Origin of the sequence: Plectonema cf. radiosum LEGE 06105 (assembly GCF_015207665.1) — a bacterium.
Taxonomy (GTDB): Bacteria; Cyanobacteriota; Cyanobacteriia; order Cyanobacteriales; family Nostocaceae; genus Rivularia; species Rivularia radiosa_A.
Genome location: NZ_JADEWL010000009.1, coordinates 1 through 57,671, shown reverse-complemented (window position 1 = coordinate 57,671; position 57,671 = coordinate 1). Strand labels below are relative to the sequence as shown.

61 protein-coding genes and 4 pseudogenes (1 of these 65 running past the window's edge) are annotated in these 57,671 nt (G+C 37.3%); 21 read left to right on the top strand and 44 right to left on the bottom strand.

Going from position 1 to position 57,671, the window contains the following annotated elements; translation table 11 throughout:
- On the top strand, nt 1–650 hold the 3' end of the coding sequence (locus IQ247_RS33325; RefSeq protein WP_193917486.1) for an O-antigen ligase family protein. 658 nt of this gene lie to the left of the window's left edge; the window shows 650 of its 1,308 coding nt (coding positions 659–1,308); its start codon lies beyond the left edge, outside the window; it ends in the stop codon at nt 648–650.
- 135 nt (nt 651–785) lie between these two features.
- Nucleotides 786–2,039 (top strand): glycosyltransferase, encoded by a 1,254-nt coding sequence (locus IQ247_RS04575; protein WP_193917484.1) that lies wholly within the window; start codon nt 786–788, stop codon nt 2,037–2,039.
- Here the strand turns inward: IQ247_RS04575 and IQ247_RS04570 are convergent.
- The 6 genes and pseudogenes from IQ247_RS04570 to IQ247_RS32340 form a co-directional block, all read right to left on the bottom strand.
- On the bottom strand, nt 2,036–2,278 hold the full coding sequence (locus IQ247_RS04570; RefSeq protein WP_193917482.1) for a hypothetical protein: 243 nt from the start codon (nt 2,276–2,278) through the stop codon (nt 2,036–2,038). The genes IQ247_RS04575 and IQ247_RS04570 overlap by 4 nt on opposite strands.
- A gap of 671 nt (nt 2,279–2,949) precedes the next feature.
- Nucleotides 2,950–3,216: a hypothetical protein gene (locus IQ247_RS04565; protein WP_193917480.1), complete on the bottom strand. Its 267-nt coding sequence runs from the start codon at nt 3,214–3,216 to the stop codon at nt 2,950–2,952.
- Between the two features lie 409 nt (nt 3,217–3,625).
- Nucleotides 3,626–3,827 (bottom strand): annotated as a pseudogene (locus tag IQ247_RS04560) (hypothetical protein); the annotation flags it as partial.
- A gap of 128 nt (nt 3,828–3,955) precedes the next feature.
- Nucleotides 3,956–4,441, bottom strand: a pseudogene (locus IQ247_RS04555) (ISKra4 family transposase); the annotation flags it as partial.
- Complete coding sequence (locus IQ247_RS32345) at nt 4,429–4,836, bottom strand: hypothetical protein (RefSeq protein WP_228059471.1); 408 nt, start codon at nt 4,834–4,836, stop codon at nt 4,429–4,431. The gene IQ247_RS32345 and the pseudogene IQ247_RS04555, both read right to left, overlap by 13 nt.
- Nucleotides 4,836–5,420, bottom strand: a complete 585-nt coding sequence (locus IQ247_RS32340; RefSeq protein WP_228059470.1) for a ParM/StbA family protein — start codon at nt 5,418–5,420, stop codon at nt 4,836–4,838. The genes IQ247_RS32345 and IQ247_RS32340 overlap by 1 nt, the downstream gene beginning before the upstream one ends.
- Before the next feature lie 735 nt (nt 5,421–6,155).
- Between IQ247_RS32340 and IQ247_RS04545 the strand changes: the two genes are divergently transcribed.
- Nucleotides 6,156–7,391, top strand: coding sequence for a plasmid recombination protein (locus IQ247_RS04545; protein WP_322745421.1), 1,236 nt, complete (start codon nt 6,156–6,158; stop codon nt 7,389–7,391).
- A gap of 177 nt (nt 7,392–7,568) precedes the next feature.
- On the opposite strand, the gene IQ247_RS04540 is transcribed toward IQ247_RS04545, so the two are convergent.
- The 3 genes from IQ247_RS04540 to IQ247_RS04530 form a co-directional block, all read right to left on the bottom strand.
- Nucleotides 7,569–7,868 carry a hypothetical protein gene (locus IQ247_RS04540; RefSeq protein ID WP_193917478.1) on the bottom strand — a complete coding sequence of 100 codons (300 nt, stop codon included), beginning with the start codon at nt 7,866–7,868 and terminating at the stop codon, nt 7,569–7,571.
- Between the two features lie 71 nt (nt 7,869–7,939).
- Nucleotides 7,940–8,398, bottom strand: coding sequence for an HNH endonuclease (locus IQ247_RS04535; protein WP_193917476.1), 459 nt, complete (start codon nt 8,396–8,398; stop codon nt 7,940–7,942).
- Nucleotides 8,395–8,622 (bottom strand): hypothetical protein, encoded by a 228-nt coding sequence (locus IQ247_RS04530; protein ID WP_228059469.1) that lies wholly within the window; start codon nt 8,620–8,622, stop codon nt 8,395–8,397. Before IQ247_RS04530 ends, IQ247_RS04535 begins: the two co-directional genes overlap by 4 nt.
- Before the next feature lie 242 nt (nt 8,623–8,864).
- Here IQ247_RS04530 and IQ247_RS32335 point away from each other — a divergent pair, with 242 nt between their 5' ends.
- Nucleotides 8,865–9,017, top strand: coding sequence for a hypothetical protein (locus IQ247_RS32335; RefSeq protein ID WP_228059468.1), 153 nt, complete (start codon nt 8,865–8,867; stop codon nt 9,015–9,017).
- 205 nt (nt 9,018–9,222) lie between these two features.
- On the opposite strand, the pseudogene IQ247_RS04520 reads toward IQ247_RS32335, so the two are convergent.
- From IQ247_RS04520 to IQ247_RS33060, 4 genes and pseudogenes are all read right to left on the bottom strand, one after another.
- Nucleotides 9,223–9,765 (bottom strand): annotated as a pseudogene (locus tag IQ247_RS04520) (AAA family ATPase); the annotation flags it as partial.
- Nucleotides 9,766–9,798: 33 nt separating this feature from the next.
- Nucleotides 9,799–10,635: a hypothetical protein gene (locus tag IQ247_RS04515; RefSeq protein WP_193917472.1), complete on the bottom strand. Its 837-nt coding sequence runs from the start codon at nt 10,633–10,635 to the stop codon at nt 9,799–9,801.
- A gap of 240 nt (nt 10,636–10,875) precedes the next feature.
- The gene (locus IQ247_RS04510; RefSeq protein ID WP_322745416.1) at nt 10,876–11,475 is read right to left on the bottom strand and encodes a transposase; all 600 of its coding nucleotides are present in this window, start codon (nt 11,473–11,475) and stop codon (nt 10,876–10,878) included.
- Complete coding sequence (locus IQ247_RS33060; protein ID WP_265579661.1) at nt 11,456–11,584, bottom strand: hypothetical protein; 129 nt, start codon at nt 11,582–11,584, stop codon at nt 11,456–11,458. The genes IQ247_RS04510 and IQ247_RS33060 overlap by 20 nt, the downstream gene beginning before the upstream one ends.
- 192 nt (nt 11,585–11,776) lie before the next feature.
- Here IQ247_RS33060 and IQ247_RS04505 point away from each other — a divergent pair, with 192 nt between their 5' ends.
- The gene (locus IQ247_RS04505; protein ID WP_193917470.1) at nt 11,777–12,208 is read left to right on the top strand and encodes a hypothetical protein; all 432 of its coding nucleotides are present in this window, start codon (nt 11,777–11,779) and stop codon (nt 12,206–12,208) included.
- A 486-nt stretch (nt 12,209–12,694) separates the two neighbouring features.
- Here the strand turns inward: IQ247_RS04505 and IQ247_RS04500 are convergent, their stop codons facing one another.
- From IQ247_RS04500 to IQ247_RS04480, 4 genes are all read right to left on the bottom strand, one after another.
- The gene (locus IQ247_RS04500; RefSeq protein WP_193917469.1) at nt 12,695–13,528 is read right to left on the bottom strand and encodes a hypothetical protein; all 834 of its coding nucleotides are present in this window, start codon (nt 13,526–13,528) and stop codon (nt 12,695–12,697) included.
- Nucleotides 13,529–13,846: 318 nt separating this feature from the next.
- Nucleotides 13,847–14,293 (bottom strand): GUN4 domain-containing protein, encoded by a 447-nt coding sequence (locus IQ247_RS04490; RefSeq protein ID WP_193917467.1) that lies wholly within the window; start codon nt 14,291–14,293, stop codon nt 13,847–13,849.
- Nucleotides 14,294–14,487: 194 nt separating this feature from the next.
- Nucleotides 14,488–15,000, bottom strand: a complete 513-nt coding sequence (locus IQ247_RS04485) for a hypothetical protein (protein WP_193917465.1) — start codon at nt 14,998–15,000, stop codon at nt 14,488–14,490.
- A gap of 229 nt (nt 15,001–15,229) precedes the next feature.
- Nucleotides 15,230–16,378 (bottom strand): site-2 protease family protein, encoded by a 1,149-nt coding sequence (locus IQ247_RS04480; RefSeq protein ID WP_193917462.1) that lies wholly within the window; start codon nt 16,376–16,378, stop codon nt 15,230–15,232.
- Nucleotides 16,379–16,461: 83 nt separating this feature from the next.
- Here IQ247_RS04480 and IQ247_RS04475 point away from each other — a divergent pair, with 83 nt between their 5' ends.
- Entirely contained in the window at nt 16,462–16,740 is a 279-nt protein-coding gene (locus IQ247_RS04475; protein WP_228059466.1) for a hypothetical protein, read from the top strand.
- A 46-nt stretch (nt 16,741–16,786) separates the two neighbouring features.
- On the opposite strand, the gene IQ247_RS33525 is transcribed toward IQ247_RS04475, so the two are convergent.
- From IQ247_RS33525 to IQ247_RS32330, 3 genes are all read right to left on the bottom strand, one after another.
- Nucleotides 16,787–17,023, bottom strand: coding sequence for a WD40 repeat domain-containing protein (locus IQ247_RS33525; RefSeq protein ID WP_193917583.1), 237 nt, complete (start codon nt 17,021–17,023; stop codon nt 16,787–16,789).
- 18 nt (nt 17,024–17,041) lie between these two features.
- Nucleotides 17,042–18,379: a WD40 repeat domain-containing protein gene (locus IQ247_RS04465; protein ID WP_193917459.1), complete on the bottom strand. Its 1,338-nt coding sequence runs from the start codon at nt 18,377–18,379 to the stop codon at nt 17,042–17,044.
- A gap of 224 nt (nt 18,380–18,603) precedes the next feature.
- A complete protein-coding gene (locus tag IQ247_RS32330) occupies nt 18,604–19,176 on the bottom strand; it encodes a hypothetical protein (protein ID WP_228059465.1) in 573 nt (190 codons plus the stop codon).
- Between the two features lie 153 nt (nt 19,177–19,329).
- Here IQ247_RS32330 and IQ247_RS04455 point away from each other — a divergent pair, with 153 nt between their 5' ends.
- The 5 genes from IQ247_RS04455 to IQ247_RS04435 all read left to right on the top strand — a co-directional run bounded on the left by IQ247_RS04455 (nt 19,330) and on the right by IQ247_RS04435 (nt 22,203).
- Complete coding sequence (locus tag IQ247_RS04455; RefSeq protein WP_193917457.1) at nt 19,330–19,656, top strand: DUF433 domain-containing protein; 327 nt, start codon at nt 19,330–19,332, stop codon at nt 19,654–19,656.
- On the top strand, nt 19,656–19,997 hold the full coding sequence (locus tag IQ247_RS04450) for a DUF5615 family PIN-like protein (protein ID WP_193917455.1): 342 nt from the start codon (nt 19,656–19,658) through the stop codon (nt 19,995–19,997). Before IQ247_RS04455 ends, IQ247_RS04450 begins: the two co-directional genes overlap by 1 nt.
- A 203-nt stretch (nt 19,998–20,200) precedes the next feature.
- Nucleotides 20,201–20,650, top strand: coding sequence for a hypothetical protein (locus tag IQ247_RS04445; RefSeq protein ID WP_193917454.1), 450 nt, complete (start codon nt 20,201–20,203; stop codon nt 20,648–20,650).
- A gap of 805 nt (nt 20,651–21,455) precedes the next feature.
- Nucleotides 21,456–21,710, top strand: a complete 255-nt coding sequence (locus tag IQ247_RS04440; protein WP_193917452.1) for a UPF0175 family protein — start codon at nt 21,456–21,458, stop codon at nt 21,708–21,710.
- The gene (locus tag IQ247_RS04435) at nt 21,703–22,203 is read left to right on the top strand and encodes a PIN domain-containing protein (protein WP_193917450.1); all 501 of its coding nucleotides are present in this window, start codon (nt 21,703–21,705) and stop codon (nt 22,201–22,203) included. The genes IQ247_RS04440 and IQ247_RS04435 overlap by 8 nt, the downstream gene beginning before the upstream one ends.
- A 143-nt stretch (nt 22,204–22,346) precedes the next feature.
- Here the strand turns inward: IQ247_RS04435 and IQ247_RS04430 are convergent, their stop codons facing one another.
- A complete protein-coding gene (locus IQ247_RS04430; RefSeq protein ID WP_193917448.1) occupies nt 22,347–22,607 on the bottom strand; it encodes a hypothetical protein in 261 nt (86 codons plus the stop codon).
- 136 nt (nt 22,608–22,743) lie between these two features.
- Nucleotides 22,744–23,073, bottom strand: a complete 330-nt coding sequence (locus IQ247_RS04425) for an AAA-like domain-containing protein (protein ID WP_375341213.1) — start codon at nt 23,071–23,073, stop codon at nt 22,744–22,746.
- A 558-nt stretch (nt 23,074–23,631) separates the two neighbouring features.
- Between IQ247_RS04425 and IQ247_RS04420 the strand changes: the two genes are divergently transcribed.
- The gene (locus IQ247_RS04420) at nt 23,632–24,027 is read left to right on the top strand and encodes an FHA domain-containing protein (RefSeq protein WP_193917581.1); all 396 of its coding nucleotides are present in this window, start codon (nt 23,632–23,634) and stop codon (nt 24,025–24,027) included.
- A gap of 24 nt (nt 24,028–24,051) precedes the next feature.
- Complete coding sequence (locus tag IQ247_RS04415; protein ID WP_193917444.1) at nt 24,052–24,312, top strand: FHA domain-containing protein; 261 nt, start codon at nt 24,052–24,054, stop codon at nt 24,310–24,312.
- A gap of 146 nt (nt 24,313–24,458) precedes the next feature.
- Here IQ247_RS04415 and IQ247_RS04410 read toward each other — a convergent pair whose 3' ends face one another.
- Nucleotides 24,459–24,641 (bottom strand): hypothetical protein, encoded by a 183-nt coding sequence (locus IQ247_RS04410; protein ID WP_228059464.1) that lies wholly within the window; start codon nt 24,639–24,641, stop codon nt 24,459–24,461.
- An 82-nt stretch (nt 24,642–24,723) separates the two neighbouring features.
- On the opposite strand from IQ247_RS04410, the gene IQ247_RS04405 reads away from it, so the two are divergent.
- Nucleotides 24,724–25,620 (top strand): class I SAM-dependent methyltransferase, encoded by an 897-nt coding sequence (locus IQ247_RS04405; protein WP_193917441.1) that lies wholly within the window; start codon nt 24,724–24,726, stop codon nt 25,618–25,620.
- Nucleotides 25,617–26,339 (top strand): HAD family hydrolase, encoded by a 723-nt coding sequence (locus IQ247_RS04400; protein WP_193917439.1) that lies wholly within the window; start codon nt 25,617–25,619, stop codon nt 26,337–26,339. The genes IQ247_RS04405 and IQ247_RS04400 overlap by 4 nt, the downstream gene beginning before the upstream one ends.
- Nucleotides 26,340–26,637: 298 nt before the next feature.
- Here IQ247_RS04400 and IQ247_RS04395 read toward each other — a convergent pair whose 3' ends face one another.
- The 5 genes from IQ247_RS04395 to IQ247_RS04375 all read right to left on the bottom strand — a co-directional run bounded on the left by IQ247_RS04395 (nt 26,638) and on the right by IQ247_RS04375 (nt 32,538).
- Nucleotides 26,638–27,285 carry a methyltransferase domain-containing protein gene (locus IQ247_RS04395; RefSeq protein WP_193917437.1) on the bottom strand — a complete coding sequence of 216 codons (648 nt, stop codon included), beginning with the start codon at nt 27,283–27,285 and terminating at the stop codon, nt 26,638–26,640.
- A gap of 33 nt (nt 27,286–27,318) precedes the next feature.
- Entirely contained in the window at nt 27,319–28,653 is a 1,335-nt protein-coding gene (locus IQ247_RS04390) for an APC family permease (protein WP_228059463.1), read from the bottom strand.
- A gap of 708 nt (nt 28,654–29,361) precedes the next feature.
- Complete coding sequence (locus IQ247_RS04385; RefSeq protein ID WP_193917435.1) at nt 29,362–30,252, bottom strand: YihY/virulence factor BrkB family protein; 891 nt, start codon at nt 30,250–30,252, stop codon at nt 29,362–29,364.
- A 542-nt stretch (nt 30,253–30,794) separates the two neighbouring features.
- On the bottom strand, nt 30,795–32,276 hold the full coding sequence (locus IQ247_RS04380) for an ATP-binding protein (RefSeq protein ID WP_228059462.1): 1,482 nt from the start codon (nt 32,274–32,276) through the stop codon (nt 30,795–30,797).
- A 49-nt stretch (nt 32,277–32,325) separates the two neighbouring features.
- Nucleotides 32,326–32,538, bottom strand: coding sequence for an MmgE/PrpD family protein (locus IQ247_RS04375; RefSeq protein ID WP_193917433.1), 213 nt, complete (start codon nt 32,536–32,538; stop codon nt 32,326–32,328).
- 156 nt (nt 32,539–32,694) lie between these two features.
- Here IQ247_RS04375 and IQ247_RS04370 point away from each other — a divergent pair.
- Together IQ247_RS04370 and IQ247_RS04365 are read left to right on the top strand one after the other, a co-directional pair.
- Nucleotides 32,695–32,832 (top strand): annotated as a pseudogene (locus tag IQ247_RS04370) (transposase family protein); the annotation flags it as partial.
- Between the two features lie 39 nt (nt 32,833–32,871).
- A complete protein-coding gene (locus IQ247_RS04365) occupies nt 32,872–33,477 on the top strand; it encodes a hypothetical protein (RefSeq protein ID WP_193917432.1) in 606 nt (201 codons plus the stop codon).
- Nucleotides 33,478–33,514: 37 nt separating this feature from the next.
- Here IQ247_RS04365 and IQ247_RS04360 read toward each other — a convergent pair whose 3' ends face one another.
- From IQ247_RS04360 to IQ247_RS32325, 5 genes are all read right to left on the bottom strand, one after another.
- Nucleotides 33,515–34,198: a response regulator transcription factor gene (locus tag IQ247_RS04360; RefSeq protein WP_193917430.1), complete on the bottom strand. Its 684-nt coding sequence runs from the start codon at nt 34,196–34,198 to the stop codon at nt 33,515–33,517.
- Between the two features lie 374 nt (nt 34,199–34,572).
- Nucleotides 34,573–35,799, bottom strand: coding sequence for an MGH1-like glycoside hydrolase domain-containing protein (locus tag IQ247_RS33320; RefSeq protein ID WP_322745413.1), 1,227 nt, complete (start codon nt 35,797–35,799; stop codon nt 34,573–34,575).
- Entirely contained in the window at nt 35,766–36,020 is a 255-nt protein-coding gene (locus IQ247_RS04350; RefSeq protein ID WP_193917428.1) for a hypothetical protein, read from the bottom strand. Before IQ247_RS04350 ends, IQ247_RS33320 begins: the two co-directional genes overlap by 34 nt.
- Before the next feature lie 44 nt (nt 36,021–36,064).
- Nucleotides 36,065–36,679, bottom strand: coding sequence for a fasciclin domain-containing protein (locus tag IQ247_RS04345; protein WP_193917427.1), 615 nt, complete (start codon nt 36,677–36,679; stop codon nt 36,065–36,067).
- Between the two features lie 55 nt (nt 36,680–36,734).
- Nucleotides 36,735–37,535 carry a hypothetical protein gene (locus IQ247_RS32325; RefSeq protein ID WP_228059461.1) on the bottom strand — a complete coding sequence of 267 codons (801 nt, stop codon included), beginning with the start codon at nt 37,533–37,535 and terminating at the stop codon, nt 36,735–36,737.
- A gap of 631 nt (nt 37,536–38,166) precedes the next feature.
- On the opposite strand from IQ247_RS32325, the gene IQ247_RS04335 reads away from it, so the two are divergent.
- A complete protein-coding gene (locus IQ247_RS04335; RefSeq protein WP_193917425.1) occupies nt 38,167–38,370 on the top strand; it encodes a SadB/YajI family lipoprotein in 204 nt (67 codons plus the stop codon).
- 46 nt (nt 38,371–38,416) lie between these two features.
- On the opposite strand, the gene IQ247_RS04330 is transcribed toward IQ247_RS04335, so the two are convergent.
- The 8 genes from IQ247_RS04330 to IQ247_RS04295 form a co-directional block, all read right to left on the bottom strand.
- The gene (locus IQ247_RS04330) at nt 38,417–39,832 is read right to left on the bottom strand and encodes a hypothetical protein (RefSeq protein WP_193917423.1); all 1,416 of its coding nucleotides are present in this window, start codon (nt 39,830–39,832) and stop codon (nt 38,417–38,419) included.
- Nucleotides 39,833–40,378: 546 nt separating this feature from the next.
- Nucleotides 40,379–40,504: a hypothetical protein gene (locus IQ247_RS33055; RefSeq protein WP_265579660.1), complete on the bottom strand. Its 126-nt coding sequence runs from the start codon at nt 40,502–40,504 to the stop codon at nt 40,379–40,381.
- Between the two features lie 148 nt (nt 40,505–40,652).
- Nucleotides 40,653–41,243: a DUF2459 domain-containing protein gene (locus IQ247_RS04320; protein ID WP_193917419.1), complete on the bottom strand. Its 591-nt coding sequence runs from the start codon at nt 41,241–41,243 to the stop codon at nt 40,653–40,655.
- A gap of 186 nt (nt 41,244–41,429) precedes the next feature.
- Nucleotides 41,430–42,758, bottom strand: coding sequence for a ferredoxin reductase family protein (locus tag IQ247_RS04315; RefSeq protein ID WP_228059460.1), 1,329 nt, complete (start codon nt 42,756–42,758; stop codon nt 41,430–41,432).
- Nucleotides 42,759–42,786: 28 nt separating this feature from the next.
- A complete protein-coding gene (locus tag IQ247_RS04310) occupies nt 42,787–43,596 on the bottom strand; it encodes a superoxide dismutase (protein WP_193917416.1) in 810 nt (269 codons plus the stop codon).
- A gap of 151 nt (nt 43,597–43,747) precedes the next feature.
- On the bottom strand, nt 43,748–44,098 hold the full coding sequence (locus IQ247_RS04305; protein ID WP_193917414.1) for a phage holin family protein: 351 nt from the start codon (nt 44,096–44,098) through the stop codon (nt 43,748–43,750).
- Between the two features lie 1,448 nt (nt 44,099–45,546).
- The gene (locus IQ247_RS04300) at nt 45,547–46,761 is read right to left on the bottom strand and encodes an FAD-dependent oxidoreductase (protein WP_193917412.1); all 1,215 of its coding nucleotides are present in this window, start codon (nt 46,759–46,761) and stop codon (nt 45,547–45,549) included.
- 36 nt (nt 46,762–46,797) lie between these two features.
- On the bottom strand, nt 46,798–48,342 hold the full coding sequence (locus IQ247_RS04295) for a phytoene desaturase family protein (RefSeq protein ID WP_228059459.1): 1,545 nt from the start codon (nt 48,340–48,342) through the stop codon (nt 46,798–46,800).
- Nucleotides 48,343–49,298: 956 nt separating this feature from the next.
- Here IQ247_RS04295 and pgmB point away from each other — a divergent pair.
- Nucleotides 49,299–52,187: a beta-phosphoglucomutase gene (gene pgmB / locus IQ247_RS04290; RefSeq protein ID WP_193917410.1), complete on the top strand. Its 2,889-nt coding sequence runs from the start codon at nt 49,299–49,301 to the stop codon at nt 52,185–52,187.
- Nucleotides 52,188–52,454: 267 nt separating this feature from the next.
- Here the strand turns inward: pgmB and IQ247_RS04285 are convergent, their stop codons facing one another.
- On the bottom strand, nt 52,455–53,081 hold the full coding sequence (locus IQ247_RS04285) for a class I SAM-dependent methyltransferase (protein ID WP_193917408.1): 627 nt from the start codon (nt 53,079–53,081) through the stop codon (nt 52,455–52,457).
- A gap of 92 nt (nt 53,082–53,173) precedes the next feature.
- Between IQ247_RS04285 and hemH the strand changes: the two genes are divergently transcribed.
- On the top strand, nt 53,174–54,337 hold the full coding sequence (gene hemH, locus IQ247_RS04280) for a ferrochelatase (RefSeq protein ID WP_193917573.1): 1,164 nt from the start codon (nt 53,174–53,176) through the stop codon (nt 54,335–54,337).
- Nucleotides 54,338–54,453: 116 nt separating this feature from the next.
- On the opposite strand, the gene purB is transcribed toward hemH, so the two are convergent.
- Both purB and IQ247_RS04270 read right to left on the bottom strand, forming a co-directional pair.
- The gene (gene purB, locus IQ247_RS04275) at nt 54,454–55,749 is read right to left on the bottom strand and encodes an adenylosuccinate lyase (protein WP_193917571.1); all 1,296 of its coding nucleotides are present in this window, start codon (nt 55,747–55,749) and stop codon (nt 54,454–54,456) included.
- A gap of 155 nt (nt 55,750–55,904) precedes the next feature.
- Nucleotides 55,905–56,036 carry a ribbon-helix-helix domain-containing protein gene (locus IQ247_RS04270; RefSeq protein WP_193917405.1) on the bottom strand — a complete coding sequence of 44 codons (132 nt, stop codon included), beginning with the start codon at nt 56,034–56,036 and terminating at the stop codon, nt 55,905–55,907.
- 658 nt (nt 56,037–56,694) lie between these two features.
- Here IQ247_RS04270 and IQ247_RS04265 point away from each other — a divergent pair.
- The coding region (locus tag IQ247_RS04265) for a reverse transcriptase domain-containing protein (RefSeq protein WP_193917403.1) at nt 56,695–57,671 on the top strand (977 nt) is incomplete at its 3' end.

The window sequence follows — 57,671 nt, the reverse complement described above, 5'->3', positions numbered from 1 at the left end:
GCGCAAGAACTCCCTTACTTGCCTTAAGTATATTATTTCTTTACTACCTTATATGTTGGTCGAGATATAAAGGCACAGAAATGTTAAGTATTTATGGTATTGGTACAATAGTTATTAGTGCTTTACTGATATTAAGTATAGATTTTTGGGAATCATCTTTATTTAATAAATTATACGAAAGTCTAACTACTTCTACAGGTGCAGGTATTACCAGTTATCGGACTAATTTACTTTGGCCTTTGTTTATTGAAAATATTTTCTCTTCGCCAATTTCGATATTAATTGGTAATGGCTGGGGAAGCGAAGAAGCTTTATTGTTGCATAAATCTTCACAAAACATTTTCTTTGAACGTTTGTGGGTAGGAACCGCTCATAATGCTTACATTGGTTTAACATACCAAATTGGTTTAATTGGTAGTTTATTAACATTTGTTCCTCTATGGTCAATTGTTATTAATCAAATTAAAGAAAGTTCAAATTATATAAACAAAGAGCATTTTGAATTTAAGTTAGCACTTGCAGCCGCTCTTTTAGCTGAATTATGTCTTTGCTTTTTTGAATCAGGATTTTATAACATCGGTTCCGCTCATTCATTACCCGGTTGGTTAGTAGCTTATATAGCAGTAAGAACCGCCACATTTACGAACTAATTGCAAGTATTAATACATATAAATTTTTACTTGTATTATCAATCCCATTTTATAGAAAATTTTACCAATTACCAATTACCAATTACCAATTACCAATTACCAATTACCAATTACCAATTCCCTATTCTCCATTTTATGAAAGTACTTCACGTTATTCCCTCACTCAGTCCATTTCTAGGTGGTCCCACTACTGTAGTAATTAATTTAGTCAAAGCTTTACTCAACAACGGAATTGAAGCCCAAATAGTTACAACCAATCATAATGGCTCAAAACCGCTTGATGTTCCTTTATACCAAAAAATCGAGTACAAACAGGTTCCTGTTTGGTTTTTACCTTACTTTTCGCCACCCATGAAAGAGTTTATCTTTTCTCCTGCTTTGACTAAATGGCTGTGGCAAAATATCAAGAACTATGACATTCTCGATAACCACTATCTTTTCTCTTATGCTCCCAGTTGTGCTGGGGCGATCGCTAGGTGGCATAATATTCCTTATACGATTCGGACTCAAGGACAACTAACATCTTGGGCATTAACTCAAAGTAAGCGAAAAAAGCAAATATATTCAATGCTGGTTGAACGTCATAATCTCAACCATGCAGCAGCTATACATTGCACAACTGAAGCTGAAGCCCAGGATGTGCGTAAATATGGGATTAAATCAAGCATCGTTAAATTACCTTTGGGTGTAGAACAAGTGGATATTAATCCCCAAGCAAGATTGCAACTTCATTCTGTATACTCCATTTCCCCTCATACTCCGATCGTACTGTTCCTCTCTCGGCTTTGTCATAACAAGTGTCCAGATATGTTAATCAAAGCACTCAGTCTTATAAATGCTGATTCGATTGACTTTCATCTGTTGATGGCAGGTACCGGAGAGCCGGATTATGTCAACTATTTGAAACAACTTGTAATATCTTTGAACTTAAGCGATCGCGTTACATTTACTGGTTTTGTGCAGAACGAGCAAAAGAATTTATTATTGCAAAGTGCGGATTTGTTTGTTTTGCCATCTGTTTCGGAAAATTTCAGTATAGCTACAGCAGAAGCAATGGCAGCAGGAATACCTGTAGTTGTGACTCCTGGAGTGCAGCTTGCTTCTGAAATTATCACAGCTAATGCTGGATATATTGTAGAGCAAAATGTTAATGCCCTACACATTGCTATATCTTACTTACTTACCTCTCCAAAACTAAGACAACAATTAGGAGAAAACGGCTCTATTTGGGCAAATAGTCGTTACCGTCCAAATCAAATTGCGAATAATCTTGCCCGCGCATACAGTGCCATTATTAATAAAATTGATTTTTGTGAATCTCAAATACCAATTGTTAAAGAATACGAAAGTATTAATAATTATTATAAAACTGCAATGCCAAGATATTAATTTCGCGCCGCTTCGTGGAAAAAGTTAATTAGATGCAATGAGTTATACCCTGAGTGCGTCATTGCTTGAAGTTGAGTTAGTTGTTGCTCTCTTTGTGAAAGTAGATTATTCAAGCGCTCAACTTCCGACATTAATGGCTCAATAGTTTTCTCCAACTCCTTGTTAACCACCTTCGCAGCCTGTTTGTTAAGCGTATTTCCCCAGCTATCTTTATTGGAATCTTCAAGAGCTTTTTCCAAGTCTTTTACTCGTTGCTGGAGTTGTTGATTTCTATCGATTAACCGACTTTTGAACTATGAGGCAAATCGCTCGAAGCCCTGTCATTGAGTTCACGGAGTGTTCCCTTTTAGGGAAGGAGGAACGACGATTTAAGGGGGTTAAAATCCCTGAAACCTATGTGGAGAGTAGTTGTGTGTACACCGTAGCCATCTCCCTACGGAGCAACGCATTTTACTAATAATACGCTAGTATAAATGTAATTAACAGGCTATATATATACGGGAGCAACGCGATTTTGTGAACTATACCTGAAATATTGCGATACACCTTCGGTGTCGGCTTCGCCTATCGCCACAACAAAATTCTGATAGTACTGAAGTAAATATTACATATAACCCACATTCCGCACCTCAACTGTCACAAAAGGGTTTTTACTGAGATTTTCTTCAATGTAAAGAATAAAAACAGACTTAAGGCATTCGAGTAGTCGTATTATTGACCGAGCTTACATAGAATTTCTATTCTCAATAAGAACCAATAATCTTTGATATTGAATTCATAGATAAAAACTTATTATTCTTAGCTGAATATCCCCATAATACTTATGTTTCATAAATAAAAAGTTATTATAACTTGTGACTATTGATTAAATGAATAGTCTTGATTACAAATAAATTATTGTGGATTTACTTCAGCATTTATAATAGTAACGACATCTCTCTGGTAAAAATTCCAAAATATATTCTCTTTCTGGAGTCCAATTTGAGATTGATATTTCATCATTAAATTTAACTAGATGTATAGATTGAAAACGTTGAAATATCAACCGCATAGTCGGATTATTTATAGCTTTACCAAGCTGATTTTTAATCGTAGATTTAGATGTTGATAAAGCTTTTCTTATTTCTCTTTGAGCCAACGTATATACTAATAGACACAAACCCATTATCATAGCCATAGCTTGAATTCTCTCCGGAGATTTCAGAAAAATACTATCAGCAAAAAATAAAGGGTCTTTAATAAATCCAAATCCTCTCTCACGTGAAACTTTGCCACGGGGATACTCCCCGGTGGCAAGATTTCACAACTTTGCTGCGCTTTATATTCGGAAAGCATTTCATCATTACTAAGAGATTCTTCCTCTAAAATATTTGTTGCTAATATAAAACGTCCGGCACTGTTATATGCAGTTTTAATAGCATTTATATTCTCAGATATTGAAGCATTTACTTGATAAAAAGTATCGATGGTGTGCCGCGCAGCGGCACACCATCCCTATTGATATGAATAAAGTCAGCACAAAATACCCTTAGATAAGGGTGCTTATTGTTATAATTTTTTGATTAAAAAAGAAAGTTTGGTATAATTTATGCAACCTGCACAGGTTTAATGAGTGCAGTTAAAATAGAATCGCAGAAACTATTCCAACAAGCGGCAATCCATTGGCAACGAGCGTGTAAAATTATTTCAGCATTGTTTTTTAACCAAAATTTGCTGTTTCCAATCAGGGCGTAAATTAACAGCTTGTCGAATTAAACTTTCCACGGCACCCTTCGGGTTCGGCAGTTGCTACAACGGGGGGAACCCCCGCAACGCACTGCCTCACCGCTACCAATAGGTAATCTAAGAGATGAAATTTTATGGTAATTGAAACGGGGAGCATCTCAACTTTGTTAGAACAAAAGAACTAACAGCACCTAAAGCTTGTCATTAAGATAAGCACAGCGATGCATGAGGACTTGAGAGACATTAGATTCATTCCATTGTGCGCCAGAAATTTTTAATCGCCGATCTATCTGTTTAATAGTAGACTCGATAGCACCAGAACCAATAGAACAAATATTTTCGGTTTGATAATAGTCATAGTTGACAATTCGATGTCGGTGGGTTGACAAATACTGGCAAAAGTTTTGAGCCGTTTTAGCTTTAAGTGGAGAGAATAGAGCGAGTGTTTCATCAACTTTTCCTTGCCAAAGAAAAGTTTCAGCAGCTTTGATTCGTTTGAGAGAACCACCTACTTTATGTAGATTTTCAACGAGATGAAACCAATCTAAAATCTCGCGTCTCTCCCCAGGACAATTAAATTGTCGAATTATTTTCCAAATCCCTGGATGTCCATCACCCAAGCAAGTTAATGGGTCTGCCAAATTCTGTTGATTTACGTAATCAATTAAAGCTTCATTGAATAATGTGAATTTAACTCTCTCCTCAGATAATCAGCAGTTCCACCGCAAAACAAAATTTCTGAAACTACCGAACGGGGAACTACTTGGTCTAACCAACTTGTAAGTACTGCTGCATATTCATTCCTAGCAAGCTTTATAGCTTTCTGTAGTTGCATCAATTCATGGCGTTTATTAGTATAAAGAGTGCTTTTCAATAACTTTGTTAGAGGGGTAGTAGAAATATCGCTACCGGCAGCCACCACAGCAGGAACCAGTTGCGAAGCATTCTGTCCAGAAGTTCTAGCAACTACTTTTTCAAGTAATCTAATCATCCCTAAATCTGAAGTCTTTCCATCTGCTGCAACTATCCCCTTATCACTGATTAACACAGAAGCATTTCTATAACCCACCATCACCAATGCAATCGTTTTGGTTTTAATAGCCTCTCCCAGTTTTTTTTGGTAGGCTTATATCTTGCACCTTCAGGTAAACATTTGAATTGAGTCAGCTTAACCTGTATTTTTGCGGTAGGTGTCATAAAGCCAGCAAATGCTGCTTCAAGATGTTTACGAAAACTCTCTCTATTCTCAAATTCTCCTGGTGGTAGCAAACAAATAAGCGCAAGTCTAAATTTTGTACCTAACTGAAGTTTCTGCGATATTGCCCAGACGAAAGCTAATGTCTTGGCAACCGCACGTTCGTACTTTAACTCTTTTAATCCCTGATTTGCATAATAGTTACTTTTCGCTAAATATCCTACAGCAAAGGTTTCACCCATGTAATTTACCCATGCAGCATTCTCTGGTTCGGTTGCACCTAAAATTTCCGAAGCTACAGAATCCAAAGAAATTCTTACCACTTCCGGTTCCATTACCAAAGATGCTGTTTGATTTTGCTTCAATGTGCAATAAACACCTTTGGTTGCACTTCCTCCAAAATCCAAAGCCAGAATTAACAAGGGAGATGAATTATTTTTCTGCTGAGTGTTTTTACTCATGGGTTTTTATTAATTTAATACATTTTTTTGCAAGGAATTCAAAGGAAAATCTTGGAAAATAAAGGTTGATTATTACTCAAACTTATGGACATTGGAGGCTATTTTTGATTCAAAATTCCTTGTAATTCCTTCTGATTATTTTGATTAATGAAAACTGTCTAACTGTTACAGATAAAGAAATTGAGGAATAAAACACAGTATTAAATGACTAAATTCAGCAGTGATTTTAGAAAATATTAAATGCAGCGTTAAAAATACTGCATAAAATATTCCAGCTTTTTCTCAGTTAGAAAGGTGAAACACACTACACCTTTATTTTGAACAATGACTGGAAAATGATTCAGCCCGATCGCGTTATAAATTAAATTGGTCATAGTTCTTGATTTCCGAATAATGGTTTTCCGCCAAGGTACATCTGATTCATAAAGCTAATAGATCAATTATCTAATTTACCGAAAAAGGCAGTCGGCAGTAGGGAAGGGGGAGCGGTTTCAGGCTGCCTCGCCAAAGGTGAGGCAGCCCCTAAATTTATTTATGCAAACAGAACAATATTTTTTTGGAGATACGTAGTACGAGAAAAAGTGCGTCATTGTTTGAAACCCCTAAATTCATTTATGGGGTACGACTGCCGCTCATCTCGAAGAGATGGTTCTGTGCCTACTTTCCACTGCCTCCTCATTCTCCTTTGGTTAGATAATTCTTGGGGCGATACCTTCGGTGAGCTTCGCTTAACGCATAGTAAAAGCGTCATTACATCTCGATGAAATAACACCGCATATTCACGCTTACCTCGTACCCTTAGATGAGCGGGGAAAGCTTAACTGCAAAGCATTATTTGGTACAAGAGTGAAAATGTATCAGTTACAAGATAGTTTTGCGAATGCACTCGGACATTTAGGAATAGTACGTGGTGTTAAAGGTAGTGTTGCGACTCATACCAAAGTCAAAAAATATTATGCAGCAGTAAATCAAGATTCTCAATTACTCGATTTAGAGCGCTGTATTCCCCAACCACAAGCACAAGAAACTAGTGAAGCTTATAGACAAAGGGTTATTAAGTTATTAAGTCCGCAGTTAGAGGTAATTAATCAACAATTGAGAGAGCGCGATCGCCAGAACCGAAAACTAATAGAGTTAAAGCAAACTGCATCTGTGAGTGAACAATTACGATACTCTTTAGAAACGGAACTATATTCACTTAAAGCAAATCACGAACGACAGAATTTATCACTATCTGAAGTTGCTTACGAGCTAGGGCTAAATCATTCTAAGCATGAACATAATCCACTATCTTTAGTGATGAGGGTTAACAAGTGCAATTTTGATGATGCAGTAGTTTGGTTGCGGGACAGATTTGGTGAAACTGTTATGACACACGCAGTCTCCAACCACGCTTTAAATATTGTGCGTCAAACACCTTCCTCTATCTTTACACCACCCATACCTTCACCCAAGCATCTTTTAGTTGTCGAAGATTACCTAAACCAAAAGCATTCTATTCCACAGAAGCTTTTGAAAACTCTACAAGAACGAGGTTTATTATATGCTTCGACGGATGGCAATGCAGTATTTATAGCTCGGAATCTTGATGGGAGAACAACGGGAGCTTATTTATATTCTTTAAATACTAGCGAAAATAATTTCAGCTTATATTCGGGTAGTAGACGCTCAAGCGGTTGGTTTCATTTAAGCGTCGGTGGTTCAAATCGTGGATTGGTAGAAACAGCGGTTCTAAATTCTTCTCCAATAGATGCGCTTAAGATTATGGTAAGGAATGCACCTCATAACCATAGAACGCTTTATCTCACTCTCGATAATGAAAATGCACCATTACCGTCAGAATTTCTCAAAACTTTAACAAATGTAGTTGTTGCAATGCCAGAAAAAAGAATCATGTCGATAAGAAAAATTTTACCCAACGCAAACGCAATTGATGTTTCCAAATATAACCAGCAACAACAATTCTATTAACATCATAATTGCTGTATTTTACTTAAAACTTATCTATTTTTTCAAAGTTCAGTGTAACGAGTTATAAAAAAAACTCAGCATTTCTGACTGCAATCAAAGAAAGAATACTGATATCTATGTACCAGTAATAGAACTCGAAAAAAAAATGAGCGAACCGGGAGAACTAAGTACAACCTTTTAAAAACTAGTATCTAATTGGGAAACTAAATCGATTATTTCTTGTGGGGATTTTTCTTCGATAACCGCTAACAAGTTTATGGCTTTTATTAGCAAACGATTACTATCTTCAAAGGTGTTCTGGCTTGGCAATACAAGTTTTATAGGATTTTCTTCATCGTCATTGGCACTTTGAAATACGAGTAAGCGCGGATTGGGATGTATTATTATTTGCCAACCATTTAGGTGAAGGTAGAATATTATGTCGCCAATTTTTAAACTATGGATTTGTAATTCGTCTAAAATAATTTGTTGTGTCATAACCACAAGAATGATTTTAATTTCTTTAAAAATGGTGTTATGTCGCTTTCAGTTTTGAATCATGCTCTATTTTAATGACTTGCTAATCGTGGATCTTCTTGTGGCGGATGCCAACCGCCTTTTATCCAAAGTTTACGGGCTTTAACAATAGAACCTTCATTATGGCGTTCATCGTTCAAATCTAAACGATTACAAGTAGCTCGTCCTACTTCCGTCATGGCAATAATTGTCAAACCATCTACCGACCAAATGAAATGGTCAGACCACTTCTGTTCGCGAGGATTAAAAAGTGAAATGTTTTTCTGGGTTTCGGGGTCAATTCCTGTTGTAAAATTGTAGCGATAGCCATTACAACGTTGACAAGCAAGTGCTAAATTATCGGGTTCATTCGATGAATTAGAAAAGGATTGCGGAATTATATGGTCAATAGCAAATAGAGCCGCACTTCCTTCTTCCGAAGAATGACAGTATTCACAAAGATATTTTGCTCGCTCTCTAACTAACTTTCTTGTTGCATTATTAACCGTCATGATTGGGCAATTATTTTAGCGTTAATTAAAGTAAAAATTCGGTCTAGTTCTAATATTCCTGTTAATTCAGCTTCTTCAATTGAACTAAGCATATCTGCTTTTTTCTTCTCGGTCAGTTGATCTAAACGAGATTGTAGTTCTGGAGTAAATTTAAACAAATATAAATTTCTAACTGCGCTGAGTTGGATTCCAGATTCTACCCAGGATGAGGGCTGAACCATCATTTGAGAAATCATAATAATTATGAGTATAGTACGATGTATGGTCGTATTCTAGCAATGAATCTTTTTGATGGTGTTTTTCCGCATTTTATAGTTATCTTGGTCATCAAGAAGACTTCGGTATAAGTTTTGATATAATGATGCAACCAAACTTGAATATTATTAAGGACTTAACTGATTCTAGCTTCTGCTTTACAATCAATTTAGATAAGTCTAAGAATTTTTAAGCATAGGTTATTGACTGTATGTCCCTTTTTAAATTTGGTGATGAAGAAATTACCCAACGTGGGAAAGAACTCTACGATTCGAGCATTCGTCTAAAAGTCGAGACACCAGAAAATATTGGCAAAATTGTCTCGATTAATATTGAAACGGGTGAATATGATCCGAGGCGATGATATACTCATTACTAGTCGGCGATTACGGGAAAAACAATCTGATGCTGTAATTTGGGCTGAGAGAATTGGATATAATGCTGTTTTTGCTGTAGGTGGTACGTTAGTCAGGACAGAACGGTGATAAACGGAACTGTCGTTAGGTATAACTACAACAAAATAAACATAAAGATTTATTTCTATCTAAGAAGAAACTTCTCCCCAAAAGTTAGCAATTGCGGGAGCGAAAACCGATGTATCCGGACTTGATGCAGGTTGAGTAATATATTTTGCGCGGTTGGCGATACACCCGGAGGGTGTCGGCTTCGCCTATCGCTAACACCCTATCAGTATCCCGAACATACAAAGGCACCATCATTTCTCGTTGCTCCAACAGTTCGTACAACCCAATTTTCATCTCACAACCTTGATGAAATTTAGCACGAGCAGCCTTCTGAACCATTTGCGCTAATTCCGCACCACTACAGTTGACAGTTTTGTTAAGAACAATGCGCCATTCTTTCTCTGTAAGTACATCGTCGTTTTTATAACGCTTATCAAAGGACGCAAGATGCATCATCAAAATTTCTTGACGTTCAATAGCTTGGGGAAACCCTACATAAAATATCTCATCAAATCTTCCCACCCTGGTTAATTCCGGTGGTAATGCATCGAGTCGGTTAAGGGTTGCAACGACGAATACTGCACTTGTTTTATCCTGCAACCAAGTCAATAATGTTCCCAAGATTTGACGAGAGCTTGTATCCTCTCCCGATTCACTAGATGCAGCAAAAAGTTTGTTACCCTAAGTACAAACATCACTATTTGCACTCGGCTTCAGAACCGGACTTGACACTTTAGCGTCATCCGGCTCCTCAATGAATTGGTGTATTGTCATTACATACTTCACCGATTCACTTCTGCCATCTGCCTCCTGCCTTCTGCCTTGATTTCGTGGTTGTAATTTAGGTAAAATTTGCTCAAAATAAATTAAATCGCGCTCGTTCATATTACTTGTTAACTGTCCTCCAGTTTTTTCAAGTAAACTACCACGTCCATCTTTCGCTTCGATTTGTACGTTACCATTAGGGCTAGCTTTCCATTTATAAGAAAATCGCCCATCAATTTCCACATCGGTTTGTTGTGCAACAGCATATTGTGTAAGCGCATTCGTAACTCTCTCTACACGAGCAAAATATTCGGCTTCTTGCTTTCCGACTGGAGCAAAAGATGCAGGAACTGGTTCTTTTTTTCGTAAAGAATTCTGTAAGGAGTTAATATCTTGAATATTTAAAGAAGCTAAATCACCCTTTTCTACTTTTACTCCTAAAGGGGTTTCGCGGAACTGTATTAAAAATTTATCTGTCGCTGAATCTTTTACTTCATACAATAAACCGCTGCGAGAGATTTGGTAATCACCTGCTTGATAGTGATTTTCTCCTGGTTGGGTTTGTAGTTGAAATAAATTTTTTATTAATGCTGCGAATTGATGCTGTTTTGAATTATTTTTAAATTCTTGTACTCCTATTTTGACAGCAGAAGTAACACTGCTTACGACAGTTGATGCATTATTAACTACTTGCTGCCACCTTTGACCGCAAAATGCACCGATAAAATCGCGCTTAAGAAAGCGCTGAAACATCCTTTGTGCAGTACCAATAATTGATGCAGCCGTCTTTTCTGAATCTTTAACGCTGATTAACTGCGATAATGGTCGGGAAGTCCAGACTTTTAATTTCAGTAGATCACAAACTTTTTCCCAAAGGGCGATCGCGTATAAATTTTGTAGTCAGTGATACTTTTTATCAGTTGCTGTTTAAGCAAGTAGGTGGAGTATCGATAAGAATTGCTTATAAACAACTAGCAACTGAGTTTCTGTCAATTAGCCCGATGGAAGATAAATACCTTCAACAACTTGATATATTTTTTCAACAGCTTGACGCAGGAAAGCTAACATCTGTTTGAGACTAAATAATTCACGATAAATTAATCTTCCACCTCTTCTCTTTCGGCTGATTTTTAGCCATAGAAGGTTAACCCATATATTGACTAGAATAAAAGAGACACCAACGAATAATAATCTTAAAACAGGTTTTTTATTTGTTGTTCTAATTCGACAGATATTTTTGAGTCTATAACTACTTTCTATTCCAAATCTTTTCCTATAATCTTGATGTATATAAGATAAATTGGCTTTTATCTTATGAACTACATAAGCAAAGTATTCTATTCCCTTTTGATGTCGTTTGCCCTTTTTATATTTACAAACAATCCATAGTTCAAAAGTAACTGAATCATTTCGATTTCCACTTCTGGTCATAGTATATTTAGTTTTATAGCTTTTTTTACCTTTTAAGAACTGTTTAATTCCTCCTTGTTTTCCTGTTTTGATTGCTGGCATGAGCAGAGGGATATCTAGAGCTTGTAACCAACGAATGACGGGAACATTAAAAAATCCTCTGTCAAGATAAAGTTGTTTCACCCTCAGATGAAGTGCCTTTCTGTTCTGCTAATAGATAAGTAATAATAGCAACACTTGTATCCAGCCATCTAACACCTCTAATCGCAAGGGTTACGCGTTTTCCTTTCATTACAACATATAAAGTTGCATAGGCGTAGAAAGAACAAGTACCAGACTTAGCTTGACTCCGATATATATAGGCCAATTCCTTATTACTAGGCTTGCCATAATAAGGAATTAAGTTTAAATCAATAGCTAACTTTAGGTGTCCGTTTTTAATTCGTCTCGGGACTCGACCGATTTTTATCACGCAACTGAACATTTGCAAGTATTCGCAGATAATATTTTTTATCAAGAAGCAGAACGAAAAAAATGGTTTAAACAAACTCGTTCTGCATTAAAAAAGGGTAAGATAAATTCCATTATTCAAGAAATGAATAAACTCAGCTTAGAGTTTACTGGTGAGCGTCGAAAAAATGTAGATAGAGAGATAAATTATTTTATCAAAGGTAATAGAGAAGGACGTTTTAACTATCATAAAATTTCATTTCTTAAGCTGCCTATTGGTAGTGGTGCTGTAGAAAGTTTAATTAGACAAGCTGTTAATTTACGTTTGAAAGGAAACAGCAAATTTTGGTTAAAAGAGAATGCTGAAATTATGTTGCACGCTCGTTGCCAATGGATTGCTGGTTCCTGGAACAAGTTCTGTGATTCTATTTTAACTGCACTCGTTAAGCCGATACAGCTTGCATAAATTATACCAAACATTGTTTTCTAATTTCTCTGTTGTAATAATAAACACCCTTTCTGAGGGGGTTTTGTGCTGACTTTATATTTATAATTCACAGATTAGTGCCGCAAAGCGGCACTAATCTGTGAATTTAATATGTATTTTTACGGATATTATATGTATTTTTTATTATAAATTACTGGAGTTTTTTTGTTGGCGATAGGCGAAGCCGACACCGAAGGTGTATCGCAGTATTTGGATTAAAGTTCACAAAATCGCGTTGCTCCCCCTAGTACTAGTACACCTCAGCATAAGCAAACCTACCTTTCCCCCCTACCCGCTTAACGTCAAAAATAGTTACCTTATTTCCGCCCGTATGTATTAGTTTATAATTTGTAGTATTAATTTATCTACATTTTATAAGTAGACTTTTTCTCAAATTTATCTTTTATTTTAATACCTAAATTAATTAAGAGTGCAAATAAAGCTTATGCATAAACTAGTTCCAGATTAGGGGACTTTAACATTGGATTTTGTATTTTTAAATGCCAACAAAGTTACATTTCTATCAATATCAAAAAATCTTTTTACAGAACCCTTATTTACAGAAGTGCTAATTGCTCTATTCCTACCCAAATCGCTAATTTCTTCGACATCAAAATGACTTAAATCACTGCTAATATCAATATTTTTACTTTTAGTGTTATTAAAAAAATCAATTTTACCTAAAGCATCAATATTTGCTGAAAGAGTAAAATATTCTAATATATTATTTTGGCTAATCTGCAAGGGTTCTAATTGTGTTGAGTTGAGAAAATCAACCCGATTTTCTGTTTTATTACCAGTTGTATCTAAAAGATAAAAAGCAATGTTGACCGCAGCATTCACAGTCTCAACTCCTGGTTTATCTACCGAAGCTTCCAAATCAAGAATAGTTGTAAAGTCAAATGATAAAGTATCGTTGCGGCTCACATCAAAATTTGCAAAAAATCTTGGCATAGTTTCCGCACAAGCACTATAAGCTGAACCCTCACCAAATATCAAACTCTCTGCAACATTAGATATTTCTAATGGAGTTGGTTCAGCATTAGTTTCAGAAAAGTTCCGAAAATTTACTATGCTATCATCCGCATTAGTTTCAGCGGAAGCATTAGCATCATTAATTGCTTCAAATACTGCATTTTCTCGATTGAAATTTGTGAAAGTTAACTCCCCAAAGGAACTAGCAAAAGTTGCAGCTAAAGTAGGTGAACTTGCTAACATTGAGGTAGCAACAAATGGAGAGACTTGTAAAATTACTTTTTTCCCAAATGTTGAATACAACTTCTTCCGCATTTTTGTCATGATTTTATTTTTAATCTATATAATGACCGAAAAATTAACTAAAATAAGCCAGTCATTTTAGAATACAAGAAAAATAGTTAAATTACGGATAAAATAAATCTTAATTCGGAAAATTAAAATCAAGCAAGCAAGCACACCTGAATTATTAAAATCAGTAAAGTACGAATTCATTTACTTAGAAGATGGGCAACAAAGGACATTACCTACAAATTATGATGTCTACAGGCAAGTGGTAAAAGCTTACCCAGAGCGCACACCCTTAGAACTGACTTTGGGAGTAGGGGATAATTCGGTCGAAAAAGCCGAACCAATTAGTAATTAAAAACTTTCGTTCAAACAATCGGCTAACTTTGACGGTAAAGAAGCTGCCCAACCGATCGCAATTTCGTCGCTCGATTTGTAGAATGGTGCAGCGGGCAAATGTCCGGGTGGGGCTTCTAAATTAAATTTTAGTTGTGAATATAACTGCCACTTATAGTTTAGTCGCCAGCCTATAGCATCGCTGAATTTGGTGTAATTTTCCCCTACAGACTTCCAAATTTGACTTTGTGCTGCGAAACCAAAATGTCCTTGACTGTGGTTTGTCCACAACTCGTCAATGGTTTCGAGGTCGAAACAAGAAAGCGCCGTAAAATCTTCTTCTCTCAACCAGCCTGCATCAACGCGATCGGTCATTTTAAGTATTATTAAATTCGTTTCTTCATCGGCGTTTCGCCATTTACTTGATGCGAGTAGGTTTTCAAGAGGTGCGTAATCTATATTCACAATTACACTCTGTATAGATTTAGTGTGAATTTTACTTTATCAAATAAAACTTGCGTGGCTGTAGAAGCTTGAGTACGATTTAGTGCGATAGCGAAGCGCTGCTGCAAGCAGATCGCTAGGTGTAACCGTGTGTGAGCCGAACGTCCGGTGTAGGCAGATGTTAGACAACACAAGCACTTTTGGATTGGTTTACGTTAATTTGGGCTACGAATAACAACGACTGGTCCCATCTTTGCCCCATCAAAGTTATTTTCCATCAGTAGAAGAAACTCCGAGGCTTTTTCAGTGTAGAAAGAAGCTACCGAAATGACTTTATTGTCATTATTATCTTTTTTCACCCAAGCATCGGCACAAAACTTTGATTTGACTTCACGCAGATTATCATCAGTATAAGGAATAAACACGGGATAGAAATACACTGGATATAGTGATTCATCTAAAGGTAATGGATCACCGCATGAGCCACGAGGAAATGATGTTACTGGAAAAGCCTTTTCCAGTGATTCTTTGGTAGCATCAGACTCGCTCGGTACATCAATGCCTAATTTTGTTTCGAGCCGTTGCCAGCGCTCCTCGTCTTCTTGGCGCTGTTTTTGATCGCGAGCATCGCGTACTGCTTCAATGCCCTGCTCTGCATAAAAGTCAGGAGTACAAGAAACGATTAGTGGAATGCTTAGTAAAAAAAATAGCCTTAACTGTTTAGTCATCGTTGTTTTACCCACAAGTCTTGTCTAGATGCGTGTTTATCATGAAACACATATTGATAATTAATTATGAGCTACCTGACAAATCTACTTAACTATTTATTATACAGAAAGTTTTTTACTCATGATATTATACATAAAACTAAGTATAAACACGACTACCGATGACAAATGAAGCGATACATCAAGTTCGCTTCATTAACATCACTATTAATTATTTAACATCGAGAAATTAAGCAGGATTGTCCTGCATTCTTTTCTGAAGTAACCTGAGAATTGCCGCTTTTTCTAAAATTCCCACCAACACGCCGTTGTCACGAATCACGGTCAGTGCAGATAGCTTTTGTTGTTCGATTAACTGCACTACTTCGAGTAAAGGCTGGTTGGCTTTTACTGTGGTAGATTCTGCAATTGGTCGCATGACATCTTTAACTTGAGTTTCCGACCATAATGACGGTGAAATGGCACGAAAATTATCAAGAGATATTGCTCCTAAGAGTTGTCCATCACTGTTGGTAACTAAAAACCGCTGCCACTTTTGTCCGCTTACTATCTGCTCATCGGCAAACTCTCTGAGGGTAAGACTATCGTTAACAATTGGGCGATCTGCTTGCAGCAGCGCTTCGCTATCGCTACTTACCGCATCACCAGCAGTTAAACCCGTAAACTGTTCTTGCACCCTTGCAACTTGGGCTGCATTACCAGCATTCCGCAATAAGAAGAAACCAATTAACAAGTTCCAGAAGTTAGCAAAACTGCCAGTTAACAATAGTGGAAGTAGACCAGAAGCTATCGCAATCCAACCAAAAATTTGTCCAACTCGGCTTGCGAAAATCACTCCTTTATTAGGATTACCCGTAATTTTCCAAACTATCGCTTTGAGTATATTTCCACCGTCTAAGGGCAAGCCAGGGATTAAGTTAAATAAGCATAGTGCCAAATTAACAGAAGCGAGCAGTCCCAAAATTGCTGAGAATACCCCAGAAGCTCCAGTACCAAAACCAATCGCTGCAAATATCCCAAATAACAACAGACTGACTAAGGGACCTGCGATCGCTACCCAAAAAGCTTCAGATGGGGTTTTTGATTCTTTTTCTAAACTTGCTAAACCACCAAATATAAACAGGGTTATAGATTTAACATCGATTCCTTGACGAATGGCAACAAAACTATGTCCTAGTTCGTGGGCAACAACAGAGCCAAAAAGCATCAAAGCTGTCATTAAACCTAAAAATAAAGCAGACCCATTCCCTAAATAAGGAAATGCACTCGCTAATCCGGTGTCATAAGTCCAAGTCACCAAGCCCAATATTAAAAACCAGGATGGGTGAATATAAAAGGGAATTCCGAAGAGGTTGCCAACACGTATTGTGTTATTCATGGCGTTTACCTGTGTTTTTTACATTGAGAGACTTTTCTTTGCCCCTCGATATCTTTATAGTAACGAATTGTTAAGCAATTTTAATGTTTGTAACTGTAGTGGTGTCCGTCCGTAGGAGTGCGGTTATGCGACTTGAGGGGCGCGATTCTTCTTTTTCTCAAGAAGGTAGAGCAATGTCTACGACGGGCTACGCCTACGCAAATACTTTATCTATTTATTTAGCGATGACATCTACTTATGAACCCTTTCATAAGAGAATACGAATTTCTTTCAATGTAATTACGCAGTTGGGAAAAATTTTTTGGGGTTGGGTAGTCGCGTTAGCGCAACGTACCGTTTCAAAATTATTAGTCGTGGCGTAGGCGTAGCCCGTCGTAGACATCGCCTCATCTAACAAAATCTACCCGTTTAGAAAATCCCATTTCTCCCACAAACCCTATCGCTAGCAGAAGCTAAAGTCTTACTATCTGGGCTGAAATTGATACTTGAAATTGAAGCACTATGACTTTTGAATGTTAATATTTGATTACCCTGATTGTTCCAAAGTTGGATAGTTCCATCATTACCAGCAGAAGCTAAAATCTTACCATCAGGACTAAAGGAGATATCTGTAATTGATTTTGTATGACCTGTGAATGTTGCAATTTCCTCACCTTGATAGCTCTAAATTTTTATTTTACCTTCATCATCAGCAGATGAAATTATTTTACTATCGGGACTAAATATAACGCTTTGAAGCTTTCCAAGATGACCTTTCAATATTCTGAAGTTAGTGCCGTCTAGATTCCTTAAAGTAATTGTCGCGTCGTCATTTCCGACAGCAATTTGCTTGGAATTGGCACTGAAACTAACAAGATTATCAGGTTTAGTGTTCCAATGGATAATATAGTGAGCTTCTTTTTCTGCATTATATAAGCGAGGGAAAATAGACTTTGTTTGACTAGGAATACTCCATATATATATATTTTTTTGCAGTTCTTTAGTAGTATCATATGCAATAGCTTGCCTCCAATTACTAATTTTATCTGTTAGTTGTTGTCTATTGCAAGTTTGTATTAGTTTGCCATTTAGATTCCAAAGCTTAATTATGGAATTATCGTAAGAAACAATATTTTCCCCATTAGGACTAAAAGTAAGTCTTTTTTCAGTACCCGTATCACCGGCATCAATTTTTATGGTCTTTGATAAATGCATTCCTTTATCAACTTTTTTCCAAAATTGAATTATCCCATCATTACTAGCAGATACTAATGTCTTGCTATCGGGAGTAAAATGAATATCTGTAACTATACTAGTATGAGTTTCTATTGTCTCTAAATATCTCCCATCTGTACCCCAAAGTTTAATTTTTCTTCCATTGTTAACTGCGGCTATAGTTTTACCATCAGGGCTAAAAGAAATTATAGAGTCATAATTATTATTGATAATAACTATGTTATCTTTTTCTTGAGTGTTAATTTCTTCTTGAAAAGCGTTAGAGAATTCAAAGGCATAACTTGCATCAGTCTGTAAGCGGTTACGCTCTCTTACACGGCCAACTACTTTCGTTAATGTTTCTACAACTCGTTGAATTGTATCTTTTGAAATTCCTGCTGAGAACTTAAGTTTCTTAGCTGTTTTGACAATTTCTAGCAATGCTTCAAGTTCATTGTTTGATGCGAAAAGTTTTTCTGCAAAATAACTACCTGAAACTAGTTCGGAATTTTGAGACTTTATAGCTAGAGTTCTTGCTTCTTGCCATTGCAAACCTGCAAATCCAGCCAAGCTCGAAGACAAGAATAAACCACAAACCAACCCACCAACAACACTCCTCCGCAACCTCTGTTTCTGCTTCCTCTCCCGCTCCCGCAACTCCACACCCTTCTCAATAAACCATCGCTGCGGTTTACTCACCTCGCCACCCCGTTGCTGCAACCAATCCTCAGCCACAGCCAAAGTCGCACTCCGCAACAAAGCACCCTCATGCTTACCACTCTCCACCCATTGCTGCAACGCAACCATCAATCCCTGTTGCCAAATACGAATCTCCGGTATAATAATTCAAAATGGTGATTATCAAATACACATTTAGTAATGCGATAGTCCGAAGGACGACGCTTCGCGTATCGCCCTTTACCGCAAGTTGTGGAAGGTGCTTCGCACCTTCCACAACTTGAGTGAATTAAGAGAGAATGGGCTATTCAAGTAGTTTGACGGATAAGGAGTGAGAAATAATTGAACCCCTTTTACGTCCCGTGTAAACTTTGAATGGTGTTGTGGATGCGGATACGCACTTGTTGCACCAACTCATCAACTCGATTTATTGCCGTTTTACGGAAAGTTATGGTTGGATTTTCTGATGTCAAATTTGGCTGGGCAATTTCTCCAGTGTTGTAAATTTGAGTAATACTTCCAATCGATATGTTTCCAGCAGTTTGGACGTTGCTTAAAATACTTTGCAAATTTTTGGTCTTAGAATCATCTGAATTTGAAGGGTGATCTAGTTGAGGTCGATCGGGATACTCTTCTTTGAGGATAGATCGAACAATTTCTCGAATATCCGTAGCATTAGAACCCTGAACTACAGCACGAGCAACTTCTCGAATTGCTTCTGCATCAAGTCCTTGGTAGGTTTTATCCCCAATATTAACATTTTTTCCCTGTCCGATATTGACGTTGTACTTACCTACTTGCAGATTTTGGATACTTTGAATACCCCCATGATTTAACCACTGACGCAAAGCTTCCACATCATCATCGGTTTGAGTCCCGTTGAGGATGCGTTGGATTATGTCGTTGGGGTTACTGGGGTTTGCCATGCGATCGCAAGTTTTCGTTTTATTTTAGACGATACAACAGTGAATTTACTTATCTCCACTCGTATTCTTCAATTTTGTTTGCTTTTTATCATATTGGACATGGGTTAAAATATTTAAATATAGTCTTTATTCGGTTATTAATAAAATAATGCCATGACACTGCAAAAGTTGGAAGCCGAATTACTCGCTTTAACACCCGATGAAAAAACACAGGCAATTCAAATGTTAGCTCAAAGTTTAGGAAATTCTTGGCGTGGAATAGAGAAAACTCCTGGGGTATGTGGTGGGGATGCTTGCATTAGTGGAACTCGTATTCCTATTTGGGTATTAGCTAATGCTCGTAATTTAGGTATCAGCGAAGCCCAACTTTTAAAAGACTATCCAACTTTATCAGCAACAGACTTAGCAAATGCTTGGGTTTATGCAACAGCATATCCAGAAGAAATAGTAACAGCGATTAGGGAGAATGAAGAAGAATAATGGCTCGTTTGTATGCAGATGAACAGTTTCCCTATGAAGTCGTGGAGCATTTACGAAATTTGGGTCATGATGTTCTTACCGTCCAGGAAGCTGGAAAGGCTAATTTGAAAATACCAGACGATGAAGTTCTCACATTTGCAAGTAGTAATGAGCGTGTTGTTTTAACACTCAATCGTAGGGATTTTAAGCGTTTGCATCGTTCCACTTATAATCATGCTGGTATTATTATTTGTACAGATGATGCAGATAGAAATGGGTTAGCAGAACGAATTAATATAGCAATTGTAACGTCAGAACCTTTAGTGGGTACATTAATTAGTGTAGTACGTCCTGTCAGATAAAAAAGATTTTTTATCTAGCTTGTTCGTTTCCTCTTCAGTGGTAATTTACCGTCAGACTCAGGATTAAAGCTAAAAGTCATTTTTCCATCTTTATTCATTTTTCTAAAGGCATTGCGGCGAAATGTTCTTGTAGTAACCTATGGATAAAGCGATAGCGTCCACCAACACGCTGGAGAAGTAGACGTTCGGTCCTCCTCACCAAAATGATTGAAAAAGTCGGGGAAAAGATGGGTGAAAAGTTGCCAAAACTAGGAGGTAAGGCGATCGAACAGATAGGAAAACTCAAACAAGCACTGTGGAAAAAAGCACCAGAAACAGCCAGCGCTATTGAGCGAGTCACCTACCAACCGGAATTAGTGGAACAGCAGCCAGAGGAGTTTGGTATCGAAGCACTGACTGCAAAAATGGAATCAGCAACTAAACAAGACGCAGAGATTGCTGAAGTGGTTGATGCTCTAGCAGCAGAAGTTTTACCGCAGATACCATCAAAGGTAGTACAAGTTATGGCGGTAGGGATTAAAGGTAAAAGTTTAACGGCTAAAGATTTAATTCAGGAAGCAGCATCGGGTAGCACTGATGTTAATCAGCAGATGTTGAAGGATGTACAAATTGAGGGGGATATAAATTTGGGTAACTTGAGCCAAAAAGCGTAAAAATAGAGACATAGGTGTAGTGCGGGCAAGATGCCCGCGATTTATCCCTTTATCCTATCTTGCCTACGATTTATATCTTTATTTATCATCAGGAAAGGGAGCGAGACGCTCCCACTAGGAAGGTAAAAAAAATGGGGTATCTATCAAGAAATTTATTAACTCTAAACAAGCGATCGCCATGAGTGAGGAAGATTTGTATTCGCCACAAACTTTGATTATTCTCAATTCGAGAACCCCGAACTGCAAAGCCAAGCTAAAACCACGCTCAACCAATTTATTGGCTTCGTCCGCCAAACCTTCGACGGCTTACTGGAAAACGGGCAAGCATTAAACTCGATTTATCAAGACTGCATTGCTCATTGCCCAAAAGGTAAAAAAGTATTTGACAATTGGCTAGCATCCGATGACTTCGGAGCATCCCGCTACATAGCGTATAGCGCAATAAAAATTTACAATTGGTTTTCAAAGCTGCCGAGGCGGTTACAGCGTTTAGTTCGTGTCAACGTCCAAAAATGGAGCGTGTCAGCCCTACGTCAGTTAACCAAAGTCAGTCATGACTTGGTAAAGGAATTAATAACTATGCGCGAACGACTTGCGTCGAACAAGCTACGCACCTCCTAATCCCATCTCAAACAAACACATACTCAGCATCCGTCGTAATGCGAACGACTTACGTCGCCCAAGCTATAACTTAGTTCAGCTACGCTAACGCATAAAATCATTATGTTATGGTAAAGTGCGATCGGCTATCATATATATTACCTATTATTTAATTAAAGTATTCTAAATAGGAGAAAGAACAACTATGTCCTTACAACTAACGATCAACTACCCCGAAACATTACCTGATGCTGTTGGCAAAACCAGAGAACAATTTGAACAAGAATCAAAATGGGCAATGGCTGTTAAACTCTATGAAATGAAGCGTCTTTCCTCTGGGATGGCTGCCACATTATTAGGAGTAGATCGAGTCACCTTTATCCTTAAACTAAGTGAGTATGGGGTTCCCTTAATTGACCTTAGTGAAGAGGAATTATTATCAGACCTAGAAAATGCCTAGTACCAATCAAATTATTATTAATACTTCTCCCTTAATTGCCCTTGTCGCTGCGATAGGTGATTTAAAGATTTTAGAGTCTCTTTATACAGATATTCTTGTTCCTTTTGAAGTATATCAAGAAATACTAATTGGTGGCACTACAGGCTTTGCCATAGCTGAATTTCAATCAGCATCATGGCTACAAAAGCAAAGTTCTCCTTTAACTATTTCTCCTCTTCTATTTAACTCTTTAGATTTGGGAGAAGCATCAGTTATTCAACTAGCGCTAAATAAAAATATTTCAACTGTTTGTATTGATGAAGCTGTGGGGCGAAGAATAGCTAGATTAAGTGGTCTTTCAGTAACAGGTTCAATTGGAATTTTATTACGTGCTAAACGTGAAGGTTATCCTTTGTCTATTAAAACAGCTATCCAAAAAATGCTCGATCGCAATATTCGTTTAAGTCAAACTGTGATTGATTTTGCCATTAAAGAAGCTGGAGAAAGAAACTAGATGGTGAACCATCAACAAAAACTGTGAGTTTCATTTTTTACTTTAATTTAAGCTTGGGATTTTTTGTATTGATAACTGCGTTATTTATTCATCATTAAATAGTTTAGATGAAACAGCAATTTATATCATCGGCAACTAAAACTTTAACCGAGCAACAAGCAAATGGCATAAAATCCGGCTTTGATATCATTATGCGATCGCATACCCCCCAAAACTAAAACGCGATAAGCGGAGCTTAATGCCAAAGGCATATCGCACACTCCCAACACAACCAAAACGCGATAAGCGGAGCTTAATGCCAAAGGCATATCGCACACTTGCCAAAACCCACCAAAACACGATAAGCGGAGCTTTATGCCAAAGGCATATCGCACACTCCCAACACAACCAAACGCGATCGCCATCCCACAAACTCAACAAAGGCGATGATATTCCAAGCGAATCACTATCGACTTCCTGCTCGAACCTTACTTTCACCAACACCATATAGTAATTGACCATTGAAAAGTGCTTTCTTTGTTTCAGCATTTAAAACACCATTTAATGGGCCGTTATAAAGACCTCGTTCTCGCAGTCGTCTTTGCAACTCAAGAACCTCAAACAAGGTGCAATTTCATCTAATTTAAAACCATCAAGTTGAATCGCTGTGCCAATATTAAATGGGGTTCTTTCCTCATCTTGAATTAAATCGCCAGGTGTGGCAACTCCAAACAAAGCAAAATTTAGACGTTTATATTCATCTCGAAAGGAACGTTTTTGATAGCAACTTCTAATCAATGCAAAAAAATCATCCGTTGCAAAATCTCGGATACGGAGAATACTATCAATTTCATCGAGGAAAATCACAATATTCTGCTCGATATTTGGCAACAACAACGTGAAATAATTATCATACCAACGTTGTAGACGTTGTAAACGACATAATACGAGGAGCGGGAGAGTGGAGGATCGGAAGAGTAAGGGAGTTTAGAAGTAAGGAATATTTCTCAACTGCATTATCTGCTTTTCTCGATCCAATTTTCCCAAGCTCTCCCAATTCCTCGCTCTCTCGCTCCCCCACACTTCGTCCCTTCAATTGGTCAGTGTAAATTATCAAATCATAACCATTTCCTATCTCGCTTAAATCTCGTGGAGCGAATGTGCCTTTTTCTAATTGCCAAGTTTTAATAAGTGGTTGATTTTCGTCATTTGCATCTAACCCAGCACATCTTCCTTCTTTTGGTTTGAATATTTTAGTAATTAGTGAAAAAGTTATATTAGAATAAACTCCATAAGCACTAGATTTTCTCGATAAATATTGCTTAAATGTGTTTGTAATCCTCCTATAAAAATATATTTATGTACAAAATTATTTTGTAATGGTTTGAGGAGGGTCATCAGCGATCGCAAACATTTTCTTCAGAAAGTAATACCAGAGAAAAAGGGAAGATTTTCATTGGCAGGGATGAAAATCAATGCGATATTATCTTACCGATAAATGAGAAGAGTGTGTCTCGCTTGCACGTAGTAATATTTTACTATTACCAGAAAAATTGCTTTATTATAAAAAATCTAACATCTGATAGACCTCAACCAAATCCAGTAATTGTCGATGGAAAAACAATCATTTATCAACAGGCAAATATTTCTTCAGGAACGATAATTCAATTAGGTAAAATTGCTCTAAAAATTAGACAGCTTGAAACTATTAAATCCAAACAATCATATTGGCTTAGATGTCTAAATGGTCATCAAATCCGTTACGACTATATAGGAGATTTTTGTCCCCATTGTGGATTTTCTTTGCAAGGGGTGGAAACAACTTTTTTATCTGACGACAACTAATATATTTACTGTATAGTCACAATTATGGAAATAACACTAACTTGGGAAGACCCCGGTAATCAAGAACTACAAAACCATTCTTTTACTATTCCTTTAGGCATAGGTCGAGAACTTGCACGTATACCCGATACTTATGAAGACCAATCTTTATCTAAAGTGGTTTTCAAAAGTAGAGAAATTTCTAGTTTTCATGCCCTTATTTATTTTGTTAATGGTCAGTTAACTATTAAGGACATAAGTACTAATGGTACAAAGGTTAACGGTAATTTGTTACGCTTACTCTAAAGGTTTAGCACGCTAAGTACGCAAGAACCCGATCGCACAAACGCCAATTGTTCTTGATATGTTGCGTTTGCGGGGACGACGCTGCCAAATTGAGGATACCCTAAAAGTAAGTTGTTCAATTTGACTGTTTTGGCTTGATGGTGTGGCTATTTGTTGATTAAAGCTACCAAAGCTGCCCCCCAGTATCTATACCTCCCACAAAAGGCGGAAAAAACACCACCAGAAGAAAGTTCATCTATACATCCCGCTCGCTCGAAGCCACCAGCTACCAAGATGATCGCACTACCTCTACCCCTCAAAAGTTGTGTGCTTAACTTGTCACGAATCATTCCCTGGCAACCATAAGAAGATAGAATTGGCAAATATATATTAAAATTTATGAATAAAATACTTAATTAAGTCCTTATATCGATGGCAATTAAACAAGATACGCTGTGGGAGCGTTTTTTATCCCCTGTGGTTCGTTTGTTAATTGATGAAGAAGAATTACGACGTTATTCCGAAAGTGTGGATTGGGAGAAAGAGAGCGATCGCTTCCGAAGAAATGATGTGACAATTCCTCAATACTACAGTTCTCAAAATTTTCATGGAATAGAGCGCGGATACTTGAATCCTGGGGCTGCGGTAACTTACGATGCGGTTACTCAATATGCTTTACCACCAAATGAAACTTGGATTCGTCAAGCTTTAATTGATCGGGTAAAAGTCAAACCGCGACGTATTCTGGATTTGGGTTGTGGTACGGGTTCAACAACTCTCATGTTGAAGCAAGCTTTTGGGGATGCACAAGTAATTGGATTGGATTTGTCACCCTATATGTTACTCCGAGGTTTCCACAAGTCGCAAAGTGCTAATTTAAACATCGAGTGGCAACAAGGAAATGCTGAGAATACTTCTTTTCCCGATGAAACATTTGATTTAGTTACAGCTTCTTTATTGTTCCATGAAACGCCAAGCACTGCTACTCAAGCAATTTTACATGAATGTTTTCGGTTGTTGGTAGCAGGGGGACAAGTTTTGATTTTAGATGGTAATCAAAAAACTTTACGTCAGTTAGAATGGCTGAATAATATTTTTGAAGAACCTTATATCGATGAATATGCTAATAGTAGTACTGATGCAATTATGGGTGCAGCGGGATTTGCAGCAGTGCGAACAGAAGATGTATGGTTTACTAGTCAGTTAACTAGCGGTATCAAGCCGATTTCGGTAGAAGATGCATCTACTTACAGCAATGTTAAGCGGTATGTACCAACTTCCCCAGACAACACCTTGGATAATAACCAACTTTTCCCTTCCCCAGCATGATCAAGGCAGTTATATTTAATTTTAATGGCGTTATCATCAACTCGGAGTCAATTCATCAACAGTTGATCGAAGAAATTTTGCTGGAAGAAAACTTGGTACTGAAGCCAGGTGAGTATCAACAGATATGTTTGGGACGTAGCGATCGCGTTTGTTTGCGAAATTTATTAGCAAGTCGTGGACGAGTCGTTGATGATAAGTATTTGACTAAGTTACTCCAAAAGAAAGCTCAAAATTACGTTGAGCAAATAGAAAGGCTGGAAAAATTACCTTTATATTCCGGTTTAGATGATTTCATATTTAAAATACGTTCGAGTAACTTAAAGTTAGCGATAGTTAGCGGTACAATTCGTCAGGAAATTGAATTAGTCCTTGATCGCGCTGAGTTAGCAGAATACTTTAAAATTATAGTTGCAGGGGATGATCTTACTACTAGTAAACCAAAGCCCGATGGTTATTTACTTGCACTGGAACGTTTGAAGCAAGAATATCCCGAACTAAATCTGCAAGCAAACGAGTGTTTAGCGGTTGAAGATACACTCTTCGGTGTTCAAGCAGCGAAAGCAGCAGATATGAAAGTCGTGGGGGTTGCGAATACCTACCCATTTCATATGCTTCAGCGTCAAGCTAATTGGACTGTAGATTATTTAACTGAATTGGAACTCGAACGCATACAAGAAATTTATTCTCCTACACCAGTAATATCAACTACTGATGAATAGGCATCTGGTGGAAATTAATTATGCGTCATCCAGAAACCTTGTAGAGACGCGAACCCTTGCGTCTCTACATTCTTTTTCGGAGATGTCTAATGATATTTTACTCTCTTCAGGTCTTGGAGTAGTAATTTTCCATTACTCATTACCCATTACTCGGCGTTACAGAATCCGGGTATGAATTTAGATTTTGAGACGTTACACTGTAACGTCTCTACACAGGTTTCGGTTATCGATAAAATTTGATATTACCTTGCACTCACGCTCCGCTAACATACTTTTTTCAGCAACGCCGATTACTTTATTATCTTAAATTAGCAGGTGGATTTTCTGGGATTGTCCATAGATAAACCGTATGGGTACGACCATTAACTTCAACTTTTTCTACACGCTCAGGTTTCCATTCACCCATGTCAAAATCGTGAGAAACAATGCGCGTTCCAGGTTTTAATTGGTCAAATAACTGTGGTCTGAGTTTAACATTTAACGAAGGTAGTAGATATAGCGTCATCACTGTAGCATCGCTAAAATTACTTTCAAATAAATCTTGATTGAGAAAGGTAACTCTGTCAGTCACTCCGGCTTGTTGAGCATTTTTATTCGCTTCTTCAATCCGCTCCGGATTAATTTCGATACCTACAGCGCGACGAGCATCGCGTTTTTGCACTGCTGTAATGGGGATGCGTCCATCTCCACTACCCAAATCATACAGAACATCATCTTTACCAACATTAGCCATTGTTAACATCCGATCAACTACCTCATTTGGGGTAGGTACATACACCACGTCAGGAGAGCGTAAAGGTGCTGAAGGTGTGGGGGTAGAAGTTGTAGGTGCTTGGGCTTGAATAGATTCACTTTGAGCTGTAGCGTTGGTAGTTGGACTACATCCAGCGCTTACTAAACCAACACCAATGGTGAATAATGCAATAGTGCGTTTGAGAAAAATCATAGTAATATCCTAAAAATCAAGGTCTTTCTTTTGTCAATTTGAAACTTTTTGCGTCCACCACAGCAAAGGTAATCCTAGTAGCAACACAACAACACCCAGTAAACCACCCCACCCGGTGTAGGCTAAACTCGCTTGCAGCATATACAAGCAAATTGCACAAAATGCTAGGGGAGTCAAAGGATAAAATGGTACTTTGAATGAACGATTAATATTTGGCTCGCGTCTTCGCAACACAAATAATGAGATACCACTCAATAGAAAGAAAAACCAGAATGCTGGAGCCGTATAATCCACCATGGTTTCAAAGCCTCGACGAGCAAAAGTTCCCACCATTACAAGTAAAAGAGCAATGGCACCTTGTACTATCAAAGCATTTGTTGGGGTATGTTCGCGACCGCGCCCTAGAAAAGAAAAAGCTGAAAAATCACGACCTAGGGCATAATTTGTCCGCGCTCCTGTTAAAATAGTGGCATTTAAAGAGCAAACTGTGGCGATCGCAACCAAAACGCTGGTCAATGCAGCCCCCGCTTCTCCCATGTTTAACCGCATCAAATCTGCGATGACTGCTTGAGATGCAGCCATTTGGGTTAATCCTAGCCCCCGAATCAATGCTAAGTTGACGAGCAAATACAGCGCCGTGATAATACCAATACTCCAAACTAACGCTCTGACAATGTTTCGCTTACCATCGCGAACTTCTGCTGAAATATATGCTGCTTCGTTCCAACCACCGTAACTGAGCAATACAAATACCATCATCAAACCTAGATTACTTGAAGTGGTATTAGTTGCTTGATCCAGCGGTAAAGCTGATGTTCCTTGAGATGAAACTCCTAGTAACCCAATGGCACAAACAACTATTAATCCTAGAACTTGAGCAATTGCCAGCAAATTTTGCGTCTGCTTACCTTGCCGAACACCAAGCAGATTTAATCCAGTTAACAGTACAATTGCGATCGTAGCATAAATCGAAGGAGAATAAATTCCCAATTGCCATAGTTGCGAAGCATAATCTCCAAACACAAAGGCTAAGAGCGCAATCGAGCCAGTTTGAATCACGCTCATACGAGTCCATGCGAACAAAAATCCAATTGAACTACCCAATGCTCGTCTAAGATAGTAATAAGTGCCACCAGGATGAGGATAAGTGGTTGCGAGTTCGGCATAGCACAATGCACCAATTAAAGAAATCACTCCACCAAATCCCCAAGTAAGCAGGGCAAATCCTACATTACCAGCGTTTGCAGCTACTACTGACGGAGTTTGAAAAATACTAGCACCAACTACTACTCCCACAATTATCGCAATCGTATCCACCAGGGACAAAGTAGGTTTAAGCTCTACTATCGGACGCGCAGCTAATTTCAAGAGGTTTCTCCTATACAACTGTTATCGTAATCATCTTATTCTAAAGATAAAAGACAATATTTTATTTTTAGAAGGTCAATTAAATTGATGCTCTTAGCAATCATCATAATTTTTGAATCTGATTTTCAATTATTCACTAAATTATGAGTTAATTGAATTAAATAAACCGATTATCCTCAGCTTAAATTGCTTGTTAATGCTGTAGGTTGACGCTATTAAAATCTTCATTTAAAGCAAAAACAAGGATTATCATAATTACAAAATTTTCATCCTTAAGTTTAGTTTACTGAAAGAAAATTACATCCAAATAAAATTAACAATTAAATACTTAATTTCAATTTTATTCTTTGTAATTTGTAATCACAACAAGAATAAAACTATATGTTTCAAAAAAAAATCTATCTAAAGTTTTAGATTTTAAATTTAATTTAAAGATAAAATTATTGATTCTACAAATAAATCTATCTTAAGTACTACTTTTAGATATTCATAGCATCAAAGAAAAAATTATGCTTAAAAAGATTTATCAAGACTTATATCATAAGTCAAGCAATCCCAAAACCTGACGAAAAAGCACAAATAAAACTAGCTGAAGTTCTCGTCAAGTCTCCGCTATTTTAGTATCTCAATCAAATGTGACAAGAAAGTGACGAACAGAGACGATTATTTATCCTGATAATTAATTGTGATTTGAAACAGTTAGAAGTTTCACTTTTTACGCTCTACACGGACAGCGTAATCTTCCGGCACAATCGGAGAACCCTGCATTTTCGCATAAACCTTTGTAAATTCTGCGCCTAAAAATAAAATGTGAGCCGCATAATAAATCCATGTAATGATAATGATGAAAGAACCTGCAACACCGTAAGCAGAACCAATATCAATTTGACTGAGAAATAACCCGAATAAAAACTGTCCAATCATAAATAAAATTGAAGTAATTGCTGCACCCACAAGAGTAGAGCGCCATGCAACTTGAGCATCTGGTAAAATTGTGTAAATTGCGGCAAATAGTAGGGTGAGAATACCAAAAGAGAGCAGAAAGCTGAGAAATTGCCATAGATAACTTAAACCTGGTAATAAACCACTTAAATAATTAACTATTACTACTAAAGTGTTGCTGATTATATAGGAAACAAATAGTAAAAAAGCCATGACTAGCACCATTGCAAAACTCAGAATGCGTTTACGAATAAAGTGAAAAATCTGCCGTTTAGGTTCTGGTTTTACTTCCCAAATTTTATCCAGTGCGTATTGAATTTGTGCAAAAACTCCTGATGCTCCAAAAGCAAAAAAACCAAAATTGAAAATCAGTCTAAATACACCTCCACGGGTATCTTCTCTCATATTGGTAATTGCAGTAGCAAGCAATTGCGCTCCTTGTTGACCAACGATTTCTTGCAATTGCTCAATAGTCTGTTGTTTGGCTGTTGCTTCACCATAAATTGCACCCAGAATGGTGATGACAATTACCATCAAAGGTGCGAGAGAAAATACTGTGTAATAAGCCAAAGATGATGCTAATAGAGATACTTCGTTAAATTGCCACTCCGCAAATGTTTCTTTTAAAACTCTCCAAATTCTTCTTAAACTCATCATATTAATAACTAATTCTCGTTACCACTTTCAACTTGGTAAGGAGGTTTATAATATTAAAAATAATCACTATTTGGCTGCCAGGCTAGTTATATTTGTAAAACTGCTCTTGTCAAATTCAAAACCTGGTACAAAATAGGCTGTCACTAATAGTGATATAGCCGAAAGTAACCAAGTGAGTAAAAAGTTTACTATCCACATTCTAAAAATATTTTGGTTAAGGTTTGATAGCAGGTTTGATTTAGAGCTTTTTTTACTATTACCAAAAAATGTGAACAGAAAGTGACTTGAGGCTACTGGTAAGTTTCATTAGTTCTAATACGTTAAAAATTGCTTTAAGCACAAGTCCTATGAATAGGACTAAAAAAATCAAAATTTGTAGTGCGTTGGCGTAGCCTGCCCCGAAGGGGCATACGTCCCGCTCGCTAATAGGGAGCTAAAAGGAAAGCGCTATGACGCTACCGTGTCCCCTGAGCTAGAAGGAAAGCGCTATGACGCTACCGTGTCTAGTGAGCTAGAAGTATGTCCTTGCGGAGACGCTGCGGCTATTTGAGAGGTAAAACAATTTGAAAAGTTGATCCTTTATCGACTATACTTTTGACGTTAACATAACCACCATGTGCAGAAACGACTTGTTGAACAATCGATAATCCTAAGCCATATCCACCAGTTTTGGAAGTTCGTTTTTTATCCACTCGATAAAATCGCTCAAAAATATGGGGTAAATCAGTTTCAGGAATACCAATACCATTATCTGTAACTTCAATTACAGCCCAATTTGACTGAGTGAACAACAGCATTTGAACTTGACCACCGGGGGCAGTATATTTACAGGCATTTTCAAGTAAATTTACTACTGCTTGACGCAATAAATCAGCATCACCCAACACAGACACCTTTGCACTTGGCAAAGTATAAGTTAGATTAAGATGTTTTGCAGCTTGTTGTGTTGCGTATTCATCTGCTATTTGTAATAACTGAGTTTTTAAGTCAACTTCTTGCAACAATTGCGGAGATAATCGATCTGCATGACGGGCTAAAAGCAGTAGATTACTCACCAGAATATTCATTGATTTAGCAACATTGAAAATCTTCTCGAAGCGCTGACGCTGTACCTCAATGTCTTTAGATTTAGATAGTAAGCCATACTGGGAATTGCTAATAATCGCTGATAAAGGCGATCGCAATTCATGGGAAGCATTAGATGTGAAGCGTTGTAGCTGGTGGTAGTTATTTTGAATTGGTTGCATTGCGATTCCCCCCAAACACCAACCAGCAAGACCGATAACTGCCAAAGTTACTGGTACAGTGAAAATTAAAACTAATCTTAACTGAGTCAGATTCGTTTGTACAGATGCTAGGGGCATTGCAACTTGCAGATAACCGATTAGTAAATTATCTTGGTATACGGGCAGCGTTAACTGACGGAGCCAAGTAACATTGGACTCTTCTTTTGAAGAATAAAACCTAGTCTTGATAGTATGAAAACCAGGGATTATCTTCCACTGCGTCTGTGGAATTGTACCGAAAAACTGCACCAGTTCTCCTGTGGTATCATACCAACGTGCATATACGACTTCGCTACCCAAAGGTGGAACTTTACTGCCGATAAGCGGTACATTTTCTAAGTCTAATTGTTTTTCACTCTGATTGTACCTTGCGTTTACCGTGATGATTCGAGATTTTTTGTGAAGTAAACGATCTTGATTGTGTAGCTGGTTTAAAACTGCTTGATAATAAAGTACCCCGGCAAAAACAACCAAAATGCTTCCCATTGTCAGGGTAAACCATAAAGCTAAATTGCTGCGGCTACGATGAAACATGAAATTTAGTATGTTTGTATTTAGAGGGTGTTTATTAAATAAATCTATGGAAACACTTTCTGGTGAATAAGGATTTATTTCTCTTGCAATCGCGTCTGGGTCTATTACTGGTAAGTTAGACTTATTAAAAGTTCTTCTTGTCAAAGTACTTTTACCAGAACCATTAGAACCAGCAATAATTATTAAAATAGGTTTTAAAATCATCACTATTTATGCATTTTTATATTTAAAAATATCTCAATAAAGTGATGAGTTAAGATTTAATTTTGCGGATAATGACTGGTTGGTCATTTACCATTTTATATTCATATTTAGTACCATCAGATTTTTCCATGATAGGAATTTCCCCTTCCATATAAAAAATATCTAAACCATGTTGTTTGTGTTCGGCAATTTCTTCTCTTACTCCTGCTTGTGCATTTTCTGTAAGTTTGTTCGCCCAATCTAAGAATTCTTTACTATCCATACCTTATGTCTTATCTCAAGAACAATTCAAATCTTAATTGATTATAATACTGGAAAATTACGCTGTGTTTTATCCTTGTCACGGTTTAACTGGCGTTGCTGATTTAATGTATGAACGGGTGGTGGAGCGTACATTTGCATGGCTGGCTGGCTGGCTGGCTGGCTGGGTCGTTATCGTCGTTTAAGTAAGGATTACGAATATCTTCCTAAAACTAGCGAAACAATCATATATGCTGCTATGACCCATCTAATGTTAAGTCGCTTAGTCCGAAAAAATCGTTTTTCCACTGCTTAAGATTTATTTAATAAACACCCTCTTAGAGTTGCTAGCCCTATGTCCTTTTCTCAATTATTGCAAAAACTCCACTCTTCCAAGTTAGAATATTTATTACCATTACCCCTGCTGCTAATCGCTTTTGGATTTGGTGGTGAATCTTTAACAAATCTAATATTAAGTCGTTCCTACACTACAGTAGATAAACTTCAAGCTGATACATACACAGTCATGGTTAATTTTGCAGCTAATGTGTTAATTACGGAAGCTGAAATAGATCGAGAACAGGAGTTTACCACAGTTGAACTTTACACGACAAACTCTATACTTAAAAAGTTAACATTCAAAGTTCCAGCTACAGAATTAACCAAGGTAAACGCCATAATTGCTCAGGAATTAGGACTATCTAGTAAAATAGAAACACTGCAACCTAATACACAAATCCAAGTGAATCCTCAAGTTAAAGTATTAGGAATTTTAGCTGAAATCGAAAAAAAGCGCGGTTTGACAAAAATTACAGTTAATACTGCTAACTCCGCACTTCAAGAGCTAGAATTCGAGTTGCCAGTTACAGAATTAAACTCTGTAAAAGCGATGATGATTCAAGAACTCGGATTGTCTCGTGAAAATGTCAGAATGTTAGTCAGCTATCGAATCAAAAATTAAAATATTTGAGAATTTTAAATTATTTATTTTAAATTATTTATTTTAAATTATCTGGTGCTTTAAAACTATAACCCATACCGTAAACAGTTTTAATCCAATCCGCTACACCAACTAACTGTAAGCGATTTCGCAATTTGCGTACCAGTACAGTTAATGCATTACTTTCGGGTTCTGTACCCCACTCCCATAGCGCTTCTTCAATTTGTTCGCGAGTTAATACCTGATTGCGATGACGCATGAAATACTCTAACAATTGAGTTTCCCGTGGAGATAATTCCACACTTACCCCATTGCGTTCAACAGTTAAATTATTTAGATGTAGTTGTAAATCTGCAACAGTCAAAACATCTCCAATCCATTGAGGAGAACGTCTTCCTAAAGCACGTACCCGCGCTAAAAGTTCCACTAAATCCGCAGGTTTGACAAGATAGTCATCTGCTCCTGCATCTAAACCGGCGACTTTATCTTGTGTAGTATCCTTTGCACTTAGCATTAGCACTGGTGCAGATTTACCAATAAGTCTATATTGATGACAAAGACTTAAACCGCTGATTGTCGGTAACATCCAGTCTAAAATTAATAAGTCATACTCTTTTTTAGATAATAACCATTGGGCAACCTCTCCGTCATCAACTCCATCGACAATATATCCAGCTTCCGATAGCACACCTTGTAATGGTTCTAATTGTTCCGGATCGTCTTCTACTAGTAATATTCGCATACAGTTTGTTTGTAACCGACACAATTAGAATTGTCAGCCTCCTTGCTTATAATAAAGAGTTCAAACTAACTTATCTTCTTTCACTAGTCGTATTTAGATGTTGGGATTGTTCACACAAAAGAAATATGATTTTTCTACCAATAGGTAGTTTTTAATTTATAAAAATTGTAAATCTAGACATCAAATTTGGTAAGAAAATGGATTATTTTTTAATACCTAATTATACATAAAATTATAAAGATTGTATTTTTTATAACTTATTAATAAGTAAAAATACAAAATAATTTGATGATTGCGAAAACTGTGTAGAGACGTAGCATTGCTACGTCTTAAACAATATGAAATCATCACCTCATATTTTTATTCACCAATGCCTAAGAAACAATAGCAGCATCACTTTTATCTGGTTGTGGAAGAACTTGACAAGAACGGTACATACTTCCACAGGAATAGATTAAACTCGCTACTAACCCAGTCCAACCTGTTTGATGATTAGCTCCCAATCCAGCACCATTATCGCCGTTAAAATACTCATAAAACAAAATCAAATCACGCCAGTGGGGATTACTTTGAAACAAAGAATTACCACCGTGAACAGGACGATATCCAGCTTCTGAACGCAAAAAGATACTCATCAATCTGTGAGATAATTCGGTTGCTACTGCTTTTAAGGTAATAAATTCACCAGAACCAGTAGGATATTCAACTTTAAAATCATCTCCCAAATATTGATGGAATTTTTCCAAAGATTCAATAATTAAATAATTCATCGGGAACCAAATTGGACCACGCCAATTAGAATTTCCACCAAACATCCCACTAGTGGATTCTGCGGGTTCATAATTAACAGAATGCTGTTGTCCATCAACTTCAAAAATGTAGGGATGTTCAGCATGAAATCTGGAAACAGAACGGATACCACAAGGACTTAAAAACTCAGTTTCATCTAGCATTTTTTGCAGAATTAATTTGAGTTTTTCCGGGCTAACAATGGCGAGTAATCTTCTAGATCCACTTCCTGTAGTTTCTAAAGAAGCAATATTTTCTTGCAAATGAGGACGGTTTTTAATAAACCATTCAAAGCGTTTTCTAAAACCAGGAAAAGCTTGTAAAATATTTGCTTCCAAAGTTTCTACTGCAAATAAAGGAACTAAACCTACCATGGAACGAACTTTGAGATGATGGCGTTCATTGTGAGGGGAATGCAGTACATCATAGAAAAATTTGTCAGTATCATCCCATAAGTGAATATTGGTTTCACCAATGTGATTCATGGCATCGGCAATATACAGAAAATGTTCAAAAAATTTGCTCGCAATATCTTCGTAAACAGAATTAGTCTTAGCAAGTTCTAGAGCAATTACTAACATATTCAAGCAATACATTCCCATCCAGCTTGTACCATCAGATTGCTCTAAATAACCACCTGTAGGTAATTCGGAACTGCGGTCAAAAATACCGATGTTATCTAAACCTAAAAATCCTCCTTGAAAGACATTATTTCCATCATTATCTTTACGGTTAACCCACCATGTAAAATTGAGCAATAATTTTTGAAATACCCGCTCTAAAAAATCTGTATCACCGCGATCGCAAAACACAACCGTTGATGATTATCGGAAATGCCAGCAATCCCATCTTCTCCCCAACGATAAGCACGAGAGCGAGCGTGTTCGTGAGGAAAATAATCCCAAGCACTACCATCCGAACTATAATCTTCTCGCACCGTTCCCCATTGGCGATCGCTCAAGTAAGATCCCCATCTATGCCAATATGCTTGACGATTGCGGTTTTCTTCCAGCCTTTTTTCTTCTGCCGTCATGTTTTTACTTCCTTAGATCACATCACAGTTAAGCTAAAACACACTTAATTTGCAATATTCAAGTTGGGTGGCAAGATAACTTGGTCAATTATATGAATAACTCCGTTACTAGCTTGAATATCTGGCTGAGTAACGGTGGCTTCATTAACTCGAACTTGCTTACTAGCTTGATCAACCTGTACATTGACTGGATTATTAGCAAGAGTCTGCACCTCTCCCGACTGAATTTGATTTGCTCTTAAGTTACCTGGAACCACATGATAAGTCAAAACCTGTCTGAGAGCGTCGCGGTTTTCTGGTTGAAGCAGTCGCTGTCGAGTTGCCTCGGGAATAGCTGCAAAGGCTTGGTCTGAGGGTGCAAATAAGGTGTAAGGTCCATCATCATCTAAGGTGTCTTCTAAATCTGCTTCATCAATCAAATTTGCCAGTGTCTTTAACGAAGGATTATCTTCTACAATGTCCGCAATGTCGTCATCCACAGTTGCACCAGGGGTTACAGGAGGAGTTGTGGGAGTAGTTGCCAGATCAGGTGTATTTACATCTGTTCCAGCAGGTGGAGTTATTGTAGTGTCTTGAGCAGTATTGTTTGGCGCACAGGCTGCAAAAACTGGTAGTAGTAAAATACCTGTAGCAAAGCTGGCAAATTTTTTAATTTTCATCTTTTCATCCTCAGCTAAATTTCTGTTTCAACCAAATAAGCAGCATAAAGCTTATTTAAAAGTTGTAACCAATACCTAACATTAGTCCGACTTCTGTATCATCGATAAAACCAATGTTGACACCGGCATTCGCGGTAAATTGAGGTGAGAGAGGAACATCCACACCACCACTGATCAGAAAACCAACGGTACTATCTTGACCAGTAGAAATTGCAGCTCCTGCACCAATATATGGAGCAACATTTATTTGTTGAACTCCTGTATCTGTGACGGATTCCACAGGAAAATCAAGAGTTAAAGGAATCAGAAAAAGTGCATCATCACCTATTAAAGCACTGGGTCGTACAGAAAAGTTATTGGTCAAACCAATTTTACTGTTCACAGCAAAAGAACCTTCGCTCAATGTGGTATTCCCACCTAATCCAATATTGCCACCAACCCCAATGTAGCTAGAACCACCACGGGTTTGTCTACCAGGTGAGAGAGTTGGTGCTGGTGTCTCGATTTGTTCTGGGAATGGTTCAGGTGTTTGTTGAGGTAATTGATTTGGTGTTTGGGTGGGGTATGGTGTTTGTTGAGGTAATTGATTTGGTGTTTGGGTGGGGTATGGTGTTTGTTGAGGTAATTGATTTGGTGTTTGGGTGGGGTATGGTGTTTGTGCTTGCAAGTCATTAGCATTCTGACTGATTTTAGTACCTGAAATAGGCACTGGTGTCATAGTTTTAGTTTGCACTGCCGAGGTATCTTTGGGGATATTTTGTATCTCAGAGGCATTTGCTTGAAGATTGCCAAAACTAAGAATACCAGTTGTGATACCTAAGACAGAAATAATGTTTTTGAGATGAGAAGTTTTCATGACTAATTATTGTGAATGGTAAGTGAAAAACAGAAAATCAGCAAAACTTTTGTTGAAGATATTTATAAATAATCTTTGATATACCTTCTAGCTCAATCAAGTAACAAGGAAAATGATTCTACAAAACTGCTGATTAACTGCTTTTTTTATATTGAACAATAAATGTGAATAAAAAGTGACAGTAATTTGTTACCAGTGTTTTGAACCAAAATTCCATGACAAAATATCAGCTTTTATTTGTTTTAGCTAATCTAATATAAATATAGTCTTTTGATTTTTAAAAAACCTCTTACAAATAGAATATATTCGCAAAACAAAAATCTAACTTAAGTACTATGCTAAAAGTTATATTGTGCAAAATAAAATGAGATAAAATTTTATTCTTAAAGTTCTATTCTTGGATTTTCACAACTTAAACTAAGTGTCTATGTTGTAATTCAATACAAATTAAAATTTTATTTAGTTTATTTAAATAAAAATTATTTCAACCAAAGCAATATTATTCAAACCTCAGACAGATGTAAAAAAAACTAATTATAGGTGAAGCTGAATGTGAACTCAACTCTTTTGAGTTAGTTCAGAATATTAATACAATCTCAAGTATATAGAATAATTTTTGAGGAAAGATACAATGCGTTACCTGCTAATTTTTGCAATGTTAATTTGTGTCATACTATCCGGTTGTGAGTTCTTTACTCCTCAGACTAGCGATGCACTTTCCCAGACACAGCAATTGAAAGAACTTGAAAAGCAAACCCAGCAAATTGAAAAACAAACAGAGGCACTCGAAAGATTAGCAAAATCAACCGAAAAAATTGCTAATCCTCGAAAATAATTTTAACAGATCGCAGAAGTCGGGTTGCTCAAAGAAATCCGACTTCTTAGTCTACAGAAAGAATTTGACGAATCTGGTTAGCTTCTTCTAAGGTTTTTCCAACTCCAGAATAACTAATATTTTTAACATAATTAATTTTGATTTCTTCTAACATATCGATAAGTAAAGATTGAAATTCTTCAACGTTATGCTTTTTTTGTAACTCAATCTCTAAAATATCACGAAAGCTGCTAATTATATTAGAAGTAAGGTTTGCTGCAACTGGATCTGACATTGATTTAATTAGGTTGTTAGAAGCAGATTGAGATAAGTCGCGAGCCAAGTTTTCTATTAATTGATTAGGTAAGTTATTTAAACCGGGTATGTTTTGTATTTGTTGGTAAATCGGAGATTCGTTGAGAGTTTTTACGATACCATGATGCATCAAGGCTTCTATCCCAGGCTGGATTTGAGGTAAAACATCATAAATACTAACGTTAACTAAGCGAGTCGCTATAGCTTTTACCTCGTTTATTTGATTAACTTGCACATAGGGTTTACGAGTTTCAGGATGAAATAACCACTGTGCTAAATCACCTTGACGAATCGCATCTTGCATTTGATCAATCATTTGAATACCTACCATTTCAGTGATTTCCTCAGCAAAACTTACTGCAAAATCATGATTAAGTTGCGATCGCAAAGGCTCAAGATTAATTAAATTGCTTTGATAAAGACGAATCGTGACTGGAATGACTCGTAACCAACGCCATTGGGGAAGTAATAAAAATAAATCATACCACCGTCTTAGCATCGCTTCTAACCAGTTTAACGAAGGATTGCGACGACCGATATAATAAGTACGTGCTAAAAATTCTAGGGCAAAAATAATTACAAAAGGTAAATCAATCAGCCAAAAGCGATTAATAAATTTGCCAAATCTATCGATATCGCGGTAGTAGTTACTATTAATTAAAGGTCTAACTTGAGAATTAAAAAAATTGATTTCTGATTGCCAACCCATCTCAGACAAATAAGTTGGACTCCAAAAAACATTAAAGGCATCTCTCCCAGATTGTTGATTTGTACGCAAGCGGATTTTATTTTTAATTTTTGCTAAAGTACCGCTTTTATTGGCTACATCAAACGGATTGTCTTGAATTATTTGATTACTGAATAATTGTAGTTCATCGAGTAAACTTTCTGCTTGCGGTGATTGTAAACCAGTTTGTGAAATTTGTTCTTCTAATTCTCTAACTTTATCAAGGTAATTTTGCGTTTCTGGGTGGGGTTCAATCCCCTTAATTGGGTCATAAATTTGAGTGAGATGAGGTAATACTTGAAGATAGAAATCACGGTAATGTATATAAGTTAAATCAAAGAAAACTAGACATAAGTTTATTACTGCTAAGATGGCAATCAATTTTTCAAACCAGCGGTTACGAACAACAGGATATTTTCTGATATTTTTTTTTGATGTCATGATTAAATGTTAAAAAAATTAAAAAACTTGTTTATTCTACTTCAAAACAAATTAATCTTAAATGACTAGGATTTGAGATTAACTCTTTTGCTAATAATAAACCAGCTATAGTCCAGAGTTGATATTTTCTGGCTTTTTTATTAGTTATATATAACAATCCTGAAGGGAGCATCCCCGCAGGTGTAAATTTATTTTTTCGTAGTGCGTTGGCGCAGCCTGCCCGAAGGGCTTCCCGGAAAGCTCGCTAACAAGCACTAGGGAGCGAGACGCTCCCACTACAAATTTTATTTTTGCCTGCATTGGGATGCTCCCATCCTAAATGATTTGTGAAATTTTAAGTAGTGCGTTACATTTTTATCACCATGATTTTTTACAATTGATTGAGGATTGCTATATAGTCCATTTTAATGGACTTCTGCTATTAGACAGGGACTTACAGTCCCTGGCGGATATGAATCTAGTCGAATAATCTGTAATTATTATTACTTGTGTTTTATCAGGTGCAAGATGTGAATTAACACACTACGAATTTATTACACTGCACAATTAACGAACAGATGAAATTCTACCTGGTGTATTTGGTTCTTCTGGAGCCGGACGGTATTGCAACCAGGCAAATAAACCAGCAGTACCGAGAAAAATAAAAGTGATAGTGGCTACCAATTGAAGCATGATACTGTAACGCATAACAATGTATTTAGTGATTTTATTTGAGTTGTCAAAACTTTCTATTTATAATTATCATTTGTTGAATAGTAGAGAACGAAACGCTCCCACTATCAATGAATTATCTATCATAATTAATGTGGTGGAATTCTACTTATTGTGAATGTTTCACCTGAAAATTTGCCCACATCACAAAACCATAAATTTGGCAGTCTAAATTTTTTAACCACTCAAGGATTTCATGATTGCTATTGTGTAACAAAGTATAGTCTCTTTCATCTTTGACTAAGGTTAAACCTGTTTGGGGATTTTTAATTTTCGTTCCTATATTTCGACTAAAACGTTGATCTAATAATTCCAGCAATTGTGTTACTTTGCTTTGCGCTACTACTAAACTTAATAACCTGTAATTTTGTTGTTGAATTATCTGCTCAAGTTCAACGATATTACTAAATTTTCGCCGACCGAGAGTACCTTGAGTTGGTATAAATAGTGCAGTAGCGCCATTTTTCAAGTCCTGCTGATTGAGTGCAAAATAATTCCAATCACCGTAAGCATACTGAATTAATTCACCGTTACCACTGGGTAAAACTAACCTAGAATGCCAGCCATAGTCTGCTACATAGATGGTGAGTGCCTCGGCAGGGTCAGCAGGAGGTACAATGATTGCAGGAGATAATATCCAGATAAACAAAATACAAACAATTACTAGGAAAGTAAGTTTAGCAATGCGGTATAAACTCATAGATAATAGGGAATCTAATTAATTAAGGTGAGTTCGATGTCCTAGGGTTAGAAGTCGGGTTTTTACCAGAATTGTCTGTGACTACGGATATTTATCCTAAAAATCCGACTTATGCGATCGCAAAGTAAAACAACTCTTAACTCCTAACTCAAAACTCCTAACTGTTCCCTGTCTTAATTAAATTAATCAAACAAGGTTGTAGTGTTCCATATGGATATGAGTCACAGGTACTTCCAAATCATGTAAAGCTCTTTCCACTTGATCCATCATTTTCGGTACAGCACAAATAAAGTAATTTCGACTTCCACGCCGCTTAGGTATGTAGCGTTCGAGCAGTTCTTTATCAACATATCCAGTTTCTCCTGACCAATCTTCTGAAGCTTCTCTAAGAACGTGGATTACTGTCAAATCTAATTTGTCTTTTAAGGCTTCTATTTCTTCTCGGTAAGTTATATCTTCCCAAGTTTTACTAGCATAAATTAATAGTATGGGACGGTCATCTTGACGTTCTGCTAAAGTTAGCAGCATACTCATCATGGGTGTGATGCCGATACCTCCGGCAATAAACACAAATCCGGCTGTATTTTCATAGCGGTCTGTGGTAAAAACTCCATAGGGTCCATCAAGAAAAGCTTTAGTACCAGGTTTAACATCTTTGATTGTTGTGGTAAAGTCTCCTAAAGCCTTAATGCCAAATTCAATGCGATCGGGATGTTCTGCACTCGAAGCTAAAGAAAATGGATGCTCCCGCATTCTAAAGGGGGAGATTTCCAGAGTCAACCAAGCAAATTGACCGGGTTGAAAGTGAAGTCCTTCGTGTCCCCTCGGACGTAAAACCAAATTCCAAACATCACCTCGTTGAGGAATTGCAGCTTCTACCAAGTAAGGTTTTTTCTGCATAAAATAGGGTTTGACCAAGCGGACGTAAATTAATAACCATAAAGCAGCTATTGCAATACCAGTCCAAATAACTGCTTTCCAAAACAACCCTAGATAATTACCCACACCCAAAACGTGTCCTAAACCAAATCCAATGATAATCACTGCTAAAATACCATGAGCTATACGCCAAGGTTCGTAGGGAATATTCAACTTTTTGCGCCAAATGGAGGTAATAATAATTGCAATCAAGGCTAAAGTCGCTATTACAGCCATTCTTGCTCGCCAGGGAGCTTGAATAAAATTTAATAGTTGCAGTGTTTCTGGGTTATCGATAAATACAATAATTGGGTGAACCAAGATGAAAAAGAATGCAACTATTGAGGTATAGCGGTGAAATTGAAGAATTAGGTCAACACCGTATGAAGCTTCAACGCGGTTGATGCGAGCAGTTAAGGCAAATTGCATTGCCATCATCGCTAAACCAATAAAACCCAAAGCAGCGGAAAATTCTAACCACACACTACGTACATCACTTGGTGTGGGTGGGTATAAAAGTAGTATTAACAAGGGTAACAAGATAATCACAAGATATGCACCTATCCAAGATGCTCCGATGATTACGGGATTTTTCATCAATAAACTTCTCATCGATGTATATCTCCTAACCTTGTTGTGATACGACTTGCGCTCGTCTGTTAATTTCTGACCAATTCACCACATTCCACCAGTTGTCTAAATATTCAGCGCGGCGGTTCTGATATCTGAGATAATATGCGTGTTCCCACACATCATTACCCATGATTGGATACAAACCGTCTAGGATTGGGCTATCTTGATTGGGTGTATTAACAATCTGGAGTTGATTTTGAGCGTTACGTACTAACCAAACCCATCCACTACCAAATCTGTCTCCACCTGCTTCGTTAAATTGTTTTTTAAAATTATCAAAACTACCAAAGGTTTGATTTATTTGTTGAGCTATTTGTCCTGTAGGTTCTCCACCACCGTTAGGACTCATAATTTGCCAGAAAATTGTATGATTAAGATGACCACCGCCGTTGTTGCGTACTGTTGCGCGAATATCTTCTGGAATACTATCTAAATCACGCAGCATTGCTTCTACGCTTCTATTTTTCAGTTCAGGATGTTTTTGCAATGCTTCGTTGAGGTTGTTGACGTATGCAGCATGGTGTTTATCATGATGCAGTTCCATTGTTTGGGCATCAATGGCTTTTTCTAATGCGTTGTAAGCATAAGGTAATTTTGGTAATTGTGCGGGAGAAGCACTCAGCTCTCGATCAGGATATGCTACAGGAAGAACCTGGGTAGTAGCAGTTTCATCGGTTGCGGGTGTTGCTATAGGACTTGGTGATTGGGTGATTGTCTCTCCTTGACAAGCAAATAATAGAAAAATTAAACAAAATCCTGTGAGAAAAAAAACAAATTTTTGTCGCCAAATTTTCACTGTCATAATTTTTATTGGATTCAACACTTTATACTTGATCTTGATGAATAAAAATAGTGATTATTCTATTTTTATTACACTATTTTCCCATAAACTATGCTTTTATAAGCAATCACTCCTCCAGCTTATTTTTCGTGAAAAATTTATAATTCCCATATTAAATTAATGGCGTTATCAGGAATGAAAGAATAGAATTAACAATTGCCAAAGCAATCGAACCAATTGTAGAACTCCAAAAGCCATATCTTAAACGAAAACCAGGAACTATAGCCGCTGATATCCCAAAGATGATTGAATTGAGAACAAAAAAGAATAAACCCAAACTGAGAATAATGAATGGCAAAGTGAAAAAGGTTAAAACGGGAAGCAAAAGCGCATTCAAGATTCCAAAAACTGCCGCAGTAATTAACGCTTTACCAAAACTGTCTATTTCTACTCCTATCGGTAGTTTAGAAATAATTATAAAGCTGATAGCTGTTATTAACCAAGTCAGAATCAACCCAAGCATCAGAAAAACTCCTTATCAGTAAATCAATTTTAGATTTTAGATTTTGGATTTTGGATTTTCCCCATAAATAATTTAAAATTTAGGAATCTTTCAAGTCAAAGGATTTATATTTATGTCTATGCACTGCGAAGGCTGCGTACATATTATTCCATAGTTAAAACTCAAGGGCTTGAAACCGTTGATAATTTAATCCAAAATCCTTTGCTCCAAAATCTCAAAATTTTTTCGGTAACATTTCGATTTTCGTCGAGCAGACCGATGTTTTTAGTATTGATGACAAATGTGAATAAAAAGTGACTATACCAACATAAATACTTGGCGATCGCAATTCATGCCGATACAAACCTAGCTTTTGTAGGTTCACTTGATAAGTTGTTACGCATTTAATTTATATAATACTAGCGAGCAAGATGTAAGCCCTCCGGGCAGGCTGCGCCAACGCACTACAATATTTTCACGTTTATGTCCTACGGACACGCTGCGCTAACGCTATATACAATTTAGCTGCACATCAGCTTAGTCTAACGTCAGTACCGCTTCGCAAAAGTTGGGGTAAGAAGTCGGGTTTTTTAAGGATTTTCTGATGTACCCATAGAAGATTGTAAAAACCCGACTTCTATGATTCAAAATCAGGCTAAAATCTTTTCCTCACAAGTTACTCACATTTGCGTTCTACTTTATATATTGAACTTGCCAATAATCAGATTTATAATTTGATTAATATAGATAGTTTTATATTTATCAAGCATCACCTTTAACCTATAAATTTCACAAGTAATAAGTAGTAAGTTATATGTTATATGTAGTACCTCTCCCTAAAAGGTAGAGGATTCAAATCAAGTAATAAGTAGTAAGTTATATGTTATATGTAAGAAGTTCACTTTTTACTTTTTACTTTTTACTTCTTACTTAAGCCCGAAGGGCTTCGGTAAAACTACTTTTATTATTTAAAGTTATTTTTTGATAATTATAAATACTTGAAAAATATTTTAAAACAACAACACCCAAGCATCTACTAGCTCAGTGATTTCCTCCTGTTTGTTATTTTTACAGGGACGTATAATAGTGCAATATTTACGTTGCCCCCTGACTCTCATAACGAGGAATTATAAGCATTCGAGTTGGGTGTTGTTGTTAGTTGACGAGACAGATTGTTAAACAGCTTTCTTACCTCTTCACTTCAATTTAACCTTTATTTACCAAGCTATTCTATCTGCCAGGGAAGCTTTTATTAGCTTCATTTTTAATATAGCAATTATTGGATAGAGATAAATAATTTTGAAACGAATCTTTACTTTTACAGAACTTATGTAGAAACCAATGAAAATAGCGCGAAAAAACACCAAAATAATTCATGGATAGGTTTTTCAGAGCGGTTGATAGACTCTAGAAGTCGGGTTTCTAAAAGAAACCCGACTTCTCTTCCCAACGAATACTCTCATTGTAGACTATCCGATTAATTGAGCGACTCGAATTGCGGATGCGATCGCACCTTCATGTAAGCCATCTCCTAGGTAAGCACCTGCATGATAAGTATGGTTTTCCCCGTTGGTATCAATCACTTCGTCTCGGTATCGAAAAGATTCGACGGTATATAGGGGTGTATCATGTTCCAAACGCTGAATAACTTGATCTCGATTAATTAAAGATTCCAGATTAAAGGCTAAATTATATTTAACTTCAGATGAAATACCACACAACTGATTCAAGTAAGCATTGTATCCCCATCCTGTTGCCGTCTCAAAAAAATCAAACTCCGAGGGCTGTCGAATACCGTATTGCTCGTACATCGAAGTATCTGTGTGAATCAGCGTGACTATTTGATTGTTCTCCCAAGCACTAAAACGTCTAATTTCTGCCACAGTAGGATCTAACAATAGCTTTAAAACTCTATCTGGAGGAGTTGCAAACACAACTTTATCAAACTTATAGGTTGCACCGTTGGATAGTTCAATTTTTACACCATCTGCCATTCGAGAGATGTCAGTAATATTGATATTTAGTAAGATATTTCCTTTTAGACGCTCTAATATCTTTTCAATATAAGAATACACTCCACCCTTGATTCTAAACCAATCAGTAAAAATGTAATCGCGTAGAGAGAGAATATCTAGTTCCGCAGGGAAATCATTAATCAGTTCAAAGTGCATCGAATAACTATACATTGTCAGCAATTTAATCCAAATGTTTCCAATCGATGGATTTTTGAAATAACAAGACACAGATCGATTATGAAGTTCTCGAATTTGAGCAAAATGAGATTTCAACCAAATACCAATCGAACGAGCATACAAACCATCAAGCTTGAGATATTCGATTAATCGTTGCAACCCGGTAAAATTATTGCGGATTGCTGATGCAGAATGTATATGATGACCATTTTTGAAACACAATGTAGATCCTAAATCCACAGGTTCTAAATCAACCTCTAATTCTTTCATCAAGTTAACAAAGTTATGAAAATTACTGGGAAATTCCAGTACCCCACCTTCTAAAAACTCCTCACACCCATGGCGATCGCATTTGACATTTTGATTGAGGGTGCGAATATGTCCCCCCAAAATAGGCTGTTTTTCAAACACTGTGACATGATGATTTTGTTTATTGAGAAGATAAGCCGTGACTAAACCGCTGGCTCCCCCACCAATAATCGCTATTCTCATCTCTCACCTCCTATATTGATTGCTTTTTGACAACTGTTAAGTGCTTGCGGTTAAAATCTTGTCTCCGGACAATCTTTGATACAAAAGCGCTCCCGTCCAAAATGTCGGTGCAAATCCTGGATATCCCGATGAAGCATTACAAAAATAGAAATTCTTCAAAGAGGTTTTGTGATTTAATCGACCAATTCCCATATTTTTCGGAGTAAGATTAGAACCGTAAGAATTTCCATGAGGACAATGACAAAACCGTTCGTTAGTTGTGGGACTACCAGTAATTTTAAAAACTAAATGTTGCCGAATATTTGGAACATAATTTTTCTCAACAACATCTAAAATAGAGTTTAAAATTTCTTCTTTTTTTTGCCGATAAGCTTTTTCATCTTGTGCTTTAAGTTCTTGAAAATAGCTGTAATTAGCAACAGTTAAAAACTCGATAATTTGACAGTCTTCCGGACAGTCGCGCTCCTCGGTAGTTAATAATGTGGGAGTAGTAATGGCAAAACTGGGATTCGAGTAATCATGCTGTTCGTACATTTGATAAAATGCTTGATTCAAGTCTTGATGACCTGTATGAAAAGTGTTCCATTTACCAAATCCATAATTAGATAAGTCAATATCTTTAACTACACAATATGCCATGTAGTTTGAGGGAGAATAGTCATAATTAAGTTTTTTGCGTATCGTCCGAGAAAATTTTTCGTATCCAATCATTTTGGCGGCTTTTTTTGGATCAATGTTACAGATGATAGTATCAGCAGTAAACTGAGAAGTTTCATGGGTAATTAAATTCATGGCTTCAACACCCGTTACTGTCTTACCATAAACCAGAAAATTGACGACTTCAGTATTAAGAATAATCTCACCACCGTTATCAATAATTACCTTTACTAAACCGTTAATTACAGCTTCAAAATGATGGGTAGGATAATAAGCACCTTCTTGATAACCTGAGAATAAAATTACCCAAGCGTAAAAAGAAAGTTGATTTGGTGGTAGTAAAAAATCTTGCCATTGCGATGCTAAAAGCGTTTGCGCGGCTTGAGGTAACTTGAATTTATCAAAAACATCTTGTAGTGTACTATGAAGATACATCACTGTGGGGCTGACTTCACCGAAATGTGTAAATAATTCTCCAGGATTTATTGGGGGAGATAATATTTTTAATCCCTCTCTAGTCCTTTTAATTTCCAAAATAAATTGACGAATTTGTTCTGTATCGTCAGGAAATAAATTAGAAAGCCGTCGAATCAACTCCTGAGAATCTGAAGGAATATCCAAAGCATAATTTGGCATTCTCATGTGGTCAAATCCGTTTGGATCGTACCGTTCAAAAGTAATATCTTGGTCTAAATTGAGTTTTTTTAGTACTTGATTCACAGTTTTACCTTCACCGCAATCCCAAACGTAGTGGAGTTGTGCATTAAAGCGGTATTTTTTACCCATAGTAAAGGTATGACCAAATCCACCAGGGTATTCATGGGCTTCTAAAACTTGTACCCTTTTACCAGATTTTGCCATCAATGCACCAAATACCAACCCCGATAGACCACTACCTAAAATCAGATAATCAGTTTTCATCATCAGTTTTATTGACAGGACTATATTTATGCTGAATGTGAGTATCAAGTCTACTTTAAAAGATAAATTTGAGGAACTTATGAGGAATTTGTTGATGTTATCGGTACAGTGTGGGTTTGAAAATCAATAAAATCTACAAAAAATCTCAATAAAATCTAAAATATCAGCAATAATTATCATAAAGTTACGTTTTCTGCTATCAGCAAAGATTTACTCACAACTTCTTCAAATTTAAGCTTTATGATCAAATAAAAGCTATAAATGTAGCGCAAAAATAGTTTACACAAGCAAGAAGGTTGACTCTTTCGATCTCGCGCATCGTGGTTTTAAATATCACATTAAATACCGTTCCTGTAATCAGTGATAGACCTGAAAAAGCTAGATTATATCAACTTAATTAGCCGACGTAGGTGGGCTTTGCTTGTATACCCCCAGACTTATAGTCTACGGATATACTAACCTTCTCAGAGAAATATTAAGTTACATCCTCACAAGAATCTCATATTTATTTGGTACTAACAATAACATTGCGATCGCAGTTTTTTAATTTAAAATAATTAAACACAATCCAAAAATATTTGGACTTCTATTTTTTAATAGTATAAGCCCCTAGGTTTATCCATAGAATTAATCCACTAACGCACTGTTCTCTACGGACAAAATCCAAAATTCGTAGCGTGTCCGTAGGACATAACCCGCATTTTTCACAAAGAAAGTTGGAGTGAATAGTAAGTAGTGAGTAGTGGGAAAATCAATCCGTCACTCAACGCTTACCACTTACTTGTGAGAAATCCAGGATAATCCAAAATCTAAAATATAAAATTTAATCAGGTGTGTTAAGAGTAAATCATCAAAGTTTTATCTTAAAATTAAATTAAGGGTTTTAAAGGATTTTAGTTGCAGACTGTAACTTGAAATTTGTGTAAATTTGTAAACAATCAACGATACATCTAATACCCATGAATGAAACTATTTTAGACCCCCATTTACACTACGACCATTGGATTCTCACCGAAAATTATTTCGATCCCGAACAACTCAATTATAAAGAAACGGTGTTCGTGATTGGTAATGGTTATCTGGGTACAAGGGGAAGTTTTGCCGAAGGATATCCTGGTGCAGTAGCTGCTACTTTAATTAATGGTGTCTATGATGATGTGCCGATTTACTATACTGAACTCGCTAATTGCCCTGATTGGCTGCCTTTATACATTATTATTGATAACGAAGAATTTCGTTTAGATAAAGGAGAAATCTTCAGTTACCAGCGTCAATTAGACTTAAAGCGGGGTATACTCAGTCGTAAAATTAGCTGGCGTAGTCCGAATGGTAAAACCATCGACCTCAACTTTGAACGTTTTGTCAGTCAAGCAGACCAAAATGTTTTAGGATTACGTATTCAAATCACACCGATTGATTTTGATGGCACTATTCGGATTCGGGGAAGTATTGATGGTAATCCAGAAGATAACGATGGTTTCAACTCTTGGTTAATTCTTGATCAAGGTTATGGTGAAGCTAGTACTTGGTTACAAGTTCGGACTAGAACTTCTCGGATTAAATTAGCAATGGCGTTCAAGTTAATTATATCCGGAACAACAGCCAGATTTCGTGATATTAGCGTTCCAGGTTTTCCCACTGTGGAAGCGAAGTTTGATGCTGTTGCCGGAAAAACTATTACTATAGATAAATTAGTTACAGTTTTTACTTCACGGGAGGTAGAAACTCCTTCTCAAGCTGCTTGTGATAAGTTGCAGGAATTACCAAGTTATGAGGATTTGCGAAAAAATCACGAACAAGCTTGGGAGAAAATATGGGATCACAGCGACATAGTAATTGAAGGAAGCGCTCAAGCTCAACTGGTCGTAAGATACAATTTATTTCAATTATTGATCAGCGCTCCTCGTCATGATGACCGAGTTAGTATTCCTGCTAAAACTTTATCAGGCTTCGGATATCGCGGACATATTTTTTGGGATACCGAGTTTTTTATACTGCCATTTTTTATATTTACTCAACCCGATATTGCTCGGAATTTATTGACCTACCGCTACCATACTATAGAAGGAGCGCGACGCAAAGCAAAATATTACGGCTATCGAGGTGCAATGTATGCTTGGGAAAGTGCTGCAACTGGTGACGAAGTAACTCCCAGATGGGCTCCAGCAAAGCATTTATACGAAGAAGATATTCGCATTTGGTGTCGCGATCATGAAATTCACATTAGTGCTGATATTAGTATTGCGGCTTGGCTGTACTGGCAAGTTACCAATGATCACGAATGGATGCGCGATTGTGGAGCAGAGATTATTCTTGATACTGCTTTATTTTGGAGTAGTCGTGTCGAGTTGAATGTTTTACGGGAATGTTATGAGATTCGTGACTGTATCGGTCCAGATGAGTATCATGAAAATATAGATAACAATGCTTTCACCAATCAAATGGTGCAATGGCATTTAGAAAAAGCCCTTGAAGTTTACGATTGGTTGAGTGAAACTTTTCCCGAAAAAGCGATCGAACTAGAAGAAAAATTACAAATAACTGCAAAACGTCGCTATCGTTGGCGAGATATTGCCGATAATTTATTTATTCCTTACGATGCACAAACGGGACTGATCGAACAGTTCGAGGGCTTTTTTCAATTAGAAGACCTTAACCTTAACGATTACGAACCGCGTACCGATTCAATGTTAGCAATTTTGGGCATCAAGGAAGTTAACAAGCGGCAAATTATCAAACAACCAGACGTGTTGATGCTATTGTATTTAATGGAAAGAACTAGCACAACTGATTATGGTAAAGAAGTTCTGCAAAAAAACTGGGATTATTACGCACCCCGCACTGACATTACTTATGGTTCTTCTTTAGGTCCTGCTATTCATGGACTTGTAGCAGCATCTTTAGGTAAAACCGGGGAAGCTTACGAAAATTTTAGATTAGCAGCATTAGTAGATTTAGAAAATACACGGGGAAATGCTGCCGAGGGAATTCACGCTGCATCTTGCGGTAGTATTTGGCAAGCAATCATTTTTGGGGTTGCCGGTATCCAATTTACCACAAATGGTCCGGTGGCAAAACCTCATTTACCTCCTACTTGGAAACGCTTACAATTTAAACTTTACTGGCATGGAGAATGGCGAGAATTCGACCTCAAGCCAGAAATTAAGAGTTTGAAATCAGAGATAAAAGGTATTATCTTTGATTTGGATGGCGTACTTACTGATACCGCAGAACTTCATTATCAGGCTTGGCAAAAATTAGCAGATGAAGAAGGTATTCCTTTTGACCGTGAAGCTAACGAAGCATTACGAGGTATTTCCCGTCGAGATTCACTGATGAAGATAATAGGAGATAGAAATTATTCCGAATCGCAAATTCAAGAGATGATGGAGCGTAAGAATAACTATTATGTGGAACTTATCCAAGAAATAACACCAGAACAGTTACTACCGGGGGCTGGTAATTTAATAGATGAATTGCGCTCCAAAAAAATTAAAATTGCCATTGGTTCGGGAAGCAAGAACGCTCGTAGTGTAATAGAAAAACTGGGAATAGCTGATAAATTAGATGCGATTGCCGATGGTAACAGCGTCACCCGTTCTAAACCAGCACCCGACTTGTTTTTATATGCAGCTAGTCAGTTAGGATTAGAACCAGCCGATTGCGTTGTAGTAGAAGATGCAGCTTCGGGAGTTGAAGCAGCCCTTGCTGGGGGAATGAGAACCATAGGAATCGGTTCAAGTGAAATAGTCGGTGCAGCTCATATCATTTTACCGAATTTAGAAGGTGTTACCCTCAAAGATATTGAGCATAAATTTAGTTTTTGTTTAGGTGGATCTATGCCTTAAGTTTTGATCGGTTTGTAGTTGCCTTAGCAAAGCGGCTGCGTAGCAGCTTTTATCGCTGTAAATTAAGGGCGCATCCCAACTACAAGCCATCATGATTAATGTGGTTGAGTAGTAATAGTCCTTTTCATTAATTTTGAGAGGTTGAGGTAGTGCGAGCCGGAAAGCTCGCTAGCCACTACCAGCGGGATTGTAAAGAGGCGAAATTTCGCGTCTCTACAGCTGGGAAAGAGGAAAAAAACCTTTTTAATTTTCCCCATGTCCCATATCCTATTCTTTAATTGCCTGAATCACCTGTAAACTCCCGAACGCATATAATTTTGACTCCTCAACTTTAAATCCCGTTGCTCTCAATAACTCTGGTAAATCTGTTTTGAGCAATTCCCATGCTGTTTCTGTTTCAAATAACCAGAAGAATACCCATAATCCCGGTAGGAAAATCGGTGAGGTAGGTTTATGAAAATCTACTAATGTAAATATTCCCCCAGGTTGCAATACGCGGTATACTTCTTTGAGAATAAGACGCAACTGCTGGGATTCCATTTCGTGTAAAGCAACGCTGGTATGCACTATATCAAAATGATTATCGGTAAAGGGCATATTTTCGGCGAAACCTTCTACATATTCGGCTTGGGGTACATTCTTTTGCGCTCGTTTGATCGACAAAGGAGAAGCATCTAATCCCGTAACATTATCTGATAATTTGACTAAAAATTGCGTTGTTTGACCGCTACCACAACATAAATCTAAAACTTGAGAATCTGAGTGAATTGTTAACTCTTGCAAAGCTAATTGACGAAATCGCGATTCACCACCAACGCTGAAAGCGGCTAAACGTGAGATTCCGTCGTAAAACCATTGATAACGATAGCTTAAGTCTCGAAGAATTGTAGCCACAATATATTTCCCTGGTATTAACTTATGTATTTAATAAAGATATATTGTTAACATTAGTAAAAAAGTTAAAAAAATTGGGGACTAATACTGCTATGGGTCGTGTAGGCGTTTTATTACTTAATCTTGGTGGGCCGGATAAGCTTGAGGATGTCCAACCTTTCCTTTTCAATTTGTTTTCCGACCCAGAAATAATTCGCCTACCTTTTCGTTGGCTGCAAAAACCTTTAGCTTGGTTTATTTCTACACGAAGAACCCAAACGTCTCAAGAAAACTACCGTAAAATCGGTGGTGGTTCTCCGTTGCGACAAATTACCGAAGCTCAGGGAGAAGCTTTAAAAGCTCAGTTGGCTGAAGTTGGAGAACAAGCAAATATCTATGTGGGAATGCGTTATTGGCATCCTTACACAGAGGAAGCTATTGCCCAGATTGTTGCTGATAAAATTGAAAAGTTAGTAGTTTTACCACTTTATCCCCAATTTTCGATTAGCACCAGTGGTTCAAGTTATCGACTTTTAGAACAACTTTGGCGAGAAAATCCTAAATTACAACAGATTGAATATTCTGTAATTGCTTCATGGTACAAGCAACCTGGTTATCTCCAAGCCATGGCAGAATTAATAAGGCAGGAGTTAGACCAATTACCCAATCCAGATGAAGCTCATATCTTTTTCAGCGCACATGGAGTTCCTAAAAGCTATGTGGAAGAAGCTGGTGATCCTTATCAGCAGGAAATTGAGGAATGCACCCATTTAATTATGCAAACTCTCAATCGACCATTACCCCATACTTTAGCTTATCAAAGTCGTGTCGGTCCTGTGGAGTGGCTGCAACCATATACAGAACAAGCTATTCAGGATTTAGCACATCAAGGTGTTAAAAATCTAGTAGTTGTACCTGTAAGTTTCGTTTCTGAGCATATTGAAACATTGGAAGAAATTGATATCGAGTATCGCGAAGTTGCTGAAGAAGCCGGAATTGAGAATTTTCGACGGGTACCAGCATTGAATGTACATCCAGTATTTATTAAAGCTTTAGCTGATTTGACTGTGGATGCGTTGAAATCTCCGAGTATTTCACTTTCACAAGTCAATCAAATGAAGAAAAAAGTTAAAATGTATCCTCAAGAGCGATGGGAATGGGGTATTACGACTTCTGCTGAAGTTTGGAATGGAAGGGTAGCCATGCTTGGTTTTATTGCTTTGATGATTGAAATACTCACCGGACATGGTTTATTACACGCTGTCGGACTTTTGTGATCAGTTATCAGTTATCAGTGAACAATTCCTAACTCCCAACTCCTAATTCCTAACTCCGGTGGTACTAACTCTTAACTCCTAATTCCTAACTCCGGTGGTACTAACTCCGGTGGTACTTAAATCCCCAAACGTTGATAAATTTGGTCTAGATGCTGTAAATGATTTTGCGGATCGAAACAGGTTTCGATTTCTTGGGGAGATAATTTTTCTGTGACACGATTATCTTTACAAATTAATTCGTGGAAATTCCCGTCTTTCTGATTCCATGCTGTATGAGCGTTTGCTTGAACTATTTGATAAGCTTCTTCGCGGTTGATTCCTTTGTCAATTAAAGCTAATAGAACTTTCTGAGAGAATACTACACCTCCATAACAGTTCATATTCTCCGCCATATTTTCGGGATACACTAATAAGTTTTTAATTAAGTTTATGGCTTCCTTTAACATAAAATGGGTGAGAATGCAAGAGTCGGGTAAAATTACTCGCTCTACTGAACTGTGAGAAATATCTCTTTCGTGCCATAATGCAACATTCTCTAAGGCTGCAACGGCATTTGAGCGAACAATTCGCGCCATTCCCGTTAATCTTTCCGAACGAATGGGATTGCGTTTGTGGGGCATTGCCGAAGATCCTTTTTGTCCTTTGGAGAAGAATTCTTCAACTTCGAGGACATCTGTTCTTTGTAAATTACGAATTTCTACCGCGAAACGTTCCAACGAAGCTGTGACTAAAGCCAATTGTTGGAGAAAATCAGCATGGCGATCGCGAGAAATAACTTGAGTGGATGCGGTATCTGGTTGGAGTCCGAGTTTTTCACAAGCGAGTGCTTCTACTTTCGGTTCAATATTGGCGTAAGTTCCAACGGCACCGGATATTTTACCGACAGCTATAGTTTGACGTAAGGTATGTAAACGCTGTTGATTGCGTAAGACTTCGGCTAACCATCCAGCGAGTTTAAAACCAAAAGTAATTGGTTCAGCATGAATTCCGTGGGAGCGTCCAATCATCACGGTGTAACGATGTTCGCGGGCTTTTTCACGAATGACTGTAATTAATTCTTGTTGTTTTTGGACGATTAAATCCAAACTCGCCACCATTTGCAATGCTAAAGCGGTATCTAAGACATCAGAACTTGTCATTCCCAAATGGATATAACGTCCGGAATCACCTACATATTCATTGACATTAGTTAAAAAAGCAATTACATCGTGACGAACTTCGGCTTCAATTTCCAGAACTCGATTAACATCAAAATTTGCCTTAGCCTTAATTTCCCGTACAGCTTCGGCGGGGATATAACCTAAATCGGCTTGTGCTTCGCAAACTGCAATCTCAACTTGCAACCAGGTTTGGAACTTGTAAGTATCAGTCCAAATATTACCCATTTCAGGTAGAGTATAACGCTCAATCACATCCGCCACCGAATACAACTGTTTTATTGTACAGGTAGGTGTTGTCTTTTTGGAAATTATAGTAGTCAGTTGTGAGATTGATTTTTTCTGACTTTATAAGATAAATGCTGAAAACCCTGTGCTTTTAAGCCAGGGATGAAAGCTATCCACAGGTTTTAACCTGCATTGTATTCTCTGATTAATCTTTTCATCGCAGCAGACTGACTGATACCCCACTCTTGTGCTATTTTTTTTAACTTTTCTTTCTCGAAATCATCTAAATAAACCGGAGTTTGTTTCTTTTTCATGTTGTTACTTTAACAATATTATGCTAACATAACACTATCATATAAAATGAAAGGAGGTGATATTGATGCTGGTTCTAGAATATAAGTGCGATTCGTTGCTTAGTAAATCACGGTAAACAGTCCGTACATAGCTAAGCCAGTGAAACTTAACCGGGTGTTAAGCACTGAACTCTCAAGACGATGTAGGTGAAAGTCCTACCCGCTAGATTCAAGCGTGACTCCTTATCTGCCCACACCGAACAAGCTCGATTCTTGTAGAGTGAAGCTGGGAACAGGGCGCAATCAGAAGACTGTTATGGGTTTACACTGGCGCTAACAGGGAGTTCCTATGGTGAAACAGAGCCTAGAAAAGTGACCTACTAGAAAGCGAGGCATAACTAAAAACCCTTGACTTTATCGGAGCTAATACCCGCCGCAGCCTTTATATAGTATCGGCAAGAATCATGGGTATCCGGTGGTTAAATTGGCTACACCTAACGGAACGAAAATAGATAATCAAAAGATATCTAATCATCTGAGGGAACGAATAAAAACGAGTCAAAGGTCTTGGAGCAGTCGAACTCCAGGTAGGTAAGACGAGATACGGAACCCCTTTGATTCGGGTAGGATGCGGCGTAATTGCTGCAAGGTATTCAGAAAACACTTAGCAGAGCAGAGCATGATTAGGCACAGTAAAAATACTAGTGAATCTTGGATGAATCAAAAATGGAAGAAATTCCGTAAAGACTTATTCCGCTTGCAATGTAGAGTGTTCAAAGCAATTCGAGTAGGAGACAAGCGCAAAGCTCTGTCACTTCAAAAGCTTATTCTGAAGTCCAAAGCGGCTAGATTTTTGGCGATTCGCCAAGTAACTCAGCTAAACGCAGGCAAGAAAACAGCAGGTGTAGATGGTAAAAAATCCCTTAATTTTAAAGAGAGATTTGAACTAGAAACACTCCTGAAGAATACTAGTAACAACTGGCATCACCAGAAGTTACGTAGTATTCCCATTCCTAAAAAAGATGGAACTACCAGAATGCTGAAAATCCCCACTATGGCAGATAGAGCTTGGCAATGCCTCGTTAAATATGCTTTAGAACCTGCACACGAGGCAACTTTCCACGCTAGGAGCTATGGTTTTAGACCGGGACGTTCGGCACATGATGCCCAAAGACAACTGTTTAACAACCTAAACTCTAAAGCAAAAGGAATAAATAAGCGAGTCATAGAACTCGACATTGAAAAGTGCTTCGATAGGATAAGCCACACCACAATAATGAATAACCTTATAGCCCCAAACGGCATCAAATCGGGAATATTCCGATGCTTAAAAGCAGGAGTAAACCCGGAATTTCCAGAACAAGGTACACCTCAAGGTGGAGTGGTAAGTCCTCTATTAGCCAACATCGCATTAAATGGTATTGAAAGTATTCACAGATACCACGATATGCGTGGTAAAAGAATCACTGAAAACACCCCAACGGAAAGTATTAAAGAACCATCAATCCGCTATGCGGACGACATGGTTATAATCCTTAGACCCGAAGACGATGCGAACGAGATACTAGGTAAAATTAATCAATTCCTAGCCAATAAAGGAATGACGGTAAGTAAGAAAAAGACAAAGATAACCGCAGCGACAGATGGATTTGACTT

Bases quoted from the DNA above. Each gene is read 5' to 3' on its own strand.
- IQ247_RS04440 (WP_193917452.1), top strand. From the start codon at position 21,456: ATGTCCTTACAACTAACGATCAACTACCCCGAAACATTACCTGATGCT.
- IQ247_RS04360 (WP_193917430.1), bottom strand. From the start codon at position 34,198: ATGCGAATATTACTAGTAGAAGACGATCCGGAACAATTAGAACCATTA.
- IQ247_RS04375 (WP_193917433.1), bottom strand. From the start codon at position 32,538: ATGGATAGTAAAGAATTCTTAGATTGGGCGAACAAACTTACAGAAAAT.
- IQ247_RS04310 (WP_193917416.1), bottom strand. From the start codon at position 43,596: ATGACAGTGAAAATTTGGCGACAAAAATTTGTTTTTTTTCTCACAGGA.
- IQ247_RS04335 (WP_193917425.1), top strand. From the start codon at position 38,167: ATGCGTTACCTGCTAATTTTTGCAATGTTAATTTGTGTCATACTATCC.
- IQ247_RS04485 (WP_193917465.1), bottom strand. From the start codon at position 15,000: ATGACTAAACAGTTAAGGCTATTTTTTTTACTAAGCATTCCACTAATC.
- IQ247_RS04305 (WP_193917414.1), bottom strand. From the start codon at position 44,098: ATGCTTGGGTTGATTCTGACTTGGTTAATAACAGCTATCAGCTTTATA.
- IQ247_RS04430 (WP_193917448.1), bottom strand. From the start codon at position 22,607: ATGGCGATCGCGTTTGGTTGTGTTGGGAGTGTGCGATATGCCTTTGGC.
- IQ247_RS32340 (WP_228059470.1), bottom strand. From the start codon at position 5,420: ATGAGTAAAAACACTCAGCAGAAAAATAATTCATCTCCCTTGTTAATT.
- IQ247_RS04445 (WP_193917454.1), top strand. From the start codon at position 20,201: ATGATTGAAAAAGTCGGGGAAAAGATGGGTGAAAAGTTGCCAAAACTA.
- IQ247_RS04465 (WP_193917459.1), bottom strand. From the start codon at position 18,379: ATGGTTGCGTTGCAGCAATGGGTGGAGAGTGGTAAGCATGAGGGTGCT.
- IQ247_RS04365 (WP_193917432.1), top strand. From the start codon at position 32,872: ATGTCCTTTTCTCAATTATTGCAAAAACTCCACTCTTCCAAGTTAGAA.
- IQ247_RS04415 (WP_193917444.1), top strand. From the start codon at position 24,052: ATGGAAATAACACTAACTTGGGAAGACCCCGGTAATCAAGAACTACAA.
- IQ247_RS04410 (WP_228059464.1), bottom strand. From the start codon at position 24,641: ATGATTCGTGACAAGTTAAGCACACAACTTTTGAGGGGTAGAGGTAGT.
- IQ247_RS04435 (WP_193917450.1), top strand. From the start codon at position 21,703: ATGCCTAGTACCAATCAAATTATTATTAATACTTCTCCCTTAATTGCC.
- pgmB (WP_193917410.1), top strand. From the start codon at position 49,299: ATGAATGAAACTATTTTAGACCCCCATTTACACTACGACCATTGGATT.
- IQ247_RS04450 (WP_193917455.1), top strand. From the start codon at position 19,656: ATGGCTCGTTTGTATGCAGATGAACAGTTTCCCTATGAAGTCGTGGAG.
- IQ247_RS04330 (WP_193917423.1), bottom strand. From the start codon at position 39,832: ATGACATCAAAAAAAAATATCAGAAAATATCCTGTTGTTCGTAACCGC.
- IQ247_RS33060 (WP_265579661.1), bottom strand. From the start codon at position 11,584: ATGAAAGGAAAACGCGTAACCCTTGCGATTAGAGGTGTTAGATGGCTG.
- IQ247_RS04455 (WP_193917457.1), top strand. From the start codon at position 19,330: ATGACACTGCAAAAGTTGGAAGCCGAATTACTCGCTTTAACACCCGAT.
- IQ247_RS04315 (WP_228059460.1), bottom strand. From the start codon at position 42,758: ATGAAAAATCCCGTAATCATCGGAGCATCTTGGATAGGTGCATATCTT.
- IQ247_RS04320 (WP_193917419.1), bottom strand. From the start codon at position 41,243: ATGAGTTTATACCGCATTGCTAAACTTACTTTCCTAGTAATTGTTTGT.
- IQ247_RS04380 (WP_228059462.1), bottom strand. From the start codon at position 32,276: ATGATTTTAAAACCTATTTTAATAATTATTGCTGGTTCTAATGGTTCT.
- IQ247_RS04345 (WP_193917427.1), bottom strand. From the start codon at position 36,679: ATGAAAATTAAAAAATTTGCCAGCTTTGCTACAGGTATTTTACTACTA.
- IQ247_RS04350 (WP_193917428.1), bottom strand. From the start codon at position 36,020: ATGACGGCAGAAGAAAAAAGGCTGGAAGAAAACCGCAATCGTCAAGCA.
- IQ247_RS04300 (WP_193917412.1), bottom strand. From the start codon at position 46,761: ATGAGAATAGCGATTATTGGTGGGGGAGCCAGCGGTTTAGTCACGGCT.
- IQ247_RS04270 (WP_193917405.1), bottom strand. From the start codon at position 56,036: ATGAAAAAGAAACAAACTCCGGTTTATTTAGATGATTTCGAGAAAGAA.
- IQ247_RS04385 (WP_193917435.1), bottom strand. From the start codon at position 30,252: ATGATGAGTTTAAGAAGAATTTGGAGAGTTTTAAAAGAAACATTTGCG.
- IQ247_RS04405 (WP_193917441.1), top strand. From the start codon at position 24,724: ATGGCAATTAAACAAGATACGCTGTGGGAGCGTTTTTTATCCCCTGTG.
- IQ247_RS04480 (WP_193917462.1), bottom strand. From the start codon at position 16,378: ATGAATAACACAATACGTGTTGGCAACCTCTTCGGAATTCCCTTTTAT.
- IQ247_RS32330 (WP_228059465.1), bottom strand. From the start codon at position 19,176: ATGGCAAACCCCAGTAACCCCAACGACATAATCCAACGCATCCTCAAC.
- IQ247_RS04500 (WP_193917469.1), bottom strand. From the start codon at position 13,528: ATGACAAAAATGCGGAAGAAGTTGTATTCAACATTTGGGAAAAAAGTA.
- IQ247_RS04400 (WP_193917439.1), top strand. From the start codon at position 25,617: ATGATCAAGGCAGTTATATTTAATTTTAATGGCGTTATCATCAACTCG.
- IQ247_RS04295 (WP_228059459.1), bottom strand. From the start codon at position 48,342: ATGATGAAAACTGATTATCTGATTTTAGGTAGTGGTCTATCGGGGTTG.
- IQ247_RS33055 (WP_265579660.1), bottom strand. From the start codon at position 40,504: ATGCTTCAATTGGTAGCCACTATCACTTTTATTTTTCTCGGTACTGCT.
- IQ247_RS32335 (WP_228059468.1), top strand. From the start codon at position 8,865: ATGTCCCTTTTTAAATTTGGTGATGAAGAAATTACCCAACGTGGGAAA.
- IQ247_RS32325 (WP_228059461.1), bottom strand. From the start codon at position 37,535: ATGAAAACTTCTCATCTCAAAAACATTATTTCTGTCTTAGGTATCACA.
- hemH (WP_193917573.1), top strand. From the start codon at position 53,174: ATGGGTCGTGTAGGCGTTTTATTACTTAATCTTGGTGGGCCGGATAAG.
- IQ247_RS04535 (WP_193917476.1), bottom strand. From the start codon at position 8,398: ATGACGGTTAATAATGCAACAAGAAAGTTAGTTAGAGAGCGAGCAAAA.
- IQ247_RS04540 (WP_193917478.1), bottom strand. From the start codon at position 7,868: ATGACACAACAAATTATTTTAGACGAATTACAAATCCATAGTTTAAAA.
- IQ247_RS04565 (WP_193917480.1), bottom strand. From the start codon at position 3,216: ATGGCTATGATAATGGGTTTGTGTCTATTAGTATATACGTTGGCTCAA.
- IQ247_RS04575 (WP_193917484.1), top strand. From the start codon at position 786: ATGAAAGTACTTCACGTTATTCCCTCACTCAGTCCATTTCTAGGTGGT.
- IQ247_RS04395 (WP_193917437.1), bottom strand. From the start codon at position 27,285: ATGATTTTTCTCAAACGCACTATTGCATTATTCACCATTGGTGTTGGT.
- IQ247_RS04515 (WP_193917472.1), bottom strand. From the start codon at position 10,635: ATGTTTCAGCGCTTTCTTAAGCGCGATTTTATCGGTGCATTTTGCGGT.
- IQ247_RS04475 (WP_228059466.1), top strand. From the start codon at position 16,462: ATGTTTGTAACTGTAGTGGTGTCCGTCCGTAGGAGTGCGGTTATGCGA.
- IQ247_RS32345 (WP_228059471.1), bottom strand. From the start codon at position 4,836: ATGGTGGGTTATAGAAATGCTTCTGTGTTAATCAGTGATAAGGGGATA.
- IQ247_RS04530 (WP_228059469.1), bottom strand. From the start codon at position 8,622: ATGATGGTTCAGCCCTCATCCTGGGTAGAATCTGGAATCCAACTCAGC.